The organism is Aquirufa sp. ROCK2-A2 (genome assembly GCF_054558485.1).
Window position 1 is genome coordinate 98,720 of sequence record NZ_JBPXKA010000005.1, and the last position, 57,671, is coordinate 156,390.

Below are 57,671 nucleotides of genomic sequence, written 5' to 3' on the forward strand. Positions count from 1 at the left end.
AGATATTTATTGGTTGAATAGTCGCTCCCCGGAAAATAATTCTGCCAAGATTTCTTTCCGAGTGAAAGACAAAATCCCTTTCTTGTTTGACCCGCAAACAGGAAAAATTTCAAAGGTTTCCTATGAATTGAAAGGTGGTAGAACAGAATTGAATATTAAATTCTCTCCTTGGGATGCGCAATTCATTGTGTTTGATGGCATTTCTACGACCAATAAATTAGTGATTCCTGAACCAAAATTGTTGGACTCGAAGCGTTTGGAAGGACCTTGGACCATTAAGTTCCAGAAGGACCGAAGCGCACCCAATGAAATCAAAATGGATCAATTGATGGCCTTGAACAAGAGCGAAATAGAAGGAGTGAAATATTTTTCAGGTGCTGCAACTTACGTAAACCGAGTGGATTTAATGAGCATCGCCAAAGATGAAAAAATAGAATTGGATTTAGGGGATGTGAAGAATTTGGCGGAAGTGATCATCAATGGGAATTTAGTAGCGACTTTATGGAAAAAACCTTTTAAAGTGGACATTACCGATGCTTTGAAAATGGGCAAAAATACGCTGGAAATTAAAGTGGTCAATTCTTGGGTAAATCGTTTAGTTGGGGATACTCAACCCAATGCCAAGAAAATAACTTTTACGGCTTTGCCATTTTTCCAAGCAGGTTCGCCAACAGAAGAATCCGGTTTATTAGGGCCCGTACTGGTAAATCGTTTGAAATAAAATCCTATATTACGGACAATTTTTATAAACCTATTTTTTAAATGTCTGATTCGAATTCAAAATTCTCACTCACCGAAGACTGGACAGTCGTGGTCTTCGGTTTATTATTGATTACACTTGCCCTTTTTGGGATTAAAGTTCCTAGTCCAACTTTCGGTTGGAAAGATTCCACTGAACTGTTTGAAAAAGTCTTAACTACGGAAAATTTGACCAAAATTGCCACCGTATTTTTTTACGTATATGGTGTAGCGATTTTAGCTACCAAAGTTTTGGGCAAAGATGCACTAGCCACCATCAAAGGCTTTCCGATCGTATATATCTTAACTTGCTTCGCTTTGGTTTTGGCAGGAAATGCCTTTTTGAAAAATTGGAATTTAGAAGCGGTTATTTTTAGTTTATCCATCGGACTCATTTTAAGCAATTTCTTTTCACTTCCCAAATGGTTAACCGACTCCTTATCCACCGAATTATTTGTTAAAATCGGATTGGTCATTTTAGGTTCCAGTGTCATTTTTGGGGATATTTTGAAAGCAGGTTCTTTGGGTCTGGTTCAAGCTTTGATTGTCGTGGTTTCCGTTTGGTATTTTGCTTTTTGGATTTCCAAAAAATTAGGTGTCGATGAAGAAATGGCCATTATGATTTCCAGCGCAGTGTCTATTTGTGGAGTTTCCGCGGCCATCGCAACATCTGGAGCCATCAAAGGCGATTCAAAAAAATTATCTTATGTGATTTCCATTGTGTTAATTACAGCCATACCAATGATCATCTTTTTGCCCTTTATTGCCCAGGCTTTGGGACTTTCGCAAGAAGTGACAGGCGCTTGGTTAGGTGGCACAATCGATACAACGGGTGCGGTAATTGCCTCGGGAAGTTTGGTAGGAGAGAAGGCTTTGGAAATTTCTACCATTGTGAAATTTTCGCAAAATGTTTTGTTGGGGTTAGCTGCTTTTGCTATTTCCATTTATTGGACCTATACCAAAAATCAATCGGCGGAAGTGCAAGAAGCCAAACCAACGGTGGGAGTCATTTGGGAGCGCTTTCCAAAGTTTGTTTTAGGCTTTATCGCTGCGTCTTTAATCTTTTCGTTTTTAATTAGTCCCGAAAAAATTGAATCTGTCAAAGGAAGTTTAAAAGCCTTGCAAGGATTATGGTTTGCTTTGGCATTCACCAGCATCGGTTTAGAAACCAAATTTGCTGATTTATTCAACAAAGAAGGCAAAAAGCCTTTGTATGCTTTTTTAATCGCACAATTGTTCAATGTTTTTGTAACCTTGGCAATAGCCTATTTCTTGTTTAAATAGCACCTTTGCACTCGGCCTAGCCGAGTGTGTATGATGACCGAATCATTTGATTCAACCTATATGATGAAGAACTTTATTATCCTTTTACTAAGTCTATTTTCGTTTCAACTATCCGCCCAAAAAGACTCGCTTTTTGCCAGTGAAGAAATCGCATTAGGACCCATAAAAGGAACTTTGACAAGTCCGCTGAACAGTCCCAAAAAACTAAATTTGGTGATTTTAATTGCAGGTTCTGGTCCAACGGATCGGGATGGGAATAATCCCATGATGAAGAATAATTCCTTGAAAATGTTGGCGGAGGCTTTATCGAGCAAAGGGGTGGCTGTTTTACGCTACGACAAACGATTAATCGCCCAAAGTAAGGTGCCAGATTTAAAAGAAGCCGATTTGCGCTTCGATACATATATCAACGACGCATCGGATTGGCTTGAAAAGATGAAATCCGGCAAGAAATATGCCAACATTATTATCGCTGGGCATTCCGAAGGTTCATTAATTGGAATGGTCGCGGCGAAAAATGCCAAAGCCAATGCCTTTATTTCCATTGCTGGGGCGGGTGACCCAGCCGATCAAATTCTGAAAAAACAATTGAGCGCCCAACCCAAAATGGTGCAAGATTTATGTTTCCCAATCATTGATAGCCTAAAAGCAGGTAAATTAGTAGCGAATGTTTCACCTATGTTAAATTCCCTTTTTCGGGCGAGTGTTCAGCCTTATTTGGTTTCGTGGTTTAAGTACAATCCAAGCGTAGAAATAGCTAAATTATCGATCCCCTCTTTCATTATCCAAGGAACAAACGATATCCAAATCGGCATAGAAGATGCAAAAGTGTTAAATGCCAATGCCAAGAATAGCCAAATGTTGCTTATCGAAAATATGAACCATGTTCTTAAAATTATTTCCGGCGACCGCACAGCCAATATTCAAACATACAGCAACCCGACTTTACCCATTTCCCCACAGATCGTTGATGGAATCATGCAGTTTGTGCAAAAACTATGAGGCAGTAAATGGAAAATAATCAACTACTTGAGCGCATATTTTCGGTAGGGAACTTCTCCAACCTACACCCCTTGTTCGTTCATTTTCCGGTGGGAATTTTGTTATTACTGGTCTTCTTTACTTTTCTTCCTACTTCCAAAAAATCTGATTTGCAATTGGCCATGAAGTATTTAGCCATGGCGGGATCTTTTTTTTCCTTTCTTTCTTGCTTGAGTGGCTATTTGCTAGCACAATCCGACGAATACAAACAGTCCATCCTCGTTCCGCATCAATGGTTGGGAATGACCACCTTTATTATCTTTACTACGGTCATTTTTATCCCCAAATGGCAAAAAATCCTTCTTGCATTTGGTGGAGTCGTATTACTTATTACCCTTTATTTGGGCACTATTTTGACCCATGGAAGTTTCAAAATTTGGAAAGAAAAAACTATTCAAGCGATACAAGAAATTATTCAACAACCGGTTCCCTCAAAAGAAAAGGTGACCATCGCAGCGACTCCCAATGCCTATATTCAGCCTCTTTTGGAAGAGGAAATTCAAACGAAAAAAAGCTTTTCTCCAGTTCCTGAACAGGTCATCAAAGATTTGAAAAATCAAGGAATTGTTGCTCAAGTACTTGATTCCGATACTCAACAATTGTCCATTAACTTTGTCAATGCGAAAAAAATCGATGTGCCAATGTTGGACCAATTGCTTCCGTTTAAAGATCAAATCAAATCGATCCGAATTCATCATTTGGCCTTGAACAATGATGTAGTAAGTCGGCTGGTGGAATTCAGCCATCTGGAAATTCTCCAACTTCCAGATACTCAACTGACGGATGAGCAAGTAAGTCAATTGGCACAATTGCCCAACTTGCAGCAATTGAATTTGTACAACAATCCCATAACTGACAAGTCGCTGTTGTCACTCCAACAAATACATAGTTTAAAGAAATTGTATGTTTGGCAAACCAAAATGAGTCAAACAGCCTTGAGCAATTTGCAAAAAAAACTTCCTCAAGCCTATATTGAAGGAGGGCTGCAGCAGTTAACCAAACCTGATTCAATCAAGAAATGATGAAATATCTATTGTTGCTTTTTCCGGGTTTGATTTTTGCTCAAAAAAGCAAAGAATTGCCGACTAAAATGCCTTTGGGGATTTCTACGGAATGGCAACAATTGCCCAAAGAATTGAATTATAATATACATGTAAAACCCATTTTATCCGATAAATGCTTTGCTTGTCATGGCCCCGACAAAGCCAAGCAAAAAGCAGGTTTGCGCCTTGATTTTCCAGAAAATGCCTATGCAGAATTGCCGGAGAGTCCAGGGAAATTCGCCATTAAGCCCAAAAGTTTAGCCCAAAGTGAGGTCTTTCATCGGATCATTTCCAATGACCCCAAATACAAAATGCCGACACCCAAATCGCATTTGAGCTTGAATGATAAAGAAAAAGCGATTATCCTTAAATGGATTCAAGATGGCGCGGTGTATGAACCGCATTGGGCATTTGTAAAACCTGTGAAAAAAAGCATTTTGGACCAACCCAATGCGACGCCCTCTCAAGCGATAGATTATTATGTGCGTAAAAAACAGCAAGAAATAGGGATTAAGCCAAATTCAAAAGCCAACAAAGCTTTGTTGTTGAGACGCTTGTTTTTGGATGTAAAGGGTTTGCCCCCTAGTCCAGCAGAATTAGATGATTTTATCCAAGACAATAGCGCGAACGCTTTCGAAAAGCGAGTGGATCAATTGCTGAAATCACCACATTTTGGGGAAAAAATGGCCACTGAATGGCTGGATATTGCTCGTTTTGCGGATTCGCATGGGTATACCGTGGACCGTATTCGGGATATGTCGCCTTACCGCGATTGGGTGATCAAGGCATTTAATGAAAATATGCCATACGATAAATTTATTCATTATCAATTGGCAGGTGATTTAATGCCGAATCCAAGCAAGGATATGCTCATAGCGACGGCCTTTAATCGGAACCATCAACAAAATACAGAAGGGGGAATTGTTGAAAAAGAATTTCAAACGGAATATGTCATGGACCGTGCCAATACCTTTGGAGAAGCCTTTATGGCACTTTCTGTCGGATGTGCCCGCTGCCATGATCATAAATACGATCCCTTGTCCCAAAAAAACTATTATGAATTATACAGCTTTTTCAACAATGTGAGAGAGGCCGGACAAATATCCTACAACGATGATATGCCCACACCAACTTTGCTTTTGCCCAGTAAAGAAAAAGAAGAAATGTTGGCTTTTATCCAACAAAAAATTCATTTCAAAACAGAAGCGATAGCCCAAATCAAAACGCAAAATCAGTCGAGTTTCCATCAATGGATCAAAGAGGGCAAAGCATTTGCCTTATCATCGGAAATAATTCCGCAAAAAGGATTGATCGGGCATTATACCTTTCAAAATAATTTATTGAATCGGGTAGATACATCTAAGAAAGCTGAAATGAAGCATGAATCTGGCCAAAAGGGTGATTTGCCTGTTTTTGAATCGGCTCAACATTTGGTTTTTGATGGGGATGCCTATCTCGATTTAAATACCGTCGGGGTCTTTCGGAAATCAAATCCGTTTAGCATTGGAATCTCGATTTTTATTCCAAAAGAATTGAATGAAGGAGTGATTTTTCATAAGTCGACAGCTGAGCGATTGTATAATTTCAAAGGTTTTCACCTCTATTTACGGGACGGCAAATTTGAAATAACCATGGCGCATACCGCCCCTTCCAATGCCATTACCAAACTTTCCGTTCAAGAGGCTCCCAAAAATAAATGGATTCAATTAACCATGACCTATGATGGCTCATCTGCGGCCAAAGGCTTTAAATTATTTTTGGATGGGGAAGAGTTGGCCATGGAAACGGAAATTGACCAATTGTACAAGGAGATCATATTTCATTCCAAATCAGAACCCGCCATTCAGGTAGGGGGTTGGTGGCGCGGACTTGGTTTCAAAGGTGGGAAAGTGGATGAACTATTGGTTTATCAACGTGAATTAAGTCCTTTTGAAGTGAAATTGATTGCGAAAAAAGCAGCTTGGAAAGATGTTGTTTCAAAACCTTTGTCTCAATTATCGGCACAAGAAAGGGACATTTTGCAGGATTATTTCACACGGAATGTGGATAGTGCATACCTGCACGCTTCGGCAGAATTAACGCAACTCCGCACCCAGCTTTCTGATTCGACGGAATATATTCCGGAAATCATGGTCATGCAAGAAATGCCCAAGCCCAAACAAGCCTATTTGTTGGCCAGAGGACAATACGATGCCCCGACCATCCCTGTTTACCCCAATACGCCCAACAGTGTGATGCCTTTTCCAGCACGTTTGCCCAAAAACCGATGGGGTTTAGCACAGTGGCTGACGGATAAAAACCATCCATTAACTTCCCGAGTGCTTGTGAATCGGGTTTGGCAAAACTTTTTTGGAATCGGTTTGGTCAAAACATCAGAAGATTTTGGCAACCAGGGGGAAATGCCTAGTCACCCGGAATTACTCGATTGGCTTTCGGTCGATTTTATGGAAAAAGGTTGGGATCTGAAACGCTTGATCAGGGAAATTGTCTTATCGGAAACCTATCAGCAAGATTCAAAAACCAGCAAAAATGGGATGGAGTTGGATCCTGAAAATCGACTTTTAGCAAGAGGTCCATCCAAACGATTGACTGCGGAAATGATAAGGGATAATGCCTTGGCTGCCAGTGGATTACTGAATACCAAAATTGGAGGAAAAAGTGTGAAACCCTATCAACCAGCCGGTTTATGGGAAATCAATAGTTCCAGCTATCAACAAGATACGACTGACGCTGTTTATCGAAGAAGCTTGTACGTTATTGTCAAAAGAACCGTTCCCAATCCGACATTGAATACATTTGATGCGCCAGCAAGAACTTCTTGTTTGTCTAGAAGACAAAAAACCAATACGCCTTTGCAAGCTTTGGTAACCTTGAATGATCCAACTTTTGTGGAGGCTGCTAAAGTTTTGGCCATTGAAATGTCTAAATCTACTGATATTAAATCAGGAATAAATCTTGCCTTTCGAAGACTAACCGGGCTTGACGCAAGTGTGGAACAATTGAACTTATTGGTAGAATTACAAGCCAAGCAATTGAAGAAGTTTCAGCTTTCTCGTCAAAAGGCCGAAGGGTGGTTGCGTGCTGGACAGACAAAAGTGCCTAAAAACATGGATGAATTAGTCATTGCGGCCAATGCCGTGGTAGCCAGTACCATTATGAATTCCGATGCAACCCTAACGAAAAGATAACATGGCACTAAATAACGATTTGTTGGAATTACATCGGAAGCTAGATCGCAGGGATTTTTTGCAAAAAACAGCGATGGGTTTTGGTGCTTTGGCTTTGAACTCTGTTTTGGCGAATCAAGCCAAAGGAGAAAGCATGGAAGAGCAAATCATGCGAGCCTTGCCCAAAATTGCACCAAAAGCCAAGCGAGTGGTGTATTTGTTCATGGCAGGCGGGCCTTCCCAATTTGAGACCTTTGATTATAAACCCCAATTGAAAACCTTTTTTGGAAAAGATTTACCGGATTCTATTCGGCAGGGGCAACGCTTGACGGGCATGAGCGCGAATCAAGCTATTTTGCCGGTGGTTCCATCTAAATTTGATTTCAAAAGACAAGGAAAATCGGGGACTTGGGTGAGTGAATTATTGCCTTACACGGCGCAAGTGGTGGATGATTTGTGCATCATCAATTCCATGTATACCGAACAAATTAACCACGATCCAGCCATTACCTTTTTCCAAACAGGGCATCAATTGGCCGGTCGTCCATCCATGGGATCTTGGTTGAGTTATGGTTTAGGATCCGAAAATCAGAATTTACCAGCTTTTATTGTCTTAGTTTCCAAAGATGCGAGCAAAGACCAACCTTTATATGCCCGATTGTGGGGGAATGGATTTTTGCCTTCTGAGCATCAAGGAGTTCAATTTAGATCAGGCAAAGATCCCGTTTTGTTTTTGAATAATCCAGAAGGATACGATGGGGCGGATCGCAAAGAGATGTTGGATTATTTGTCCAAATTAAATGCTTTGCAAAATGAAACTTGGGGTGATCCTGAAATTGATGCCCGCATTTCGCAGTATGAAATGGCCTTTAACATGCAGACATCTGTTCCAGAGGTGATGGATTTAAAGGACGAGAGCGAAGAAACGTTTGAATTATACGGACCAAGCAGTAAGGACAAAGGCTCATTTGCTGCCAATTGTTTGTTGGCTAGAAAATTATTGGAAAAAGATGTCCGCTTTGTGCAATTGTACCATCAAGGTTGGGATCATCATGGCGATTTGCCTAAAAATATCATGAAACAATGCCAACAAACGGACCAAGCAACGGCGGCCTTAATCTTGGATTTGAAACGGAGAGGCATGTTGGAAGATACCTTGGTAGTTTGGGGTGGCGAATTTGGCCGGACGGTTTATTCTCAAGGGAAATTATCCGCAACATCTTATGGTAGAGATCATCATCCACGTTGTTTTTCCATGTGGATGGCGGGAGCTGGCGTGAAACCGGGTATTACTTATGGCCAAACAGATGATTTTTCCTATAATATTCAAAAAGATCCGGTGCATGTCCACGATTTTCAAGCCACTTTATTGCACCTCATGGGCATCGATCATGAGCAATTAACCTTTAAATTTCAAGGTAGACGGTACCGATTAACAGACGTGCATGGGCAGGTGGTGAAGGGGGTTCTTTCTTAAGATCCGTCACCTTTGTGGTTGATATTTTAACACAAAGGCACCACGTTTCTTCTTCAGCGGTGCCTTCGAGTGCTTCGAGAGCCTCAGGCATCGGACTTCTCACTTCCCATTTTCTCTCTTCATGTCTTCTCTTTACTATTTTCCCTCTCCCCGTTTTCTCTCTTTTCTAAAGTAGATATTTTATGATTACGCCTATGATAATGGTACTACCATAACTGATCATTGTTCCCAGTAAAATATATTCACTTTTTTTGTTTTCATCATTTTTTGAAAATCGAATAATGCTCTTACCTGTTATAAGAAACCCAATAGCTTCATATTCGTTTAATAGAACAAAAGTTAGTATAATAATGCGTTCAAATACACCAATCCATAATCCATTTTTATCAGGCAGGAATTCCTTACTCGATTTTGTAAAACTTACTGACGCTCGTTCTGTGATTTTCCCGATCATTTTACCTAAAGGTAGAGTTATGATAAGGTAAGCGAATAGGAGCAAGTTAATCTGATAATTAGTAAAGATTGATTTACCTGTAGCGATTATTTCAGAGGAAAGGTTAAAGTGATTTGCCCAAATAGCTATGGTGCAGACTAATTGAAAAACTTGTTTTAGTACGATTGGGGATTGGATTTTAATCGAATGATCTTTTTTGATAAAGGCAAATGCAACTTCGAGAGGGATCGTCGAATTCATGGTGGTATAGGTTTTCAAGATAGTGGACAAATTTATAAAAGATCGTCCAATGTGCCGCTCTTGAATGTTGATTAATTGTGGGTTGCCCAAGTTGTAATTTTTGAGCTATTTCAATCTCCGTATATCCCAACAATTTATAAAAAACCACAATACTTTGCATTGAAGTCATTTTGTCTAACAAAACATCTACCAAACTACTCGTCATTTGTAGACTCTCATGATTGTTATCTTTGGATTGTATTAGAAATCGTTGCTTTGCGTTTTTTATATGATCCAAACCTCTGCCTGATAGGAGGTAAGCGTCTCCATCCGATTCAGCGATTCTCTTTTCAGTCAAATCTTCTGTTCCTATCCCAACAGACACTCGGATGTCATTTTTTTCTTTTTTTAGTGATGGTATTGATTTCACCCAAAGTTTTAATAGTATTCCTATTCGACCTGCATTTTTTATCACTTTAATCCGAATTTGGTATTCATCTCCTCTGTTTCTTTCATATTCAAAAGCATATTTACTTTGAATAGTTTGGATCCCCAATTCAATTTGATGATAAAATTGTTTTCGTTCGATTGCCTCTTTTTGGGTGGAATGAACAATGTCTGCAGTTATGATAGCTACTCTTGAATCCATATTTACAAATTATATTGGTAAATATAGCTATATATTTAAAATATTGGTAAAAAGAACAATAATTAATGTCTATAAATTCATCTGATTTATATAGATCTAATTCGCCCTCCGCCTTCGACTCCGCTCAGGCATCGGACATATCTCTTCTCTTTTCCTGTTTTCTCTTTTCTCGTTTTCTCTCTTCTCTCTCCTCTCTTCTCTTTTCTCTTTTCTCTCTTCCTAAAATATCACTTTTCCATTTCCTTAAAAAATAAATCTACTAATTTTATATACTAATAAATGACGTTATTTTAATTATATGGCATATTTTTACCTTATTTTGGCATTCGTCTAAAATTTTCTCCCCAATTATTTTTGCATTTTAATTATTTACCTTTTATGTTTGCATTATAATCTACAAAAATGGTAGACTAAGTAGTGTAATTGTAAATCAAGGATTAATATGAAAAAGGTAAGCAGTTTTATTTTCGGACTAGGAATTTTATTTTGGACTTTTGGACTTTCGGCGCAACAAGCAAAGACCGTGATCAATTCCACTTTAAGCGGACAGGTATTTGATGCCAAAACCAAGGAGCCCATTCCTGGTGCCTCTCTTTTTATTAAGGGAACAACTCACGGAGTAACCACAGACGCCGAAGGACATTTCTATTTTCAAACGGGTCAAAAATTTCCTTACACTTTAGTGGTATCTTTTATTGGTTACCAAAAAATAGATTACATTGCTCAAGGAACTCCCGTGCAAATATTCTTGACCGAAGATATTCAGGAACTCAACGAAATTGTGGTCACCTCCCGACGCAGAAAAGAAGCGGTACAAGATGTGCCCATTCCGATAACAGTGGTAGGAGGGGTGAAAGTGGCGGAGACGGGCGCATTTAACGTTAACCGTTTAAAGGAATTGATTCCTTCTGTCCAACTTTACTCTTCTAATCCACGAAATACCGCTTTAAGCATCCGTGGTTTAGGGACCACTTTTGGTCTAACCAATGATGGAATAGACCCTGGTGTAGGCTTTTACGTGGATGGAGTCTATTACGCCCGTCCGGCAGCTACCACCATGGACTTTATTGATGTAGAACAAGTGGAGGTCTTGCGCGGACCACAAGGGACCTTATTTGGCAAAAATACCACCGCTGGGAACTTCAACGTAACCACCAAAAAAGCCAGTTTTACTCCTGGTGCTCAATTTGAATTAGGTTACGGAAACTTCGGATTTATTCAAGCCAAAGCTTCCATTACAGGGCCTTTGAGCAAGAAATTCGCGGGTAGAATTTCCTTTTCAGGTACGCAAAGAGACGGACTTTTGTACAATGTTGTTTCTCAGCAAAAGGTGAATGACATGAACAACATCGGTTTCCGTGGACAATTGCTATTTGTCCCATCCGATCAAGTGAAATTGACTTTGATTGCAGACATGACCCAACAAAAACCCAATGGTTATGCCCAAGTGTTGGCGGGAGTGGTTCCTACCTTACGCGCTAATTACCGCCAATTTGAGCAAATCATCAAAAATTTGAATTATACTCCAGCGAGTAGAAATCCATTTGACCGTTTGATAGACACCGATACGCCATGGAGATCCAACCAAGATTTAGGTGGCATTTCCTTGAATGCTGACATTCAAGTTGGCCCAGGAACCTTAACTGCTACATCCGCTTGGAGATATTGGAACTGGGATCCCTCCAATGACCGCGATTTTACGGGATTACAAGCTTTGAAATTATCGCAAGCTACTTCCAAGCACGAACAATGGTCGCAAGAATTGCGTTGGGCAGGAACCTTTTCCTCTCAATTAAGTGCAGTGTTTGGAGCATTTGTCTTTGGACAAAACCTAAAATCCGATCCTGTTCAATTGGAAGAATCAGGCAAAGACACCTGGAGGTTCTCGCAAAGCACCACCAGTGCTTTATGGAAAACGCCAGGATTATTGGACGGATACGGTATCAAAACGGATCAAAATTTGAATACTTTAAGTGCGGCGGTTTTTGGACAATTGGACATTGCTTTGACGAACAAATTAAGTTTAATGCCGGGTTTGCGCTACAATTACGATAAAAAATCGATCACTTTCAAAAGAGAAACCTATGGCGGTTTAGCCACCACAGATCCGGTATTGATCGCTTTGAAAAATTTGGTGTATAGCAATCAAGCTTTTGATGCCAATGTAGACGACACCAATTTTTCTGGACAAGTTTCCTTGGCTTACAAAGTCAACAAATCCTTCAATTCCTTTGTGACCTATTCCACAGGTTACAAACCCGTGGGAATCAATTTGGGTGGATTGCCTTCTTCTGGCGGAAAGCCCATGACGGAATTAGCTACGATTAAACCGGAGTCGGTGAAGCATGTGGAATTGGGCATAAAAACCAAACCCAGTGTAAACACCACTTTGAATTTGACTTTATACAATACCGACATCAAAGATTACCAAACCTTGGTACAAACACCGGATTTAGCGGTAAATAGAGGTTATTTAGCCAATGCGGAGCAAGTACAAGTAAGAGGTTTGGAGCTAGATGGAACCTGGAGTTTAACCAAACACTTCTCGTTTTACGGAAACGTATCCTATACGGATGGAGTCTATGTGAAATTCACCAACGCACCAACGCCCTTGGAAGAAACAGGCGGAGCCAGTTTCAAAGACATCTCTGGCGGCGCACTGCCAGGCATTTCCAAATGGGTAGGATCCTTTGGTGGAGAATTCACCAGCGTATCGAAATTATTGGGTCAAACAGGAGAGTTTTATGTAGCGGTAGATGCGTACACGAGAACAGGATTTTCATCGAGTCCCTCGCCATCCAAGTATTTGAACGTAGATGGGTACTCGCTATTAAACGCCCGCATCGGATTTAGAGCTAGCAAAGGATTCAGTGTTGCTTTTTGGTCAAGAAATTTATTGAACCAAGACTATTTTGAGCAATTACTCCCCGGCGCTGGCAACGCTGGCCAATACGCTGCTGTCTTGGGAGATCCAAGAACGTTTGGGATAACCTTGAGGAATGCGTTTTAGTTAGAAGAGAGAAAAGAGAAAACGGGAAGAGAGAAAAACTTTGTGTCTTCCGTGTTAAAAACAATTGAGTATTTTTAACACGGAGGACACGGAGAGGATTTAACTAAGAATTTAATTTTCTCTTATTTGGATTTTGACGATTTGAAAAGAATGAAATAATTTCAATTGTATTATTCTTTACCCGGTAGTACAAGGAGTTATGTTTTGCAATAACAACTCTCCGAATGTCTTTTCTGGAATCAGTAGCCTGAAAAAGATTTGGATTGTGAGAAAGTAAGTTGAGCGTTTCTTCGATCTCAAAAGCAAGATTTCTTAATTCTCTATCTGTCCAATTTGATTGTAGATATTCGATTGTAATTTCTAACTCCCTTAAAGCATAATCAGTCCAAAGAATTTTATAACCACTTTTCATAAAGTTGTCTTGCTTTGGAATGAGAATTTAACTTTCCTGCATCTGCGTCTTGCAATCCAATTTCGATGGATTGTTTTTCTTCGTCAGAAATTAAATTCCACCAATCTTTATTTTCTTGTTTTTTCAAATCTATGATTTTGTTAATTACTGACAAATCCTCAATAGTTGATAGCCATTGAATCAATTCCAATTTTTTGCTTTGTAAGTTTAATTCAGCTTTCATGTATGGTAATTTTCTTTTTCAAATTTCGTGATAATTTCAAATGAAGATATCTCAAAAGGAGATTAACTAATTTTGGATCAAACGTGGATAGTTAATAATTGCCTAGGTGGTAAAAATAGGAAATTTCAATTAACAAATAATATTTTTAGCTATAAAATCAATTTGTTGATATATTCCTGAAAGGCTTTTAACATTTCATATTTGAGCAAATATTTCTCATTGTCTGAACTATGATTTATTTGATTTATGTGATGGTATGAATTTTTTCTCTCTTCTTTGTGTTAAAAACAATTGAGTATTTTTAACACGGAGGACACGGAGAAGATTAGCATTTAAACCTCAATGGAAATGTGTACTTTCCCTCCAAAGCCTTTTTCAACAATATCATAGAGCGTTTTTAGGGTTAAATTGCTTCCATTGTTTTCAATTCTTGAAATATATTCCCGTTTCTTATCCACAAGTTCTCCCAACTCAGATTGAGTTAATTTTTTTTCCTCACGGGCTTTTTTTAGTAATAAGCCAATTTTGAAGCCTTCTACCTCTCTTTCTAATTCATCACGCCTTTCTGTCCCCTTAACTCCGTAAACCTGATCCTTTATTTTTGTCCAGCTTTTAGTTTTCATTTTTCTTGATTTTTTCCGTGTAATACATTTCCATTAATCGCATTGCTTTTTCCATTTCCTTTTTCGGTGTTTTTTGCGTTTTCTTTTGAAATCCGTTAAGTAGAATTACAAGCCTTCCTTCGTCAAAAAAGCAAAAAACTCTCCAAATGTTTGAGGCTATCTGAATTCTTGCTTCGTATAATCCTTTTGTGCCCTCTATAAACTTTAAATAATTGCTCGGTACTCTTTCTAGGGTTTCTATGGCTTCGATTATCTTAAAGATTTTATCTTGCACCTTACCTGATTGGGATAACAAAAAATCCTCAAAATAATTTTTATAAGCTACGACTTCTCGTACTTTCATTTTTCAAAGGTAATTTATAAGTTACATTTGGCCAAATATTTATCCTTACTTTTAACGTTTTAGATGTCTATTTTGGTCAATTTTTCAAATGTAATAAAATACCCTAACCGTTTTAAATCAGTGAATTATTTTATCAACTTGTTGATTTTTTGGAAGAGAGGAGAGAGGTGCTTCGACAAGCTCAGCAACCGGAGAAGAGAAAAACTTTGTGTCCTCTGTGTTAAAACAATTGAATATTTTTAACACAAAGACACGGAGATGATTCCACCCATTCATTTGGCAAATTAAGTTGTCGCAACCTATCTAAATCCACTTTCTTTCGTTGCTTGATCAATGGCAAAATAAGCCTTGGGAATGTCTTGGGTAATATCGTCTTTCATGGTTTTTGGTCAAATTTCACTTTAATATTTTTTGTCAAGGTGCTTATTAATACCCCCAATCGTTATGCACAATTGGTAATTTATTCAACTCATCACGATGTAACCTCCATTTAGGCATAAATTTATCCATTAAGGATACAAATCTGTCGTTATGATTTCTTTCATGTAAATGAACCAACTCATGCACCAAAATATACTCTAAACAAATTGGTGGTTTTTTTGCCAACTCTAGGTTGAGTAAGATGCTTTTAGAATCGGTATTACATGAACCCCATTTGGTTTTCATATGTTTTACACCCCATTCATTGGTAGAAACCTCAATGATTTTTTCCCATTTATCTAATAAAGGTTTAATCTGCAACTTTAATTGTTTGCGATACCATTCTCGCATAACAATTGCTTTTTCTTCCGTTGTTGCACCTTCTTTTATTTTTAATATAATTTTTTTTGTTCCTTCAGTTTTCACCGAACTATATCCGTTCTTTTCTTGAACCTCTAACAAGTATCTGACACCTTGAAAAAACAAACTTTCACCAGATACATAATCTCTTTTAGTCTCTCTGGCTTGTTCTTGAAAGCCCTTTACATGCTTTTTTATCCATCCAAGTTTACTAATTGCAAAAAGTCTAAACACCTCTTCATCCGTTTTTAACGGAACAGCCAATCTTATCCTACCATGAGGTGGATAGACAGCGAGGTGCATGTTCTTGATGTCTTTTCTAATAACATCAATTTCAATGTTTGAGATATGTAAAAGATTAGAATTAATATTCATTTTGAGCTTTTATAATTTCCATAATATTCATTGTCTTCTCTGGGTCTCCAATAATATTATTCACCTCAATTCTTAATTTTTTTTCTTTGATACCACCATCTCTCCAGCCATCCAATTTATTATATTTAACAGCCTCATCTAGTAAAATGGATAAATTTTCATCATTATCTAAATTATCATAAAGGGCTTGTTTAGCTCTAGTGTTGATGTTACTCGGATAAGATTGACTAGACGTTGAATTGGATACTTGTTCAGCCAATTCTTTAATTTTGTCCAAATACTCTTTGTAGACTATGGTTTCTTGCTTGCGTTGTTTAATTAACTCATCCAACAACTTCGACATTCTTTCGTAATATTTTGGATTCGTTTGTGATTCCTCATTAACTACTTTTCGAACATTATTCTCTATGGTTTCCGCAACTGCTGTTTGTCGTCCACGCTTTTTATCTTCTGGTGTACCTTCTAATTCATCTCTTAGTTTGATAATCAAATCTACTAGTGATTTGTTCTCAAAGTCAGATATTTTTTTACTTGAATTAGCATTTAGATACATATCCATCAACTGTCGCATCCCTGGCTCGAAACGCTTCAAATCTAAATAATCACCACTTGCTTGTTTAATGGTTTCTCTTAAATCGGAATAATACTGAACTTCTTGCTTAATTTTCTCCGCTTCTTGTTCCGTATATTCAAGTTTATGCATTTCGTTCGCAACGTTGGCATATGCTCTAATCAACTTTACAACAGCTTTGTATAATGCTACTCTTTTTTCTTCTGTAGCCTTTATATCATCTGGATTTTCAGTATTACCACAGAAGAATTTAATAAAACTAGGTTCGTCTTTAGGATGTACAGGTTCGCACATGGCTCTTACTGTTTCTAAAGCTGTTTCTAATCTATCTTTACTTTCAGAAATTCTATTCTTCAACAAGCCAATAACATCATCCTCATCAAACATATCAAATGCTTCTGATGTATAATCATTGATAGATTTTTGAAGGCTATGGAATAAATCTTTGTAATCAATTATATAGCCATAATCTTTATCTTCTGTATCTACTCTGTTAACACGACAAATAGCTTGAAATAAGCCATGGTCTTGCATTCCTTTGTCAATATACAAGTAAGAAGCAGAAGGTGCATCAAATCCAGTTAGAAGTTTATCTACTACAATTAACAGCTTCATTCTAGCTGGCTCTTTTATAAATTGAGCTTTAGCTTCATCTTCAAATTCTTCTGTTGTCTTTCCATTTAACATCTTAGTATAAACTTCATATTTCATCAACTTCTCAGTCAATCCTTCACCTGTTTCTTCACCTTTGATATCTGAGTGATGTGGCTCGTAGGATGTTATAATAGCACAATTCTTAAAGTTATTATTCTGAAAAATTTCGTAATACTTGCAAGCTTGATAAACAGAACTTGATACCAGCATTGCATTTCCTTCTCCAGTACTTAACCTTGGTTTTGTCTCAAAATCAAATATAATATCAGCTACAATTTTTTCTAATCGAGATTTTGAACCGAGAACTTTTTGCATAGTTCCCCAACGTTTTTTTAGTTCGACTTTAGCAACGTCTGTTAAACCCTTTGTCTTAGCATCAAACCATTCGTCAATCTTAGTTTGGTCAGTTACGAATTGTTCAACATCTCGAGCTTCATATAGCAAATCTAGTACAACTCCGTCTTCAACAGCCTCATCAAATTTGTAGGGATTACCAATATAAGGTCCGAAAATTTCGATTGATTTTTGTTTGTCTTTTTTAAGCAAAGGTGTTCCCGTAAAACCAATAAAAAGAGCATCTGGTAGAATCATTTTCATGGCATCATGAAGCTTTCCAGATTGTGTGCGGTGACACTCATCTACAAATACATGGATGTTTCCTTTGGCTTTGAAATCACTTCCAAGGTTTTCTTTTAATTCTTTTATGAATGCTTCAAAATCACCTTCGTCAGTTTGTCTTCCAAATTTATGCACCAAACTACCAATTAACATTTCTGTTTTAGCGTTTAGTACATTGATTAAATCTCTACCACTTTTGGTTCTGTAGATTTTTTCGTCTATCCCAGTGAATAATTTTTCTATTTGGTCGTCTAATTCTTCTCGGTCAGTAATGATAAGCACACGGCTATCAGCAACGTTTTCACGAATCCATTTGGCTAACCAAACCATGGTTAAACTTTTCCCAGAACCCTGTGTATGCCAAATAACACCACCTTGTTTGTTTCTGATGTTTTCATGTGCTGCTTTTATACCAAAATACTGATTAGGACGGCATAATTTCTTCACACCTTTATCAAATACTACAAAGTCATGAATCAGCTCTAAGAACCTGTTTTTCTCGCATAATTGAAAAACGTGTTTGTCTAATATGTAATCAAATGACTTATCACATTCTTCTTTCCATTTCAAAAAGTATTTCTCCGATGTTTCAATCGTTCCATATTGCAAGCCTTGTGTATCGTTTCCAGCTAGAACTAATTGAATGGTGGTAAAGAAATTTTGTATGAACTCTGGTTTTTGGTTGTCCAAATTCTGACGAATTCCTTCTTCAACACTTACTTTACTTCTTTTTAATTCCAGAATTCCTAGAGCAATACCGTTAACATATATTACAATATCTGGTCTTTTATTGTATTTACCCAATACGGTTACCTCTTCAGCAACTGCAAAATCGTTATTCTCAAAGTTGTTCCAATCAATCAACCAAACCGTTTCTTTTGGACTTCCTAACTCATCACGTACGGTAACACCATATCGCAATAAACTGTATACTTCTTTGTTAGATGCATACAAACCACTAGATAAATTACTAGCTGATTTTACTAATTCATCAACCGCTTTTTGACTTAATGTTTCAGAGTAACCTCTTGAATGTAAATGCTTTTTTAAAATTGTTTCTTCAACAGGAATAGTGCGAATTTCTTCTTGCCAGTCACCAAGATAGTTGTATCCTAATACTTTCTGAAATAAGTCTAAAACTCTATTTTGAGAAGTACGTTCTGATTTACCTATATAGTTACTCATATTGAAATAGTGTTGTGACACATTATTTTAATTAGTTAAGTTTCATTTTTTGGCCTTTTTTTTGGCCTTTTTTTGGCCCTTTAAAAAATCTTTTTTAGTGTAAAACAGGCTTGATTATTAATGTTATGAAAAAGTTATTGTCATAATTAGGATCTTTTTAATATACTATTTGGCCTTTTTTTTAGCCTTTATATTTAGATTTCCCCATCCTCTTTTAATTGTTTTATACCTATTTCAATAGCTTTCCCTAAAAGCTCCATTCCTTTTACAAAATTTTCACCCACGGTATAATATGTTCCAGGCCCTACACCTTGTTGATTTAACTCTTTGTTTTTTACAAGTTTATCAACTGTGCTACGAACTTGTTTTCTAGTTAACCTTCCTTGAAATAAGTCAACGAAATCTTTCATTTTTGCTTTTTCAAATTTCTTTAAATGTCCAAGAATTAACATCAATGCTTGGGTTTGATCCCAATTAGTTTTACTATATTTTCCTTTTTCATCTGAAAACTCATAGTAAAGGCTAGATAAAACATAATAAGTTCCACTAGTTTTTCCTCTTTGTTCAATTAACCCACGCTCAAGAAGCTTAGAAACCACTACTTTATCAATAATGAAATTTTTATTCTCTTTTCTAAATTGATTTAAGTGTATCACTTCTGATACAGATAATTTTTCTCCTTCCGTAGAGTCTGTTTGAATTGATTCAATAAACAGAGCAAATGCTTTATCTTCAATTACAGCAGATAAAATTAATTCTACCGCAAAATCGTCAGATTTTGAATAATCTGGTTCCGTTTTCCCCTCTTTTAAAGTCTGATAAAAAATTTTATCTATTCCTTGCCCAGACCGTTCTACAATACCTGTTTTTTGAAGTATATCCGTCAATAATCTATTCCTAGGGGTACTTGGTGTCGTAAGTAAATTATCTACAGAAACTCCTAGCGGTAGTCTACCTGGACTAATAATATCTAATTTTGAAGGGAATTGTTTAATTACACACTCACTTGATAATCGATAGTCTCTATGTGCCACTGCATTATTAATAGCCTCTCGAATTACTTCTTGATTAAAAAATGGTATATCAAATATGTATGGGCCTTCTTGGATTGGAATATTACCATTCCTAAGGTTAATTGTATCCCATAGTTTATCAGCTTCTAAAAAGAATGGACCATTAAATGTATCTCGTCTATCAAAAACAATTTGATATTCTTCGTGACGATACTCAAGTTGTATGCAAGACTGAGGTATTCGTTCTTTAATGACTTTTTCCTTTCCAAGTAAAATTACTGCTGCATTTGTAACTTTACCATCTCGAACTAAATTAAGGTCAGTTAATATTTGATTTTTAGGTAATGTTAAAAATTGAGTATTGTTTTGTTTTCTAGCATATGCAACTTTCATCTTTTGAATTGCATTATCATCCAAATCATCAATTAAAACTCCTTCACAAATTTTTTCTGAAAAATCTGGCTCTTGTTCTTGAATTATTTTTAGATAGATTTCATCTGACATTGGCTTTAATTCCTCTCCAACTCTCATGAGAGGTACATCTTCAAATTTATATACCTTACCAATAGGTCTTGATGGTATTTGAAGCACTAAAACTCTTTTAGAGTCATCATCGTCATATAGCTCAAATGCTGAAACCCTAATACCTGTATCTCTATAAATGTTTGACTCAAGTTCGCCAATTCGATCACGATTTTGTTCAGTACCAACTACTATATGAGGCTTACTTTCCTTAATACCAAAAACTAGATACCCTCCACACTCGTTTGCAAATGCTGTAACATAACCCAATATACATCTTCTTCTGTCTCTATGGTCTGGTTTTAAGCCTCCGTTGTATGAAATATTTCCACCTTTAGCCTCTTTAAATTCAACCTTATTTTCAGATTCTTTTAAATGTATTAATTTTTCTATAGTCATATTAGTCTAGGATAAAAGTGTTATAATCTATAAAAATGAATTTTAACATTAAATTCATACCAACCTCGTTTTACCTGTTAATAATTCTTGCATCATACCTTGTTTAAGACTTTGGTATTTTGTTTTTTTAGACTCTAATTGCTCGATTTCAAAATCCATGTCAGAAAGTATTTCGGAAATGGCTTTTTGTTCTTCATATTTATTTGGAAACCAACATTCAATCTTTGACATTTCGCCCTTATTCAACTTTGCTCTTGTACCTCCATTAATATAATCAAGTATGTTTTTATGGACTAATGAAAAGTAAAGAAATCCTTGGCTATAACCTTTCTTTGATTTTAATATATGAGCATGGTTATTAACCCAACATTTTCCTGTCATTCTGTATGCAATTGGTCTCGTTTTGTATTCATCGAAATAACCACCATCTTCTGCAATTAAAATGATATCATCATCTATTACAAAATCATTTACAAAATCAACAACTCCATTTGCTCCACAATAAGGAATATCTCCTTGCATCTTGTTTCTTTGCTCACCATTCAAAGGAACTCGTAAATTATCCAAACAATCAGCAACTTGTTCAATCGTTAAATATAACCACTCACCACTAAACCCTTCCAACCTCTTACCTCCTTTATGTGGTGGCATCAACAACTGTTGCATAGCACCTTGTTTGATGGCTTTCTTTTTGGCAATGAGTTTATCTAAATTGGTTATCAACTCATCTACATCACTTAAAGCGGTGGCTATGGCTTTTTGTTCTTCGAGCGTTGGAAGAGGTAGTAAAACATTTATTAATTGTGTCTTTGAAACACCAAATACTTTCATACCAACAGCAAGTTGAAGCATCTGATTTTTTACCTTTTTGGAATTCAAAAGTATACCTCTAAAGTTGTCAGCAAGTTTTAAATTCTTATCTCTCAATAAATACGTATGCAATCCAGATATGTATTTTTGATTACCAATTCCAAATACTTCAACAGATTTGTTAACTCCTTCTAAGTCCTCAGATGCATCAACCATAATTACATCGCCATCTTTTACAAACTCGTATTTTGCTTGGTTTTTAGAAACATAATATTTAATTCCATCTTTAAGATTATACTGAGAATTTGGTATAGCATGAATTAAACCGTAATGAATACATCCGATTTCATCATATTCTGACATCTGAGCTTTTGAATAACTAGATGTATTATAAAATGTAAAAACATCGTCTAATGAGACTAATTCCCAATCTTCTGGAATCCTTCCCACTTCAGTTTGTTTGTAACCATATTTTTCCATTAGCTCCATACTAAACCCATTTTTTCAAGGTGAGTACTAACTTTGTTTTCGAGTGTTTTGGTCTCTTTATCCAGCTCTACAAGAGTGTTTTCATAGCGTTCGGCTAATTGCTTCACCCTACCTGTTAAACGCTGTGAAATAGCATCTATTTCAGTCTGTATGGAGGTTTTTATACTTGTTAACCATTTGTCATCCACTACAAGCGTTCTAACATCTCCTTCCGTTAACTCTTTGAAGGTTTTAAGTGTTAAATTATCTAATACTATTACTTTTTCTTTTTGGTCTTTTTTCAATTCAGCCTCTCGGTTGAAAAGCTTCAACAAATCATTAGCTATTAAAAGCGTTTCTTTTTCAGCTGAATTGGATTTAATGTCTTTTATAAAAGCAGTTAGGGTTGTTTTGGTAATGCTTCCTTTATCGTTGGTTGCATCTGACAAAATACCTTCATCACCAGCGTGTTCTTCTTCAAAAGATACTATTTCGGATTGTAAGCTTTCTAATTCAGTTTCAATGCTAACTAATTCTTGGTACTCACTTGCTAAAAATCTATTGACAACCAATTCTTTTGGAATTAGGTCACACGTCCATCCTTTGTCAACTTCAGTACCTTTTTTGTTCTTTTCTAAAATGCGTTTTACATTAGCAACCCAACCATCCTCAACAATCAAATACACATCATCTTTTAGAGTTTCGTTCCAGTAATCTAACAAGTGTTGGTAGATGTCGTATTGACCAATCAATGGTTTGTTTCCGTAACGCTCTAATATGTCCTCAGAAATGGTTTTAATAAAATCTTTGGGTTTGGTGTCAGATGAAATAGCATTCATTTTAAAATGATTCACACTTTTGAAATCTTCAAACAAACTATATAATTGCGTATCGTATTGCATAAAATCGGAATGTTCAAAAATGGTGCTTTTTATAGCTGACTTTTCAACGTTCAATTTGGCATAACCTTCACGAATTGGAGTAAACAAATCCTTTCTTAAATTAGGATATACCGTCCAAAATTCTTGCAATGCATCAATGTCTTTTTGAGGGATGCCACCATTTAAGTGAGCATTCAAATCTTGAATATCTTCTACCTCTTGGGTATCAATATATCTTGGTATGTTAAGATTGTATTCGTTCTTTTCAATCTCATTGTAAGGAACTAATCGACAAAATTTATCAATTTCCCATTGGTGATTGAACGCATCCACTATTTTGTGAATGTCCTGTTCTCTCAAACGGTTTTTGTTACCATCTTTTATGTATCCTTTGCTGGCATCCATCATGAAAACCCCTTCACGGTCATCTGCATTTTCTTTATCAATGACAATTATACATGCTGGTATTCCAGTTCCATAGAATAAGTTGGCTGGCAAACCGATAATTCCTTTTATCCATTTGCGTTGTAATAAGTTTTTACGAATTTCTGCTTCAGCATTCCCTCTAAACAAAACTCCATGAGGTAGAATCACAGCACCTTTACCTGTGCTTTTCAAGGATGCAACAATGTGCAATAAAAAAGCATAATCACCATTCTTTTCTGGTGGTACTCCATAACCTCTGAATCGTTTAAATTCATCATCCATTGGATTGATACCAGTAACCCAGTTTTTTACTGAAAATGGAGGGTTTGCCACAACAAAGTCAAATCGTTTTAACGTTCCATCATTCTCTTTGAAGCGAGGCATTGAGATGGTGTTTCCTCCAGATATAGAAGCTTCTGGATATCCATGCAACCACATATTCATGATGGCTAATCCTTTGGTGGCAATGTCTTTTTCTTGTCCATATAAGGTTAGACCATTCGGAGCTTCATCCGCCACCTTTAATAAAAGTGAACCCGAACCACATGTTGGGTCATACGCTGTGTAAGAAGGTTTGTCTGCTTTATCAACACTTATTACTTTTGATAAAATTCGAGACACCTCGGCTGGCGTATAGAATTGACCTTTGCTTTTTCCAGATTCTGTTGCAAAGTGACGCATTAAAAATTCGTAGGCATCACCTAATACATCATCATCCTCAGCACGGTTATTTTTGAAGTTTAGTCCAGGGTTTTCAAAGATAGCTATCAATTTAGAAAGGGTTTCCACTTTGTCTTTTCCACTACCTAGTTTATCATCATCATTGAAATCGACCAATTCCATTGAACCTTCTAATCCGTTTGCAGAAAACAATGGTCTAAGAATTTCTTTATTGATTCGGTCACCAATGTCTGGTTTACCTTTCAAGGCTACCATGTCATCAAATGATGCACCTTTTGGTATTTCAATCAATCCCATTGGATTACCAGCATACTTATCTGAAATGTACTTTACAAAAAGCATTGTAAGTACGTAATCTTTATATTGTGAGGCATCCATTCCGCCTCTTAGTTCATCACAACTAGCCCATAGGGAGCTGTATAATTCTGATTTTTTAATTGCCATTTATTGTCTTAATCTTTTAATTTTTAATCCGTTTTTGTGTCGGTAAAGATAGTTTTAATAAACCAAATGTGCACATTTGTGCGGTTGGTTATATTGGCATGTTGCCGCACTGTAAATAGCCGAAACAAACCTTCACATATGCAATCATGATAATTTAGTGAAGGTTTATTTCTCTTTTACATTTTAAATTTATTTGTTTTTTTCATAAATCATTAAAAGGACTGATAAATGAAAGTGTTAAAAAATATCGTTGGTTCCCGGTCCACCAGGGTTTCATTGTTCGGCTTTCAGCCGCAAGGAAAGGCTAAGGTTATATGTCGTAATTTTGGTCACTTACTGGCACATCAATTCTATCTCTTGCTACGCAGAATCCATCTTTTATTATGTAACAATCAACAAAGTGTGCTCCTTCAAAATTTGAATTCTCTTTTCTTCTATTGTGGTCTTTATTTGGTGCGATGATTTGACCTCTTAAACAATTTCTTTGTTTAGCAATCTCACCTTCGTTTTTAACTTTCCACAATACTTCAAAAGGTGGAATGACATCAGTTTTGTCTATGAAGAAAATTAATTCTTTCTTTATTCTTAAAAACTTAACTTGTCTCAATAATTCTGTCCTGAAGCCTTTTTGTGAAACAGTACAATCAATTCTTAAATTATTAATTATATTCAAAGGATATTTATCCTCAATATATTCTTCTTCTGTTGAATAGTTATAACTTAATTCATTAATAGATTGAGGGTAAGGAAATACTTTTCCAAATACTCTTCTCCAAATTTCATAAACAGTTTTATTCTCATTTTTTTCAATAGCTTCTTCAACATTTTTCAATGCTTTTTTTGCTTTTGATTTGAAATTAGAATTTTTATTGTAAACGTGCTGATTACTTCCTAGTGCAAACCAATACTTTCTATTGTCATCTAAACTTTTTAAATATTCAAAAAAATCTCTAATAAGTAAATCGTGTTTTTCATAGTTATAATCTTCATACTTACTATCTGACTTGAAAAAATAATAAACTAAAGTGTCAATTAGTAAGCCTCCAATTTTAACACCACACTTATTTTTCCAACCTCTTATATATCTACAAAGTAAAATTAAATTGCCATTACATTTTTTATCATAGCTAGAAATTTCTTGCGCTTCAGGAGATGGATTTGTTTTCTTCCATCTTCCACCATTATTAGAATCGGGAAATGTAAAACTACCATCTGATTCTAAAAAACACGGACATACTTCAATATAATCTCCATTACTTTTGAATTCTGCTACAACAACTTGTCCATCACCTCTTAAATCTGAACTAGAATATGTTTTTCTTAATGAATTTCTAACATCATTTAATAATTGACTTTGTTTATTACCTTGTCTATTGTTGTATCGATTGTATAAGGAGTCGGGTAAAATGAAAATCAAATCAAGATCGCTTATTCCATTTATTGCCGTATTTCGACCATAACTACCAACATACACACCATTTTCTGTCTTTGATTCAATGTCGTGAAAATCTTCATTTAAACGCTGTGTTATTAATCCAAATCTATTTTCAATACTTTCCTGATTATTTACAACCAAATTGTTGGAAAAATCTTGAAATGTCTGCTTTATATCCATAAATCGTGATAGGTATTATTAATAGAAGAATTATAAAAATTGTCGTTTTTAAGGAATTTGGTACTTTGTCTCTGAAGAATTTGAATTTTAGTTCTTTATCAATCCAATCAATTTGTAGTTCATAGAAAAATTTATAATGGGCAAACCATTGTGACATAAATATTTGCTTGCTAATATTATTACTATAAAATTCATTTAAAATAATTTGATACTGATTTTCGTAATTGGCATATTCGTAATTATTGTCGTTTTCTACTGAATAAAATAAATCTCTCATTCTATTAAATAAACGTGTTAATCTCACGCCTTCATTTTCAAATTTTTCAGTATCATTTTTAAAATGTTCAATATATATTATTGCTATACCTACAAAAATTAATAGGATAGATAATTCTTTATTAAGAGGAATATTTTCATAAGCTATTTGAATAATACCAATAGCTAATGAAATAAAACCTACCCAAGTTGGTAGTTTATTTATAATATCGAAGGAAGCGAAATTTTTCTTTGCTCCAAATCCTATATCATATCCTTTTTGGGCAATTGTATTAAGGAAATTTTTTTTATCCACAGTGTTGGTTAATTATTGCCTATAAGGTTTTGCAGCTTGGCGAAGGTGGCGATTTTCACCACAAATGTTGATGCGGAGAACCAGACTTTGATTAATCACAAATGTGTCTGTGGAGCACGAAACCGCGCCTATCGCCAATGTACTGTTAAAGGTTCGTACTTTTCTGTCCACGAATATCTGTCGGTCAATGTTTAGTGTCATTTGAAAATGTCAAAGTTGGTGTTAAGAAACTTGTACCCTGTGGTTTTGGATAATCAGTTTTATTTTTAGTATCCTTTCCGTTGAACCAAATTGAACGCTTACCCTTATTTTTTCCTGTCTTGTTTTGGACTGCATTTTCAACAAACTCTTGTGATGTCAAAATCCATGTCATATCCATGCGGTTAGAGTAAAAAAACAAAATAATATTATCCCGTTGCTAATGCGTAATTGCTACAAAAAGTGCTGAGTCCCCTAACAAAACATCTTTTGAACATGCTTGATTTGTATATCTAAAAATGAGCTATCTTCTTTCTAACAATAGCATCAATACCAAAGTCGTCAATAAGCGGAATATAGTTTTCCAGTCTTTTCTCAGGCATTTTGCTAATTACAAAATACACCATTCGCTTACCGAAACCTGTGTTGGGTCTGAAAGTATTGCTCATTATTTAAAACTTAAAGTCGCAATAAAGTTGTCTTGGTCATTTTGTCTGTAAAATACTCGTCCACCCTCCATATAAGTGCGAACCATAGTTCTTATCCAACGTCCTTTGTCATTTGTCGGAGCGAATGCTAAAACACTTGCCAAGTGTTTGTTGTCCATAATGATTGGTGGCACTTCAAAGCAGAGAGTTATATCGGTGCATTGTAATTCAGTTTCAATGTTTTCAAAACTCAAAGTTTCTCTGTCAACCAATAGTTCTGTCGTGATGTGATTGCTTAGGGTTTTTTCCCTTTCTTTTTCTGTCCATTTTTTAAAATTTGTCATTGTTATTTTGTTTGTTTAGTGGATGTTTGCACTGTTGTCATAGCATTACCGCTAACGTTTCGCAGCTTGCAGAAGTGGCGGATTAAGGACGCCTAAACTTTCGGTTAAACACTAACATTGCAAGCACAAAACCAACTTCAAATTAAGCCCCAAAACCGCCATATTGCCAAACTGTTGTGGGCTGGCTAATTTTTTCCGTTACTCCATTTGTCTTTTTCTTTCTGTTCTTCTTTCTTTTGACTGGCACGATTCAATAGGTAAATACCTAATACAATGCATCCTATTCCAAAACCAAATTTACCACCAGCTTTGTCAGCAAAATTTGGGTCAGATGACATTCCAATCCCAGCTATTATGTTTAATATTCCGAAAATTAATGCAATAATTCCTCCTACTTTCATATTTAAGTTTTTTAAATTGTTAGTTGATTTACTTGTTTAATCTTCTTTCTTTACGTCAACAAACTCAACGTCATTTTTCTTTGAACAGAGTGTTATGATAAGTCCAATAATTGGAGATAAAAATATGCTCAATGCAAAACTCCATCCAAAACCGATTTTTCTGTTTTTTCCTAATTGACCGACTAATGCCGCCAATCCTAATGCTACTAATAATACAAATACTTGTGCCATTTTTTTAAATTTTAAAGTTAATATTCAATTTTTCTTGTGCTTCTTCTTTTAATTCAATCAAACGCTTTGCGTTGTTTTGATTTTTTGTAATTTCTTGAAAGAGATTTTCAGCGATTAAATTCTTCTCTTTATCAATTGGGAAAAGGTCCGGATGACACTTTACTTTTAATTCATCATACAATTGTTTTGAGTTAAATGAGCTATTTATGATATTATTAAAATCAATTTCTTGTTCCAAAGACTCTTTCTTGAATTTTTGCTTTATCGTATCTTTCGGTTTAATTTTTTGTTTTATAATTAGCAATACTATAATTACAAATTCAAAAATTGCAATCCAAAGCCACCAATTAATATGTTCAGCACTTTCTGAAGCAATTGACTTTGTTATAGTTTCACTCGCCACTTTTAAAGTGTCTTTAATAATAGTATCATTCATTTTCGTTAAATTTAGGTAATGGTATATAATCTTTTAACTGCCATCTGCAACCATATTGACCTGCATCGCCGTGTATTTCAAGAGTGTCCCAACCTAGAACGATTAATCTGCGAACAAGAGTACTGTCATCAAGAATAACTTTCCCAATACGTATTAATTCTTCCTTTGTAAGAACTCTACCAGTAAAAGCTTGTATTCTAAATCCTGAATTTAACCAATTAGAAAATTGATGCTTATATGAACTTTCGCCTCTTGATATATTAGCCTTCAAAAGTGTGGGTGCAACACCCGATACAAAAGATTTTCGTGCGGATTCATTAAAACTGCGAACAAGTTTAGCTCTCTCGCTTCTATCTTCAAACCATTCAATAACATTATTCCATAAATTATCTAGCATATTTTAATTTTTTAATTATTTGCGTCATTTTTGTTATAGCTTGCCCACAACTATCATATAGGCGAAACAAACCTTCTTCTCCCCCCTTAAACCAAAAGCTAAGCTTTATTTCGTTTTATTCATTCTCAAATAGCCCCCAAACCATGAAGCATAAAGACCCCCTCGGCCTTTAACCTATTTAAAAATTCATATACCATTTCCTAAATTCATCACCCACCAAAAACAAGGCAGTCCAGACCGGACTTTGTGCGCTATTAATGGTTAGATGTTATAATTTGCTCAAAGATAGAAAAAATATCAACTAACTTATAAAGCTAAAATAGTTTTTATGATAAATTGTCAGAAAAAAATTATATTTATTTAACGGTCAATTTGTAAATCAATCGTTTTAGCAAATCTCCAATTAAATGGTTTTAAGTGGACATGGTTACCTGAAAGATTTCATTCTTTTTCATAATTTGTCACTGATTTTGTATTGCAATACCTTCTTCATTAGTGGAAATGCTCAACTTTTAGCAATTTTAGCATTCATTCAAAAATCAAATGGAAAGACCTGAGTTGGTGAGTATCTTGGAGAAATTACAAGAGCAAGGAAGTTATTTGCATGAATTGAGGGATTTTGTGGAGAAGGACTCTTTTTCTATGAAAATGGCCTATGAACAGTCAGCGGAAGGTTCGGACTTCTTTTACTTGTACGATTCATTGCTGGTGACCATCTCGCGCTTGGATGAAATGTCTCTGGATTGCCAATTGGCGCTTTCCAAATTACAAAACTCGCCAGAATGGCTCAGTGAATACAATCTATTGTATTCTGGTATCCTTTTGGCAGATTTCCATGTATTGTTCAGTGTTGACAACCTGGATGATGCTTATTTTGACTATGCTTTTCCCACTTGGAAAATCCATAAATCAGACTTAATATCCTTGATTCATTTTTTGAAAGTGTATGCCATCATGAGCGATTTTGAGTTAATAGCTACAGATGAAGGGAGGCTTCGTTTACTTTCGCTTTAATTCCGTTTTCGCTAATTTGTCGTTCAATAATAATTTACTATGTCTACATTTCTTCGCTTTCACCGTTTGATCAAAATTTTGGTTTTTTGCTTGTTCTTCGTTCCAATTCTGGCATGGGGGCAATCGGAGCAAGAAGTGAAATTGGAAAAGCTAGCCTATCAAATTTCACAGAAGGATAATCCTCAGCAATCGATTGATAGCCTAAAGCTGCTTATTGCCAAAAAGCCTAGCATGAATATCCTCAATCTGCTGGGTATTTGTTATTATTTTTTGGAAGACACTTCCAATGAAATGGAGGTTTTTAAAAAATCGATTTCCGTTTATCCCAAAAACAATTTTGCTCATATTTATATGGCGGATTTGTATAAAAAGATGAACCAAGAGGATAGTCAATTAAAAGCACTAAAAGCCATGTTGGTAGATTTTCCGAGAGACCCTAGAGCTAATTTCAACTTGGGCTGGTTTTATTTAGTCAAGGATAATCAAAAAGCCTACGACATTTTTACCAAAATGAAGAAAAGCAATATTCCAATCCTTGATGAATCTCAATTTAACGAGGGAATGGGTATTACTTTGCAAAATTTGAGCAGACCCCAAGAGTCTAATCTTTATTTTGATAAGGCCTTGGAGCAAGACAAGAGTCCTATTTTTTATCTGAGAAAATCGGTCAATCATCAACGCATGAATGAGCCTTTGAAAGAAATCCAACAATTACAACTAGCCATAGCTTTGTTTGACTCAATACAAATCGAAAGAAAAATTAAAAAAACGGCTTTTATGGCCTTGGGGAAGGCCTACAAAGGGATTGGTGAATTTGAAAAGGCAAGGCAGCCTCTGCTGAAATACATTGAGATGGAAGTAGAAATGAAAGAGGAGGAAAAAAATCCTTATCCTTATTTTCACTTAATGATTTGTGAAATCGAATTGGATCACTTTGATAAGGCTTGCGAGTATTTCAAGGCCGCCCGTAAATATGGTATTGAAGAGACCGATTTATTTTATGAAACCTTTGGATTAGATGAAGACACTACTGTTTTCTCATCCGATAAATTTGATGAATTTTATAGTGCTTGTGTGAAGGAGTGAAGGGGAAATGGGAAGATAGAAGAGAGAAAATGAGAAGATAAAAAAATCGAAGAATATAATAAAAATCACTATACCAGCCGGTGCCAGAGGCTGTTGCTGAGGCTCTCGAAGCACTCGAAGGCAGCGGGGAAGGGAGGTAAAAGGTAAGAGGTAAGAGGTAATAGGGATTTTCTCTTTTCTCTTTTCTCTTTTCTCTCTTCCCATTTTCTTTCTTCTAATCACAAAAATCATCGTTCAGACAATAGGCAGTAAGCAGATTTTGATTGAAATAGGTTGAAAGTTTTAATCTGTTTCTCTCCAAAATTCCAGGATTTCACTCAGTTTATTTTTTAGTAATTTTTTATTGGGTAATAATCTTTCATACTGACTAACTAAGGCTGGAGATAAATTTCTGCTCAAAGCATATTCAATCACTTCTTCATCTTTGCTTTTGCATAGTAAAATTCCAATACTTGGATTTTCATTTTCATTTTTAACATCCCTATCCAAAGCTTCTAAATAAAAATTAAGCTGTCCCAAGTGTTCAGGAAGGAAGTCCGTTGTTTTTAATTCAATAACGACCAAACATTGTAATAATCGATGATAAAATAACAGATCAATAAAAAAATCTTTATTTCCTACCTGTAATCGAAATTCTTCTCCTACAAAAAGAAAATCCTTCCCAAGTTCTAGTAGAAATCTTTTCATTTCTTTAACTATTCCTTTTTGTAATTCTGCTTCACTGTGCCGTTCAGGTAAATCTAAAAATTCCAATACATAACGGTCTTTAAAAATATTCTCAAAGCCATTGGGCAAATCTCTCACCAGTGGCGAGAGTTTTAAATCAAAAGAAATCGATCGCTCAAAATAGCAGGCGCTTATTTGTCGCTCCAATTCCCTTTTTGTATAATTTGTCTTTTTGCATAGGTTTAAATAAAATGTTCTTTCTTCAGGTGTTTTACAACGGGAAAATATGATACAATTGTTTGTCCAACTTATCTCTTTGCTTAATTTCTCCAAGGAAGGATACTTCATATATGCCTCATAAAACTGTTTCATTCTCCAAAGATTTTTGTCGCTAAAACCTTTTAAATCTTTTTCTAGTAATTGTATATAATCGGCGAGTAATTTCACGGTAGACTTGCCCCATCCTTCCTTTTCTGTTCACACGGTAATATACTTGCCAATTTCCCAATACAAATTGATTAGTTCGGTATTTGCTGTTTTATAGACCTTTATCCTGGCCTTTTGGATAATCTCAATTATTTCATCAAAATAAGGTTTCATTTTATTAATGGTTAATTATTTCAAATATATTCAAAACCATCTTTAGCTTATAAGTAGTCAATGATATTATCAATTGGTTGATTATATGGAGGAGAGAAGAGAGATGCTTCGAGCGCTCATTTTCTGAACTATGATTTAGTTGATTTATGTGATGGTATGATTTTTTTCTCTTTTCCCGTTTTCACTCTTCTCTCTCATTTTCTGAACTATGATTTATTTGATTTATGTGATGGTATGATTTTTTTCTTTTCTCTCTCCCCGTTTTCTCTTTTCCCGTTTTCTCTCTCCCCGTTTTCTCTTTTCCCGTTTCCTCTTTTCCTGATTTCTCTCTTCCCATTTTCTCTTTTCCCGTTTTCTCTCTTCTCTCTTCATTATTTTTATTAAATTGCCACCCTAAACCTATCAAAATGATCACCGAAAAAGAGAAGCAAGCCTATCAGCAAGATGGTTTTTTGATTGCCAGAAACGTGTTTTCAGCAGAAGAAATCGATTTATTGTACCAAATTGCTACCGATGATTCCGTTGTTTCCAACGCTTTTGACCTCAATGATCTTTCAGGCAAAAAAACAAAATTAACCCTCTGGTTTACCGCTGGAGATGATTCTTTTGGTTTAATGTCGCGCTCCGAACGCATCGTGAAAGGGGTTCAAGCCCTTTTAGGTGATGGAGAAGTTTGTCATTTTCATTCCAAAGTAATGCAAAAGGAACCTCGCGTGGGGGGCTCTTGGGAATGGCATCAAGATTATGGATATTGGTATAAAAATGGTTTTCTATATCCCGAAGCCATGATTTCCGTGATGGTCGCATTAACCGACGCCACCATAGAAAATGGTTGTTTGCAGGTCTTGAAAGGGACCCATAAAATGCAGCGTTTAGAGCATTTATTCGCAGGAGAACAACAAGGCGCCGATATGGATTTTGTCAATGAAGCGGTCAAGGTTTCCGAACTGGTTTATTGTGAATTAAAAGCAGGCGATGTCTTGTTTTTTCACAGCAATATCCTCCACCGTTCCGAAGCCAATTTGTCGGATAATGCACGCTGGTCAGTCATTTCAGCCTATAATTTGGCTTATAATGTACCCTTCCGAGAAAAAAATCTTTCGTGTATCACGCCCATCCAAATGGTTTCCGATGAGGCCATTTTGGCTTCCGGCAAACAAAAAGTGGTGTCCAGCGATTTTTTAATCAAAGAAAAAGAAATAACCTTACAAGATTTAAAAAAATAAACATGGCAAAAGTATGTATTTTGGGCGGTGGCTTTATTGGCCGTTTTTACGCCGATTCATTGTGTGGTCGCAGAGGTCGTGATAAAGTTACCGTTGTTTACGCACGAAAAGAGGAAACCGCTATTCGTTTTGCAAAGGATTACTCCGTTCCGCACCAAACGTCCAACATGGAGGAGGCGATTGCACACCCTGAAACAGAATTTGTGGTTATTGCCTTGCCTAATTATCTACATGAAGATGCGGTTAATTTATGTGTCAAACACAAAAAAGCGGTTCTATGCACCAAACCTTTGGGAAGAACGGCCGAGGAGGCCTTGCGCATGACCAATGCCTGCGAAGAAGCAGGTGTATTTGCAGGATATTTGGAAGACTTATGCTATACGCCCAAGTTTTTAAAATCGCTAAAAAGCGTAGAATCTGGCGCCATTGGCCGTATTTTATGGGCAAAGTCGAGAGAGACACACCCGGGTCCGCATTCCGACTGGTTTTGGGATATCCAAAAAGCAGGTGGTGGAGCGGTTTTGGATTTAGGTTGCCATTGCATTGAAATAGCTCGAAATTTTATTGGCAAGGACGTGAAACCGGTGGAGGTGATGTGCTGGGCAGATACACAAGTAAAACCCATCGATGCGGAAGACCATGCCATCGGTTTGGTCAAATATGAAAATGGGGCGATTGGACAATTTGAAGTGTCTTGGACTTTCCGTGGCGGCATGGATTTACGTGATGAAGTGATGGGAACCGAAGGAACCATTTGGATCAATTCCTTTTTACGAACAGGTTTTGAAATGTTTACCAGTGGTGCCGGAGAAAATTATGTGGCCGAAAAGGCAGAAAGTGCTTCCGGCTGGCAGTTCCCAGTTGGAGATGAGGCCCACGAATTGGGCTATACCAATATGTTTGTGGATATGTTTGACGCTTTCGAAAAGGGCGAAAATCCGAGAGAAACTTTCTACGATGGATATGTAGTCAATGCCATCATTGACGCTGCCTATAAATCCGCCAAAACCAAATTATGGGAACCTGTTCAATTGCCCGAATGGCGCGGTCAAACGGGATTAAGCAAGCCTTCCGTTTATACCGAATTTGATGCAGACCATTGGTTCATCAAGGACGAAATTCTGCCCAATGGAGATAAAAAGGTGATTTTGAAACATAAGACTAGCGGGGAGATTATTAGTTATTAGTTATTAGAGTTTAGTTATTAATGCGAATTAAGGGTTGAAATTTCCAATGATTAATCTCTTCCTTTACCGCTTTTGACTTCGATACTTTGGCAATGCGATATCGGAAGTTGAGATAATAAGGAAGGAGGTAATTGGCACCTTTGAGTTAAAGAAGGGATTTGTTTTTTACACAAAAGACACAAAGATTATTCAACCCGACTATTAAGGATGTTTCATTTTAAGAGCGCACAGCCATCGTTAGTAATCACGAAAACATTTTTCAGAAATTAAATAATCTCGAGATGTACGGTTAATCCGACGAAAGATTTGAACGAAGCGGAAGGCGGAGCTTTGACAATGCGCATAGGGTATGTGCGTCAGGGTCAAAGAAAATAGCCGAAAGCGTAGTGAAAATCGGTCAGCTTGCTGATTCGTCTTGGATTAACTGGCAGAAAATAAGTTTTTTTGTTTCTTTTTTTCTAAAAAAAAGAAATGCCATGGAAAATGAATTAACCAATAAATGGCAATGCTATATCGAATGTTGAAGCAATAATGAATATTTCAACCCTTAATTCGCATTATTACCTTTTATCTATTACCTATTACCTTTTACCTATTACCTATTACCTAACACCTCATCCAACCAAATATTCCTTAATCCAATATTATTTCATTAATTTTGCTTTTTGAATTAAATAACCATTATAATGAAGCGTTTATTAGGAAGTATCGTCTTATCCATGTTGACCATTTTTGCCTCCAAGGCCCAATCTGTACAGTCGTCTACGATTTCTGCAGGGGGTTCCACTGTACAAGTCAATGGAAAATATTACAGCCATGTGGTAGGCCAACAAAGTGTGGCGGGCACTGTTACTAGAAATGGTGTAACCATTCGTCAAGGTTTTAAGCAACCCAACCTGTTATTGAAAAGTATCAAAAAGTCGGGTAAAGAAATCAATCCAGCGGAACCGAATCCACTTACCTATACCGTTTACCCAAATCCGTTCAAAGATCAATTGACCATCATAATGTCAGCCAAAACTACCTTGAGCTCGTATTTGGTGATTTACGATATGATTGGAAACGTAAAATTTGAACAAACATTTCCTGAAAATATAGATGAAATCAAATTGGATAAATTTGAAAATTTTAGAGGTGGGAAATACATTATGCACATTGTTCACAAAGGAAATCCTTTTGTCACTACCTTAATTAAAGATGTTGAATAGCCTCTAGACTTTTATGAATCGTTCTCGAATTGCCTTATTGTTACTAGTTATTTTTATTTTTTCAGGAGTTTTCTATTGGTATAAAAATACCTCTACTTCTGCCAGCAAGGAAGAAAATATAGCTAGTCAGATTGTTGAAACCCCCATTTTTGTGGCGGATTCGGCCTACCATTTTATTGATCAACAAGTGGCTTTCGGACCCCGAATTCCCAATTCGGCTGCTCATGAAAAATGCAAGAAATTCCTGATTGAAAAGTTGAAATCTTATGGTTGGACAATCCAAACGCAGCCTTTTTCCGCCAATGATTTCTCTGGTAAAAAGCTTTTTGGAACTAATATCATAGCCCAATTTCAACCTGAAAAAACCAAGCGAATCTTATTAGCCGCCCATTGGGATGCTAGAGCACAAGCGGATAAAGATTCTGTTCGTGTCAATGAAGCGATTGATGCGGCCAACGATGGCGCCAGTGGACCTGGAATTTTATTGGAATTGGCGCGTTTACTTTCGTCTGCTAAGAATAAGCCCAATGTAGGAGTAGATATTGTTTTATTTGACCTAGAAGATAGTGGTAGTTCTGAAGATCCAACGGGGATGTCTTGGGCTTTGGGTTCTCAGTATTGGGCTGCTCATGTATTGCCTGAAAACTACAAACCTTTTTACGGAATTTTATTGGATATGGTTGGTGCCAAAGGTGCAACTTTCCCCACTGAAGGAGGTTCTATGCAATATGCGCCCGGCATTGTCCGCAATGTTTGGTCCATCGCTTCTGAACTAGGATATAACAATTATTTCATTGATCAAGATGGCCCAGGCATTACCGACGATCATACAGCTGTTAATGAAATTGCCAAAATACAAATGATTGATATCGTGGAATTACATCCATCCAGCCCAAATACTTTTGGGGCATATCACCATACGCATCAAGACAATATGTCTATCATCGACAAATCTACGCTGAAAGCCGTGGGTCAAACACTTTTACAAGTTTTATACAGAGAATAATTTCATGGAAGAAGCAGAATTAAAACAAGTTCATCTAAATGATGTCCACGTAGGCTTAGGGGCGAAAATGGTGCCTTTTGCAGGTTATAATATGCCTGTTTTGTACAATAATTTGATCAAAGAACATCTTTGTGTCCGTTCGGGTGTAGGGGTTTTTGATGTTAGCCACATGGGTGAATTCTTTTTGACAGGAGAAAAAGCCTTGGATTTAATTCAATATGTTTGTTCCAACGATGCTTCCAAATTAGTGGACGGAAAGGTTCAATACAGCTGTTTGCCCAATGCAGAAGGCGGTATCGTGGATGATTTATTGGTTTATAAAATCAAGGACCACGAATATTTGTTGGTCGTGAATGCTTCTAACATCGAAAAAGATTGGAACTGGATTTCTTCCCACAATACGTTTGGTGTGGATATGGTGAATCGCAGCGATGAATATAGTCTTTTTGCAGTTCAAGGACCGAAAGCCATTTTGGCTCTCCAAAAATTGACGGAAGTGGATTTGTCGAGCATGGCTTATTACACGTTTAAAATCGGGAAATTGGCTGGATTTGAAGATGTGATCATTTCCAACACAGGTTATACAGGTGCGGGGGGATTTGAAATTTATGTCAAAAATGAACACGCTTTAGCTGTTTGGAATGCTATTTTTGAAGCAGGAGCGGAGTGGGAGATTTTGCCAATTGGCTTAGGCGCCCGCGATACCTTGCGGACTGAAATGGGATATTGTTTATACGGACATGATATTGATGATACGACTTCCCCCATCGAAGCAGGATTGGGTTGGATTACTTCTTTCAACAAAGATTTTATCGCCAAAGATATCCATGCGAAAATCAAAGCGGAAGGTCCATCAAAGAAATTGGTGGGTTTTGAAATGATTGATCGTGGAATTCCTCGTCAGCATTATCCAATTGTGGATGCAAATGGACAAAGCATTGGAGAAGTTACCTCAGGTACACAATCGCCAAGTTTATCCAAAGGTATAGGAATGGGCTATGTTACGGTGGAAAATGCGTCGGTTGGAACAGAAATTTATGTTCAAATTAGAGAAAAGTCCTTGAAGGCGCAGGTCGTTAAATTTCCCTTTATATAAGTAGATTTAAGCATGAGAAAGATTGATGTTTGTTTATCGCCAGATCTAATTCATTTGTATGATTTGAACAACATGGCCGTGGTGGTTGTCGATATTTTTCGGGCTACTTCTTGCATGGTTACAGCATTTGCCCATGGAGCACAAGAAATTGTTCCTGTGGAACAAGTGGAGGTGTGTGAATCGTATCGCGCAAAGGGATATTTAACCTCGGCTGAACGAAATGGAATTACACCAGCCGGTTTTGATTTTGATAATTCCCCCTTCAGTTATCAACAAGATAAAGTAAAAGGTGCCAAAATTTGCGTGACCACTACTAACGGTACAGTAGCTATTCAACGTTCCAAATCTGCTTCGGTAGTTTATGTAGGCGCATTTTTAAATATTTCCAAAGTTGTAGACGCTTTGAAAGAATGGTATGGCGATGCCTTAGTGGTTTGTGCGGGGTGGAAAGGAAAACCCAATTTAGAAGATACGCTTTTTGCAGGAGCGGTGATTGATCGATTACATGGTGATTACCAAGTGGCAGATGATGCCGCTTTAATGGCTTGGAAAGCGTATCATTTGGCAAGTACCGATTTACTTACTTCGGTCAAAAATTCTTCCCACGTGAACCGTTTGTTGGGCTTGGGTATCGAAAAAGACATTTCATTTTGTCTAGAAATGGACAAATATGCCGTCTTACCCAAATTAGTGGGAGACGCCTTAATTCTTGTATAATTTTAATGTATCATTTTGATTTAATTATAAATTGTATAATTTTAAGAAAAATTATTCTTTTTTGATAACCATAAAAAACAATCTATTATGAAAATTTTATCACAAATCCCGAGTATCCTCCTAGCATTTTTGTTTCTATTTGGCGGATTAAATTTCTTTTTTGGTTTTGTTCCTAATCCTCCCATGACCGGTAATCCAGCAAAATTCATGGAGTTATTTGGCGGAACAGGTTATATGAATGTTATTAAGGTTTTAGAAGTTATTGGCGGTGCTTTAATTTTAATGCCAAACAAAAGAGCCTTGGCTTTGGTAATTTTGACACCCATTGTTGTCAATATTTTATTGTTTGAAATTTTTATTTCCAATGAGCCAAGTGTAGGAATTGTGTTAGCTATTTTATCTGCTATCGCCATATTTCAAGAAAAAGATAAATTCAAGGGTATTATTTAATCCATTTTCATGCATATAGTTATTTGCCCTGATAAATTCAAAGGTTCATTATCTGCCAAACAAGTTTGTGAAGCAATTGAATCAGGAATTCATCAGGGTAATTTTTTGGCTGATATCATCCAATTACCTTTAGCAGATGGCGGAGAAGGCACTTTGGAAGTTCTTCAATCGGTTCTAGGGGGTGAAATGATCAAATTGTCCGTGCTTGATCCTCTTTTTAGGCCCATTTTAGCCGATTATTTGTGGCTAGAATCCGATAAAAAGGCATTTATTGAAATGTCTAGAGCGTCTGGATTAGCCTTGTTGACAACAGACGAGCGCAATGCCTTAAAAACCACAAGTTTTGGTACGGGACAACTCATTCTGCATGCCATAGAAAGGGGTGCCCAACAAATTGTTTTGACCATAGGCGGTTCGGCTACCAATGATGCCGGTATGGGAATGGCAGCCGCTTTGGGTTTTCGTTTTTTGGATCAATACGGGGACGAGCTTAGCCCAATAGGTGAAAATTTAGCGCATATCCATCAAATTATTCCTTCTAATCAATTACATGATTTACGGCAAGTAGATTTTCAAGTAGCAACCGATGTTGAAAATCCTCTCTTTGGGCCGGAAGGTGCAGCCTTTGTTTTTGCGGAACAAAAAGGAGCGGACACGGAGTCTATTCAATATTTAGACAAATGTCTAATAAATATAGCTCAATTTTTTGACCAAGCGGAACCTATTTCTCAAATTCCAGGTGCGGGAGCGGCTGGTGGGCTTGGAGCGGGAGCGATGTATTTCCTACAAGCTGAGAAAATTTCAGGTTCTACCATGGTATTAAATGCGGTGAATTTTGATCAGCATTTGGCTTGGGCGGAACTTGTTATTACCGGAGAAGGAAAAATAGATGAACAAACCTGGTACGGGAAGTTAGTCGCAGAAGTTCTAAAAAGAACCCAAAAGGCCGGGAAGAAGTCTTTGCTTGTTTGTGGCATACAAGATCATATGAATCTAATTCCAACAGAATTCAAAGATATTCCAGTGTTATCTGTGGCCAATAAAGCTAAAAATGCATCCGATTCAATGTTGAATGCGGGTACCTATTTGAAGGAATATTTTAGTGAGAAATCGCCTTTGGAATATCTTTCGCAGTGAAATAAACGTGAACAGGACTCGTAGGATCCACCTGTTCAGAAATGGCAAAATAGCCTGTTCCTTTTTTGGAAAAGGCAATCGCTTCTCCTTGGGGTTCTTGCACACTCGGCACCACAAAAGGTTTTCGGCTTAAGGCATCAGGAATGGATTCGTACTTGTTTTTTTTCCAATAATACACATCCAAGTAATTCCGAATGATGATTTCATCGTTGTTTCTAGAAATATCCGCCGCCGTGATGTAATACAATTTCTGTAAAATGGGTAGATCTGAATTAGGTCTTGAAAAATCTAATTTCATGATAAAATCTGCTTCCACTATCTCATTCTTTTTAAATGCGCGATTCGGAATTCGATAAAGTCGTTTTTTGTCCTCTCTTTTCGAAATCAGATAAATATCGCCATTCAATTGATCCACAAACATGGCTTCCAAATCCCTGGAACCACCGGGTAGTTCAAATTGTATCGTTTGAATATTTTTAATAATGCCGGTATAAAATTCGATTGAATTACTTTTTGGCTCTCTAAATCGATGAATTTGGTAAATAGGTACGTTGGCATTATTGTCGCCAATATCACCTACATAGATGTAATTTTTTCCTTTGGGATTCTTCCAATATGCCAATGCTTCCCAATCGCGATTTTGAATTCCTTTGAGAAAAAATTCTGATCGTCCCCCTCCATATTGATCGATCAGAAAGATTCTATTTAAATCATTGGAATCATTGATGACCCATAAACTATCAGGATGTTCTTCGGATGCGACCAAACCTGAAGCCTCATTGATTTCTAAATTTTCCAGAATACCTTTGTCCTCGGTCTCTTTAAAACTCACCGATTTCAAAAAGCCATTGATCAAACTCTCCGATTGTCCAGAACGAATAAAAAGGCAAAGCAAAACCAAATACAGGTAATAAATTTTTCTCATTCTAAAAGACTTCCAACCACAATAAAACCCCTGACGCCGCTGTCATAATCAATAAGGCTAAAAAGCCCAAAATATTAGTGGTACGGTCGTTGACAAATTCCCCCATGATGGCTTTATTGTTTGAAATATGCAAGATAATCGCAATTAAAACCGGCGCGGTGACTCCATATAAAATGGCGGTATAAATTAATGCTTGGATAGGGGAAATTCCTACATAATTAAGCGTTAATCCCAATACCAAGGAAACAGCAATGACCGTATAAAATCCCTTTGCTTCGTGAAATTTTTTGTCCAAACCTTGTTCTAAACCAAAGGTTTCCGCAAAAATATAGGACAAAGATCCACTTAATACGGGAATCGCAATGAGACCTGTTCCAATGACACCCGTGGCAAAAAGTAAATAAGCAAAATTTCCTGCCAATGGTTTTAAAGCTAAAGCCGCTTGTTCCACCGTATCAATTTGCCTAATTCCTGCATTATACAAAACAGTACCCGTGGTTAAAATGATGAAATACATGACAAATCCGGAGAAGGTCATTCCAAAATCTACATCCATGTTTACCTCCGAAATAATCTTTTTATTGACAATCAAATGTTTCTTTTTATGGTTTTCTTCCACCTCCACCGAGGCTTGCCAAAAGAATAAATACGGAGAAATGGTCGTTCCCAAAATACCTACTAAGATCGCCATAAATTCCTTGGTGAATTCAATTTTTGGGATAACAGTCGCTTTCGCAATGGCTATAAAATCTTGTTTATAAAGGAACGGAACAATAAAGTAGACCAACATGGCTATGCACAAATACTTCAAAATGGATGCGATTTTAGCATAAGGCAAATAAATAATGAGTCCCAAGAGCAACACGGTAAAAAAGACACTAAAATACGTCGCATCAATCGCGGGGAATAATAAATTACCTACCGCACCCATTCCAGCTATATCCGCCCCGATGTTTAAAATAATGGCAGGGAAACTAAAAAGTAACATGATGTACAAAATTGGACGTGGGTAATGCTTTTTCAATGTACCCGTTAATCCTTGATTGGTCACCAAACCAATTTTTGCACACATTTTTTGAATGGCCGACATGAGTGGAAATGCCAAAATGGCTGTCCAAAGAGTAGAAAGCCCGAAAGCGGCTCCTGCCTGAGAATACGTTGCAATGCCTGAAGGGTCATCATCGCTGGCTCCAGTTACTAATCCTGGACCTAAAACTTTCCAAAATTTGGCCAGTTTAGGAAAATGTTTTTTGGAGCTGCTCATAAATTTGTGCGAAAATACTTGTTTTGGTAAAGTACGGAATGTTGGCCGACTTATAAGCTATTACAAATAATATAATAATGCCACAGCTGCCACTCCAATAACTAACCAAATAATTCCATTCAATCGCCTCTTTTTTAGAAAAAGCAATAGAATAAGTCCCGAAAGTGAAATAATTGTCATAAAAATGGCTGAAAAATCAATCACCCAAGCCCAAGCTTTTCCAGTGTCTCTGCCTTTATGTAAATCATTCAAAAAAGCAATCGTTCCTAATTCTCGAGTGCTTAATTGGAACTTACCATCTTCTCTTTGAATAAAAACATCGGCGGTATAACCAGGTCCTTGAAAGGAAATAGAAACCTCTCGCTCATCTATTCGGAAATCATTAACCAATCCTTTGACATGATAATCCTTTCTAAATAATTCAACAATTTCTAATTTTTTAATTTTCGCCGTATCGGAAACATTTACCCAATTGACTCTCAATTTCCCTTCCTGCTCCTTTAAAACTTCTTTTTCAGGAAACCAATCCAGGTGATTCAAGGTTAAGCCTGTCACCGAAAAAAATAGCACGATGATAAAACTAAACATGGACAAATATATGTGTAACCACCTAGACCAGTTGGATAGCCAATTTTTCCAATTTCCTTTTTTCATAATCTTATTACTTCGATGTGAAATTTAATTTGGCAGTAGAAATTTCTTCGTTGCCTGTAAATGAAGCGGTTTTTGCTTTGTCATCAAATTTCATCGACTGCTTCATCAATTGATAACTTCCATGTTCCCTCGCTGCTTCAATCACTACGGTGTAATTACCTTGGTTGACGTATTGTCCCGCGTCATTTTTTCCATCCCACACCAATGAATATTTGCCTGCACCACGTGTCGCTCCTGTGATTGAACTAATGTTAAAATCTGCATTTCTTGAACCAGATGACCAATATCTCAAATCCACCAACCATCTTGGTTTTCTATACCAAAGTGCAATGCGGCGAATAGGATTATTATTTTCATCTTCGATCCAAATGGCAACATAAGGTCTTCTGGCGTATCCTCCCAAATCAGCTATTTCTAAGTCGATGGAACATTCCATTTTAGGATTCCACACCTTATCTTTTAACTGAACAAAGGAGATGGACGATTGCTCTTCTTTGGCTAATGCTGGCCATGTGTCACTTTGAAATTGATTACCTGATTGGTCTACAATCAAATAATCGGCCTGATTGAATTTATTGGCCAATGAAATGGATTCATTCAAAGATAAAATATTGAAAGCAGTAGCTAAGGCACCTGCAGTAACTGCATTTTCATGGATCACCGTTGCACTCGCAATTTGGTCAGCCGGCTTTCCTGTTTCTGGATTGATGATGTGCGACAAATGTTCGCCATTCATTTCAACCCCTCTTCGGTAATTTCCACTGGAGGCAATCGTTTTATTGTTTAATTCAACCATCGAAATTGGCGCCGCATTTTCATAAGAGGCCTGTGGGTCAGCTACCTTCACTTTTTCATTCATATCCCCTTTCACAACGATATCCCCTCCGATATTGACCACAATTCCTTCTACGCCTTCCGATGCAAGGGCTAAATCCGCCACTTTTTCAGCTACATATAATTTGGTAAACGTATGTAATTTTAAATCTGCCTCCGAAGTTTTCGTCAAATTGTTCCCCTCAATTTCCCAATGATTTTCTTGAACCTTCTCAATGATAGCATTCAATTCCGACTCAGTAGGTTGTATGCCTGTTTTACTTGCTTTTTCCCAAAGTTGGGTTAATTCTTCGCTTGCCGGATTAATCGCTCCATTGGTTTCTTTTTTCCAAAAATCAAATGTGTTGGCGATTTCAATCAGTTCCTTCGAAACTTCCAATTTTTGCTGATAAGTATTTTTCCATTGGGCAAACTCATTCGTTTCACCATAACTTCCTAAAATTTGTTGAAGTCTACGTAATTCTGCTAACACTTTGTGTTCCGCATGCTGTGCATTTTCGTAGGAGTTGGCAACAATTTTTAAGTCGAGGGAAGTGCCTAAAACGGCTTCAAATTCGGAAAGTAAAATGCCTTTTGAATGTTCGGTGGCTTGATTCGGAAGAGCGGATAAAATCCCGGATAATCCTATTGAAAGAATATGCATAGTGTTTTGATTTATTAAAAGCCCAAAACTAAGGTGCTTTTGGCATACCGATAGAAATTTAAGACCAAATTTAGATTTTTGTCTACCAGCCTTCTATTTTAAGATTAATTAACTTTTCGCAAAACAACAGCGCATCCCCCGCCTCTTTGTAAACGGAAGTTCATTTTGGACTTGGAGGTCACTAACCGTTTTTCAATGCTATACGCTTCTGGATTTTTTTCAAAATCTGCGGCCTCCGCATCCATGTAAAGCGTGGCTTCGTAAATCTTATCTGGGTCTAAAAAATCTAAATCAAATGACATATTTCTGGCTGTGGCGTTGGTAATGGAACCAATAAACCAAGCATCTTTTCCTTTTTCTTTCCGAGCGATCGTCACAAATTCACCAGGTTCTGCCAATAAAACTTTGGTATCGTCCCAATCTACAGGAACTTCTTTAATGAACTGAAAGGCATCCAAATATTTCTCGTAATTTTCAGGCAGATCCGCTGCCATTTGTAATGGACTATAAATCGTTACGTACAAGGCCAATTGTTTGGCCAAAGTGGAACGTACTTTGGTCGTTCTAAGACTATCAAATTGGTTCAATGACATATGAAACAAGCCTGGGGTATAATCCATTGGGCCGCCCATCAAACGAGTAAATGGCAAAATGGTTGTATGTTCCGCATTGATTCCCAAGGTCGGTGCATTGTTAAATTCCGACCCTCTAGCTGCTTCTGCCGCCATCCAATTGGGAAAAGTTCGGTGTAAACCAGTTGGGTGAACCGATTCATGCGAATCCACCATTATTTTATAATTCGCCGCTTTTTCTGCTGTTCGATGATAGTGATTCACCATCCATTGTCCATCATGATGTTCACCACGGGGGATGATTTTTCCTACGTAACCTGTTTTAACCACGTCCATGTTTTTGGATAACATGTATTGAAATGCGCTATCCATTCTACGGTCATAATTGGTGACAGATCCAGCAGTTTCATGGTGCATGATCAGCTTTAAGCCTTTCGATTTGGCATAGTTTGTTAAGCTGTCGATTTGATAATCGGGGTAAGGACTCACAAAATCAAATACTTCCTCTTTCCAATTTCCAAACCAATCTTCCCAACCTTTGTTCCAACCTTCCACTAAAACTCCTTGAAATCCATGTTTCGCAGCAAAGTCGATGTATTTTTTCACATTTTCGGTGTTTGCTCCATGCTTTCCACTTGCCAAAGGCCAATTGGCTTTTCCAATGTGCATTTCCCACCACATTCCCATAAATTTTTGGGGTTTGATCCAGGTCGAATCTTGAATTTTGCTGGGTTCATTGAGGTTTAAAATCGTTTTGGAGGCCAAGATTTGTTCAGCCTTGTTGGAAATAATGAGGGTTCTCCAAGGTGTTTGGAAGGGCGTTTGTAAATAGGCTTTATTTCCGACTGCATCAGGAACCAAGGTGGAAGTAAATTCCGTCCCTGTTACTTTCAAATGCATGGCTGGATAATTGATCAAAGCAGCTTCATGGATATTGATGTAAACTCCTTCCGCCGACTTCATCATTAGCGGAGTTTGGACATAATTTTTCCCAATCAATGAGTTAACAGCAATGTCTTTTTCTTTGGCAGCAGCTGCGATGGCATCAATTTCTGAAATTTTGGTTCGCTGATAGGTGTATTCGTTGGTATCATAATCGCCAGGAATCCAAAAGGCATTGTAGTCGCCAGACATATTAAAGCTTGACCACTCGTTGTCCAAAATAAAATGTTTCAGATTTTCTTGTTCCGGGAAATAATATCGAAAGGCAACTCCGTCATTAAAAATACGGAAGATAACATCGAACAATATATTTGATTCTTTTAAATGGAGTGTGATTTCTTTGTAATGATTTTGAATTTCTTTCACTTCACCCCAAACAGGTTTCCAAGTGCTTTGATGTTCTAGTGAATCTATTTTGACAATTTGGAATTTCTTGCATTCGATCAAAGGCTTTTTCAAACTAAAGCCAATGCCAGAAAGAGCAACAACCTCCTTGTTTTGCAAAGAAATTTGGTATTTAATACTTCTATCGGGTGCTTGAATGATTTGCATGGCGATGTGTCCGTTGGGACTTGCCATTTTATAAAAATTTTGAGCAAATAGTGGGGCGCTCAATAACAGGAATGCAAGTAGTTTATACATGCCCAAAATTAATAAAATTTATCCTAATTGTGTAGCTAAAATTAGCCCATGTAAGTAGTTTGAACCGTATACTCCTTTGGGTCACAAAATCCAGAGACCATGATATTTTGAGCAATGGTCCAAGCATGTCCTTCAATTTTCCCTTCATTATTTTTTTTAAAGCCCACAAAAACCGTGTAAGGAACTTGGTATTTTTTTAAAAGGACGGAAGCAAGCCAGGCTTGATGCCGACACATAAATTCCCAAGGAATGTATTTCGTTAGAACTTTGATGACAAATCGAACACCTAAAATAATGGCAATAAAATCTGGCTTTTCAGGCTTTAAATGGGTATTTGAATCACCAAAACGAGCATGTTTGGGTGAAAATCTAAACAAAAAATAGGAGTAGACGGATAGGGAAAGTCCGAAAAACAATAATTTTCTTCTGAGCGGAGTGATCTGAAATAAAAGGAAAAATTTGGATAACATGTTATTCAATAAATCCTTTTTCTTGTAAAATATTAATGGAATTTTCCACGGATTTTCGACAAGCATCTGCATCAATGTCAAATTCTTCCAACAAATTTTCCACGATTTGATCTACGCTCATTTCGTTTTGAATGCCCAAAACTATTTTGGTAAAAGTATCATTGGTACTAAAATATTCATTGGATTCAACATTGAACAAAACACCTTCGTCCCCTAATTGAGTGAATAACACTTTCTCTTCATTGATTATGTACATAAAAGATAATTTAATGCCAATAACCGAAATGTTTCATCATTTCTTCATTGACTTGTTTGATTAATTCTATTTGTTCTTCTGTTAAAAGTGATTTGCCATAATTCATTTCTCCTTTGTTAAAGAAAAATTTAGTTTGTTTACTTTTCTCCCGAAAACCTTTTTCTTCTTCTTGTTTGCGCAAATTTTCAAATTTGGTCATTTCCAAAGCTTGATGAATTTGCTCATCTGAATAATCTAATTCCATGAATGCAATCGCTTTTTTGAATGTTTCAAAGGAATTCATTTTCATGTCTTCATAACGAAGAAACAAAACAGGGAATTGAGGACGTTCTAACCAACTTTTGACATGTTCATTCCATGTGCCTAAATGTTGGTAAAATTGATTCGCCGCAAGGTTTTTTTTCTTTTTTGTATTGATAAAAGATGCTTGAGAATCATTGATAAATTTAACGGTTTCTTCGATATTTTTTCCACTGTGATTAGCCAATGATGGCACAACATCAAAGGGATGACGAACAAAATACAAAGCTTTGAAAGTAGCTTCTTCAGGGACTAATGGGGTTTTTTCCGTATTTGGCAAAAAATCAAAGGCATCATGAATTTTGACAAATTGCTTTTTTGAGGATTTTTGGGAAACGTATTTCCACGCAAGACCTTGGTATTTTTCTATTTCATGCTGATGAAGTTCATCTGCTTCTACATCCAAGGTATATTCCAAATTTTCTTTACCCGAAAATATGCCATCGGTTTTCAACTCATTGATATTGAATATGGCTTCATCTGTTTTTAAGGCAGTCAAAAAGGTTCTAAACCAGGTATTACCTGATTTAGGATAGGAGGCCAGCCAAATGATATTATTCAATGTCCCCATTTAATTTGAAAATAATTTCTTGCTCTATGGCAGTGGAGAACTCTTGAAAAGTCGCTTCACTTTTAGGCCTTTTGGCTAAATAAGATGGAACATGTTGACTGATTTTGGATACCAATTTGAATTGCGGAATTTGTTTTTTCATTCCAATGATCCACTGTTTCCGATACACATTATTGCCTAAATGAAGAAATACATCTTTTGTTTTGAGGGCTTCGATTTTCAATTCTTCTGACTGATTATTTAAAAAGACCAAAGCCGCGACTTCCATTTTTTGATGGGAAAATTTATCTCCCAAGGTGATTCCAAATTTGCTCATTCCTGGTCTCAATTCATATCCATCTTTGGTGTCGTATTGTTCGCTGGCTTTGATGGAATTTTCCCACAAACGCATAATGGGATAGGAAGGAGTGGCAAAGCATTTGCCATCTTTTACCTCCAAGAGTACCGTATCATCGGAAAAAACGGGGTATCCTTTTTTTTCTAAAAATACCGCGGTAGTTGATTTCCCGGTTCTGGAAGGAGCGGGGAACAGAATAATTTGATGGTCGTTGATTTTTACTCCAGAGGCATGAAAGGGTATCAAATTTCTTTGAAACAACACTGCTGCCAAAGCATTGGAATAAAAGAAAAGCAAAACCTCTGATTCATTGGAAGAAACAGGCTCTATGATGATTTCTTCTCCATTTCGGATGTAGTAATTTGCTACATCTGGAATTTGGTAAAGAAATTCGTTGTCATTAAAAGTAGAAAAAGGTTTTTCTTCTAAGGGGGGATTTTCTAGACTTAGCGGGACTTGCCCCCAAGCCAGTCGGATTGGCCGACTTAATTCTTCGGTGTTCTGAATGGGTTCAATCCCCGGAAGGGTAATTTCGGATTGAATCCACTGTCCGAAAAATAGGTAATTATTCAATTTAGAAAATTTTTGTATGGACTAAAAGTTAAGAGGACAGGTTTCCATCTAATTCGTTTAAAAGTCCAAAAGGATTTAAGGCTTCAATCGTAATCTGCTCAATTAGAGGTTCTAACCAAGCTTTTTTTATTTCATTTTCCATGAATTCTATGAATTAATTTGATCGATGTCCATCAATGGCGCTAAAGGATTTAGGCTATCAATGTCGAGGGGTTCAATGGCTGGCTCTTGCCAAGTTTTTTTGCTTTTCATATTTTTAACTCCCTTGTACCATTGATGAACTTTCAGAAGGTTGAGCCGCTTTACCATTTGTAATTGTTATGATTGTTAACTCTGGCTCCTGCCAAGTTTTTTTGTTGGATTGTGTTTGATTTTCCATGTTGTTATAATTAAGAACAATTTATTTAGAGGCAATTTAAATAATTATTTTAATTGGGTTGCTAAATCTTAGGATTTTTCTCTTTTACAGAGATAATCTTTGTGCCGTTGTGTTAAAAAAAAAGAATGATTTCAACACCAAGTTCACCAAGGGTTGCTTTCGAATTATTTACGATTCCAATATTCCATTTGATGCTTCGGGTAGGTTAACTGTTGCTCCTCTTGAGATAATACCTTATTTGAAAAATAGGTAATTATTTAAAATGGTAATGGCTGATATTTAGAACGATGAAATTTATAATTTCAAGCCCTTGCCATTTTATGATGTCATAATCCATCTATCACTGTCTTCGACAGTCGTTAAATTCGACCCTCCTAAAATGTTTATACTTTTTAACTCAGGCTCCTGCCAAGTTTTTTTGTTGTTTTCTGATTGATTTTCCATGTTGATATAATTATGAACAATTAATTTTAAAACAATTTAAATAATTATTTTAATTGGTTTGTTACATCTTAGGATTTTTCTCTTTTTCAGAGATAATCTTTGTGCCGTTGTGTTAAAAAAAAAGAATGATTTCAACACCAAGTTCACCAAGGGTTGCTTTCGAATTATTTACGATTCCAATATTCCATTTGATGCTTCGGGTAGGTTAACTGTTGCTCCACTAGTAATATTTAAAGAATTAATTTTCGGCTCTAGCCAAGATTTTTTTAATAAATCTGATAGGAATTCATTATTGTCCAATTCTATGATAAGCTCTTGACCGGTTTACTTATGAAGGAATAAAATTAAATTCATTTTCGACATAATATTCAGCCTGGCCACCCAATAATTTTAAATCGTTGATTTCAGGTTCTTGCCATGTTTTTTTGTCAGTTGAATCTATCATGATTTTTAGTATTGATTATGAATTAATGTAATAAAATCCAACTTCGGCTGTCGCAGCGCGATCTCCGTTATTAATTTCAATGTTTATGATTTCAGGCTCCTGCCATGTTTTTTTTTTTGTTTTCGGATTGAATTTGCACGATGATTTAATTTAGAATTATTTATTTAACTGTAATGTAGCTAATTATTCATTTATTCCTACCATGGTTTGGGGCGTTCTGAATAGAAAGAACATTTTTCTTTTTAAAAGATAATCTTTGTGCCGTTGTGTTAAAAAACAAACGTTGGTTTTCACATTAAATGATCATCTAACTTTAAGAATGCGCAAAAGTTCCAGCTTCAGAGTTGTCCTGTACCAGGCCACCCAAAATAGCTATACTTGTTAACTCTGGCTCTTGCCAGGTTTTTTTGGGGTTTTCTAACTGATTTTGCATGAAGATTTAATCAAGAACGATGGATTTATCACAACTTAACTAATTATTGGTGTATTCTTGACATGCCTTTGGGGTATTGAAGTCGAAATGTCCTTTTTTTAAAGACTGATCTTGCTTGAGATAAAAACAAGAAGATTTTTTTAGCAAGTATAAGCCAGCTAGAAAATCAGTCGAGCTAAATAATGGTGTTTTATGAACCTATGGGTATTCCATTTAAAAAGGTTTCACCTGTTCCTGGTGGTAACCCTCCAGAAATTTCCACAGATTTTAGAATTGGCTCTTGCCAAGGTTTCTTTTCGTTATTTTCTTGATTTTGCATTCAATATTTAATTTAGAACCTTTAAATGTACATATAAAAAAAATTAGAATTGGTATTGAGAAACCAAAATACAATTTTTCAACTTACTCTTAAGCCTTTCTACTTATGCTAGTTTTCTCTTTTTGTGAAGCGCTACACCTTTACATAGTTAGCGTAAATTCTCCTCTGGTTCTATCCTAGTTTTTTCTATCCTTTTAGAATTAATGTTTCTTTTTATGCTGAAACCTAAAAAAGAATTAATTTAGCTAATCAATCTGTGTCCTAAATTAATTATGAATCATTTTTTTGCTGTATTATCCCCTCAATCTCCTGTTCCAGAGCAAGTAAAATGTGTTCAAAATTACTTCCATGATATTTCCCAATCCGAAATATTTTCCATCACAGAAAATGGTTTTTATGCCAGTTGTTTAGGGCATAAGTCTTGGAAAAATTCCCAATTGGAATCCTATCAACGCAATCAGTTGACCTTTATTGGATCGGTCCGTTTGGACAACGAAGAAGAACTTTTGCTAGCATTTCCCGGTGCTAATTTTAAGTCTCAAGAGGAATTAATTTTGGCTTTGTTTGAAAAACATCAAGAAAAATCCTTTGAAAAATTAATGGGCGATTTCAGTTTTCTGATTTGGGATTCGGAAAATCAAGCGGTTTTTTGTGTAAAAGATCAAATTGGCGTTCGGCCAATGTTCTATTATCAATATAAGGATTCGGTTGTTTTCTCATCTTCTATTGCCGCTATTCGTGCTTTTGTAGGTAAAGGAAAACTATCCATCAATGAATTATATGTAGCCAAAGAATTAAAGAATTATCCTGTTGAGGTAGAAGAAACGTTTTTCCAAGAAATTCACCGACTGAAGCCTGCTCATTTTGCTCATATCAAATCGACAGAATTACAGGTAATTGAAAAGCGTTATTGGGAATTTCAAGTCATGGACACGAGTGCTTTTGTCAATAAAAAAGCGGTATATGATGAGTTGAGACGATTGTTTCAACAAGCAGTGAAAACAAGATTACGGCGAGTGAAAATTGCCGCAACTCAATTAAGTGGAGGCTTGGATTCATCGGCCATTACCGTTTTGGCATCTCGGATTTTACCGAAAGAAAATCTACATACTTTTTCATTTGTCTTAAACGAAACAACACGTGAATTTTCTGAGAGAGGGATTGATGAACAAGCTACGCAAAACAGCATCATTGAATATGCTCATTTGCTTCGAGAAAATCATCATTTATCGGATAGATTTTATTACCAAGATACCCTAGAATGCTACGACAAATCTGATCAAATAATGGGAGGTTTTGCCGATTCAGATAGTATTTGGCAGGATTCGATGTACAAACAAGCTTCTGAGTATGGAGTAGAATTGATTTTCAGTGGTTTTCCAGGAGATGAAGGAATTTCCAATTCTGGGGGTCGGTATTTTTTTGAATATTTACATCAATTAGACCTCGCATGGATGTGGAAGCAATGGCTTCAAAATCCATATGTTTTTGCTAAACAGGTCTATCAGTATTTTACTGCTCGCTTTTCAAAGTCAACTTTGAAAGGTTATGATGAAATACAGAAATCTCGGGATCTATTGCATCCTGACTCACTTTTCCATTCCCAACTTACGGATAGCTCTTTTGGCTTTATTTCATCATTTAGAGAGGAATTGATTAGCAAGGTTTTTAGGGCGCATTCTTGTTTACGAACAGAATCGGAGGGTTTATATGCGAGTCAGTATGGCATCGTAACCGCATATCCCATGGCGGATTTGCGTTTTGTTCAGTTTGCCTTGAGTTTGCCAATGGAATATTTCAAACCTGTTACATTTTCTAGACCCGTTTTTAGAACCATATGTGAAGGGATTTTGCCAGATGATGTCCGACTACAACAAAAACGAAACGGAGCCATGACTTTGGCCTTTGCCGAATATTGGAAAAAAACCCAATTGGAAGATTTTAAAGATTGGGAAATTAAAAATTCTTTGGGCCTTCTACATGCGGAAAAAGCATTTGACGACTCAGATTTTAATCAGGCAAATCGACATGTGGTTATGAATAAATTGGACTATTTAATCGAAAAAAACCACCAGGGTCATGAAAAATAAATGTATTTGGTTTTTGGGTTTATCGGGTGCAGGTAAAACAACCTTGTCGCTTGAGCTGGCTAAAGAACTTCGTTCATTGGGTCAACAAGTGGTGGTTTTAGACGGTGATGTGTTGCGGACAGGTTTAAATAGTAATTTGGGATTTTCGGATGCTGATCGATCAGAAAATGCAAGGAGAACTGCCGAAGTGGCAAAATTATTTTTGCAACAAGGTTTTTGGGTGATTGTAGCCTTGATCACTCCTTTGGCACAAATGCGGCAATCGAATCGGAAAATATTAGGAACATCCTATTGGGAAGTGTATGTGGATACTCCTTTATCCATTTGTCAGTCGCGGGATCCAAAAGGTTTATATGCAAAGGTGGCTAATGAGGGGTTAAAAAATTTTACAGGAATTGATGCGCCTTTTGACCTACCAAAGGAGGCTGATTTTGTCTTGCCAACGGAAAATGTGACGGTGGAAGAAAGTATTCGATCATTGTTGGCTAAGCTGGAGCTTTTATGAAATATTTCAAAGAATATTTTCGGGCATTTGGAATGATTTGGGAAGCAAACCCCATGGGTTTTCTGGTCCAATTGATTTTTCAAGGTCTTTTAGCTTGCGTTCCTGTGGCCACTCTTTATGTCACGCAACGCTTATTAGATCAAATTTTAACCGTTCAAAAATTGGATTTCGAAACAGGTCAATATCTCCTTTTTATTGCCCTTATTTATGTCTTTCAAATTATTATCTCACAAATTCAATCTTTCATCAGTTTTACCAACCAACACCACGTTAGCGCTTTTTTTAGCGATAAAATTTTGACCAAAAGCACAAATATCCCTTTCGAGTTTAATGAAAATACCGAATACCAAAATAGTCTGCATTTAGCTCAACAACAATCTCTATATAAAATACCACAAGTTTTTCAAGTATTTCAATTGGTTTTGGTCAGCAGCTTTTCTTTGATAGCCTTAATATCTTATTTTTTCAAGTTGCTGAGCGATTTTGCATGGTGGATTGTTTTATTAGCGATTCCGCTGTCTGTCATTAAATGGATTTCGGGAAATGCACTTGCCCAATTGGATAAAAAATTGGTCAAACAAGATCGGGAAGTGAATTATTTGCATCAAATATTGGTGGGCGTAAATTTCGCAAAGGAAATTAAGACGCTACACGTGGGGAACACTTTAATTGAAAAGTTCGGAGTACTGAAAGCTTATATATTTCGAAAAAAACGCTCATTGACATTGAAATTAAGCTTTTTTTCTACAGTTGCGGAATTGTTAGAAGTGGCAGTTATATTATATGTGATGTACCAATTGATTGATTTGGCTGTAGCCAAAATCATTGGAATCAGTGTTTTAGTGATTTACTTACAAGGTTTACAAAGGATCCAATCCACCTTAAAATCCTTTTTACAAAATTGGGTTCAGTTATTGCAACAACGTGTTTTTCTTAGCGACTTGTTTCATTACCTTGATTTAGAAGAAGAATCTAGAGAAATTAAATATTTCGACAATCATTTAACTAATTCCCTGCAAATGAATCAATTAAGTTTCAAATATCCGGAATCTGACAAGTGGGTTTTATCGGATATTGATATTCATGTAAAACAGGGTGAAATTATTGCCATTGTAGGAGCCAATGGTTCGGGCAAAAGTACTCTTGTAAAGCTCATTGCAGGTTTATATCAACCCAGCATTGGCCAAGTACGATGGAAAAATACAGAGATTCATCAAATAGATTCGGGCGTATTTTCGAATGAATCCACCTTTGTGTTTCAGGATTTTGAGAAATACTTTTTGAGTATCTCGGAATTTTTGAGCTTGGGATGGGCGGGGGCTGAAACCTCTCCCAAACAAATCGAAACGGCATTGAAATTGGCTGATGCAGACGGATTTGTGAATGAATTTCCGCACAAATACCAATCGAGGTTGGGACGCATTTTTGGTGCGGGAGTGCAGCTGAGTGGAGGCCAATGGCAGAAATTGGTGATTGCGAGAGCATTTTTTCGCGACACACCTTTATGGATTTTTGATGAACCAACCAGTTCCATTGACGCTTTGGCAGAATCTAAAATTTTTGAAAATATCAAGTCTAGATCTAGAGAAAAGGTCACCATAATCATTACTCATCGATTATATAATTTAAAATTTGCGGATAAAATTTGGGTGATGGACCATGGAAGAATGGTTGAGCAAGGAACATTTGATGAATTAAAAGCTAATTCTATACTATTTAATCAATTATACGAACAACAAAAGGTTTAAATGAAGTCACTTCATCTTTCTGCTGAATTACGCTTAATGATCCAAATGGTTCAGCAAGAAATGCTTGGGCGGGAGCTTGATTTTCCCAAGGAGGAAATAGATTGGGATAAATTCAAAAAAGCATGTGCCTATCATGGCATGCGCCATATGGCTTTTTCGGCTAATCAAAAGCAAGCCATTTTACCTGAAGATCTTAAGATTAAGTACAAAAAATTTTCCCAGAAGGGAGCCAAGAGTAATTTTGACAATGTTATTGAAATCAAACGATTATATACCTTGTTCGAAAAAGAAGGCCTTTCACCCGTATTATTGAAAGGAGCATTGTATACACAGCTTTTGTATCAAAATAGATTATTGCGAGAAAGTTCTGACATTGATTTTTTATTCAAAAAAGAAGAATCCTTGCAGGGAATGCAACTACTCTTGGGTGAAAACTATACCTGTCGAGATTTTGGAGTTTTGTGTCATTCCAAAGATTTGAATAATGACTTGTTGTCATTGATTTATGATACTCAATTCCAAGAGTTACATTTTGATAAAAAACCTTTTAATGTTGATTTTCATTGGGAATTATGCCATCAATTTTTGAATTATCAAGTTGATTTAGGTTTATATTTTGAAAAACAAACTAGCATTGATTTTTATGGAAAAAAGTTAAAGGTTACCAATTCCGCAGCCATATTTTGGAGTTTGGTGCTACATCATGGGGGGAAAGAATTATGGTTGAAATTCAAAGATTTAGTTGACTTGATGGCTTTTATGGAAACATATAAAAATCAGGTTGATTGGGAATTGATCATTCTACAAGCCAAGGAATTTAAAATTTGGACGGTAGTAAAAAATGGATTTTGGATTTTGCAGGAAGTTTTTGACTATGAATTACCTAGCCAGTTAAAACAAGAACTTATCGCATATCAGCCCAAGAAAATTCAGTGGATATTCCATTTTTGGAAAAAATCTGATTATTGGAATAAGCTAATTCCTCGCTTGAACTACGAAAAAATCTTGCATGTTTCACAAGATGAAGGATATACGTTTTGGAGCTATCTTCAAAAGCTGTATCAAGCGTATATTCTACCTAATCCATTTGAACGAAAACGACTTTTTAACTTTCCTCCCGGTTGGGGGGTGTTAAATTTTATCGATAAAGTGTTGAGCTATGTGGTTTACCAATTGCGTGGCAAAACGAATTAGCCTAAGCTTTCTGTTCCTCAATCAATTTTTCAATTGCTAAGAATTCGTCTCTGAATCGAGCCGCTAATGGGAAATCCAACTCTTTGGCTGCTTTCTCCATCTCTTTTTTGACGGTCTCTTTTTGTTTAAGCAAATCCTTCTTCGACAAGTAGGCTAAAAGCGGATCTGCAGCTGTTATTTGCGCCTCCGGTTTCAACAAATAATTTTTTGTTGGCTTCGCCATTCTGTCGGCAATAGAGGTTTGCTCCATGATTTCATCATGACTCCGCAAAATGGTTTTTGGCGTGATTCCATGTTCCTCGTTATAAGCCATTTGTTTAGCTCTTCTACGGTTCGTTTCCGAAATGGCCAAGTCCATGGAGCCTGTCATTTTATCTGCATACATCAAAACCTTACCATTCTCATTACGAGCCGCTCGTCCAATGGTTTGAATCAATGATCGAATGTCTCGTAGGAAACCCTCTTTGTCGGCGTCCATGATGGCTACCAAGGAAACCTCCGGTAAATCCAATCCTTCGCGCAATAAATTAACCCCCACCAGAACATCAATGACACCTAAGCGTAATTCACGTAATATTTCTACCCGTTCCAATGTTTTGATCTCCGA

53 protein-coding genes and 1 pseudogene (2 of these 54 running past the window's edge) are annotated in these 57,671 nt (G+C 36.5%); 21 read left to right on the plus strand and 33 right to left on the minus strand.

Translation table 11 applies throughout. The annotated features are described in order from the left end of the window. The 6 genes in view from V7S76_RS08475 to V7S76_RS08500 are tightly spaced (at most 60 nt apart) and all read left to right on the plus strand, a layout consistent with a single transcriptional unit that may run on beyond the window. Positions 1 to 721: the 3' portion of a glycosyl hydrolase gene (locus tag V7S76_RS08475; protein ID WP_459509650.1), read on the plus strand. Its footprint begins 2,585 nt before the window's first position; only the last 721 of its 3,306 coding nucleotides appear in the window; the start codon falls outside the window, past its left edge; the stop codon is at positions 719 to 721. A 41-nt stretch (positions 722 to 762) separates the two neighbouring features. Then, positions 763 to 2,022, plus strand: a complete 1,260-nt coding sequence (locus tag V7S76_RS08480; RefSeq protein WP_459509651.1) for a YeiH family protein — start codon at positions 763 to 765, stop codon at positions 2,020 to 2,022. A 60-nt stretch (positions 2,023 to 2,082) separates the two neighbouring features. Next, positions 2,083 to 3,024: an alpha/beta hydrolase gene (locus V7S76_RS08485; RefSeq protein WP_459509652.1), complete on the plus strand. Its 942-nt coding sequence runs from the start codon at positions 2,083 to 2,085 to the stop codon at positions 3,022 to 3,024. A gap of 8 nt (positions 3,025 to 3,032) precedes the next feature. Then, a complete protein-coding gene (locus V7S76_RS08490; RefSeq protein ID WP_459509653.1) occupies positions 3,033 to 4,085 on the plus strand; it encodes a DUF2231 domain-containing protein in 1,053 nt (350 codons plus the stop codon). After that, entirely contained in the window at positions 4,082 to 7,294 is a 3,213-nt protein-coding gene (locus tag V7S76_RS08495) for a DUF1553 domain-containing protein (RefSeq protein WP_459509654.1), read from the plus strand. The genes V7S76_RS08490 and V7S76_RS08495 overlap by 4 nt, the downstream gene beginning before the upstream one ends. 1 nt (position 7,295) lies before the next feature. After that, positions 7,296 to 8,750 carry a DUF1501 domain-containing protein gene (locus V7S76_RS08500; protein ID WP_459509655.1) on the plus strand — a complete coding sequence of 485 codons (1,455 nt, stop codon included), beginning with the start codon at positions 7,296 to 7,298 and terminating at the stop codon, positions 8,748 to 8,750. Positions 8,751 to 8,916: 166 nt separating this feature from the next. Here the strand turns inward: V7S76_RS08500 and V7S76_RS08505 are convergent, their stop codons facing one another. Then, complete coding sequence (locus V7S76_RS08505) at positions 8,917 to 9,444, minus strand: hypothetical protein (protein ID WP_459509656.1); 528 nt, start codon at positions 9,442 to 9,444, stop codon at positions 8,917 to 8,919. Next, complete coding sequence (locus V7S76_RS08510) at positions 9,383 to 10,072, minus strand: hypothetical protein (RefSeq protein WP_459509657.1); 690 nt, start codon at positions 10,070 to 10,072, stop codon at positions 9,383 to 9,385. The genes V7S76_RS08505 and V7S76_RS08510 overlap by 62 nt, the downstream gene beginning before the upstream one ends. Positions 10,073 to 10,514: 442 nt before the next feature. Between V7S76_RS08510 and V7S76_RS08515 the strand changes: the two genes are divergently transcribed. Then, positions 10,515 to 13,082: a TonB-dependent receptor gene (locus tag V7S76_RS08515; protein WP_459509659.1), complete on the plus strand. Its 2,568-nt coding sequence runs from the start codon at positions 10,515 to 10,517 to the stop codon at positions 13,080 to 13,082. A gap of 103 nt (positions 13,083 to 13,185) precedes the next feature. Here V7S76_RS08515 and V7S76_RS08520 read toward each other — a convergent pair whose 3' ends face one another. The 16 genes from V7S76_RS08520 to V7S76_RS08595 form a co-directional block, all read right to left on the minus strand. Next, entirely contained in the window at positions 13,186 to 13,494 is a 309-nt protein-coding gene (locus V7S76_RS08520; RefSeq protein WP_459509660.1) for a type II toxin-antitoxin system RelE/ParE family toxin, read from the minus strand. Next, positions 13,478 to 13,717 carry a hypothetical protein gene (locus V7S76_RS08525; RefSeq protein WP_459509662.1) on the minus strand — a complete coding sequence of 80 codons (240 nt, stop codon included), beginning with the start codon at positions 13,715 to 13,717 and terminating at the stop codon, positions 13,478 to 13,480. Before V7S76_RS08525 ends, V7S76_RS08520 begins: the two co-directional genes overlap by 17 nt. Before the next feature lie 332 nt (positions 13,718 to 14,049). Continuing rightward, positions 14,050 to 14,340 carry a helix-turn-helix domain-containing protein gene (locus V7S76_RS08530; RefSeq protein ID WP_459509663.1) on the minus strand — a complete coding sequence of 97 codons (291 nt, stop codon included), beginning with the start codon at positions 14,338 to 14,340 and terminating at the stop codon, positions 14,050 to 14,052. Further along, positions 14,330 to 14,683 (minus strand): type II toxin-antitoxin system RelE/ParE family toxin, encoded by a 354-nt coding sequence (locus tag V7S76_RS08535; protein ID WP_459509664.1) that lies wholly within the window; start codon positions 14,681 to 14,683, stop codon positions 14,330 to 14,332. Before V7S76_RS08535 ends, V7S76_RS08530 begins: the two co-directional genes overlap by 11 nt. 426 nt (positions 14,684 to 15,109) lie before the next feature. Further along, positions 15,110 to 15,838 carry a M48 family metallopeptidase gene (locus V7S76_RS08540; protein ID WP_459509666.1) on the minus strand — a complete coding sequence of 243 codons (729 nt, stop codon included), beginning with the start codon at positions 15,836 to 15,838 and terminating at the stop codon, positions 15,110 to 15,112. Further along, on the minus strand, positions 15,828 to 18,866 hold the full coding sequence (locus V7S76_RS08545; protein WP_459509667.1) for a type I restriction endonuclease subunit R: 3,039 nt from the start codon (positions 18,864 to 18,866) through the stop codon (positions 15,828 to 15,830). The genes V7S76_RS08540 and V7S76_RS08545 overlap by 11 nt, the downstream gene beginning before the upstream one ends. Positions 18,867 to 19,060: 194 nt before the next feature. Next, on the minus strand, positions 19,061 to 20,800 hold the full coding sequence (locus tag V7S76_RS08550) for an ATP-binding protein (protein WP_459509668.1): 1,740 nt from the start codon (positions 20,798 to 20,800) through the stop codon (positions 19,061 to 19,063). Between the two features lie 54 nt (positions 20,801 to 20,854). After that, a complete protein-coding gene (locus V7S76_RS08555; RefSeq protein ID WP_459509669.1) occupies positions 20,855 to 22,099 on the minus strand; it encodes a restriction endonuclease subunit S in 1,245 nt (414 codons plus the stop codon). After that, complete coding sequence (locus V7S76_RS08560; RefSeq protein ID WP_459509670.1) at positions 22,090 to 24,510, minus strand: type I restriction-modification system subunit M; 2,421 nt, start codon at positions 24,508 to 24,510, stop codon at positions 22,090 to 22,092. The genes V7S76_RS08555 and V7S76_RS08560 overlap by 10 nt, the downstream gene beginning before the upstream one ends. Positions 24,511 to 24,820: 310 nt before the next feature. Next, on the minus strand, positions 24,821 to 26,125 hold the full coding sequence (locus V7S76_RS08565) for an SMODS domain-containing nucleotidyltransferase (protein ID WP_459509671.1): 1,305 nt from the start codon (positions 26,123 to 26,125) through the stop codon (positions 24,821 to 24,823). Next, positions 26,073 to 26,696: an SLATT domain-containing protein gene (locus V7S76_RS08570; protein WP_459509673.1), complete on the minus strand. Its 624-nt coding sequence runs from the start codon at positions 26,694 to 26,696 to the stop codon at positions 26,073 to 26,075. Before V7S76_RS08570 ends, V7S76_RS08565 begins: the two co-directional genes overlap by 53 nt. Before the next feature lie 646 nt (positions 26,697 to 27,342). Further along, on the minus strand, positions 27,343 to 27,666 hold the full coding sequence (locus V7S76_RS08575; protein WP_459509674.1) for a hypothetical protein: 324 nt from the start codon (positions 27,664 to 27,666) through the stop codon (positions 27,343 to 27,345). Between the two features lie 185 nt (positions 27,667 to 27,851). Further along, on the minus strand, positions 27,852 to 28,067 hold the full coding sequence (locus V7S76_RS08580; protein ID WP_459509675.1) for a hypothetical protein: 216 nt from the start codon (positions 28,065 to 28,067) through the stop codon (positions 27,852 to 27,854). A 36-nt stretch (positions 28,068 to 28,103) separates the two neighbouring features. Then, positions 28,104 to 28,298, minus strand: coding sequence for a hypothetical protein (locus V7S76_RS08585; protein WP_459509677.1), 195 nt, complete (start codon positions 28,296 to 28,298; stop codon positions 28,104 to 28,106). Between the two features lie 4 nt (positions 28,299 to 28,302). Beyond that, positions 28,303 to 28,734: a hypothetical protein gene (locus V7S76_RS08590; RefSeq protein ID WP_459509678.1), complete on the minus strand. Its 432-nt coding sequence runs from the start codon at positions 28,732 to 28,734 to the stop codon at positions 28,303 to 28,305. Beyond that, the gene (locus tag V7S76_RS08595; protein ID WP_459509679.1) at positions 28,727 to 29,131 is read right to left on the minus strand and encodes a hypothetical protein; all 405 of its coding nucleotides are present in this window, start codon (positions 29,129 to 29,131) and stop codon (positions 28,727 to 28,729) included. The genes V7S76_RS08590 and V7S76_RS08595 overlap by 8 nt, the downstream gene beginning before the upstream one ends. A gap of 543 nt (positions 29,132 to 29,674) precedes the next feature. Here V7S76_RS08595 and V7S76_RS08600 point away from each other — a divergent pair. Together V7S76_RS08600 and V7S76_RS08605 are read left to right on the plus strand one after the other, a co-directional pair. Then, the gene (locus tag V7S76_RS08600; protein WP_459509680.1) at positions 29,675 to 30,145 is read left to right on the plus strand and encodes a hypothetical protein; all 471 of its coding nucleotides are present in this window, start codon (positions 29,675 to 29,677) and stop codon (positions 30,143 to 30,145) included. A 39-nt stretch (positions 30,146 to 30,184) separates the two neighbouring features. Further along, positions 30,185 to 31,231, plus strand: a complete 1,047-nt coding sequence (locus V7S76_RS08605) for a tetratricopeptide repeat protein (protein ID WP_459509681.1) — start codon at positions 30,185 to 30,187, stop codon at positions 31,229 to 31,231. A 282-nt stretch (positions 31,232 to 31,513) separates the two neighbouring features. Here V7S76_RS08605 and V7S76_RS08610 read toward each other — a convergent pair whose 3' ends face one another. From V7S76_RS08610 to V7S76_RS08620, 3 genes and pseudogenes are all read right to left on the minus strand, one after another. Then, complete coding sequence (locus V7S76_RS08610) at positions 31,514 to 32,035, minus strand: PDDEXK nuclease domain-containing protein (protein ID WP_459509724.1); 522 nt, start codon at positions 32,033 to 32,035, stop codon at positions 31,514 to 31,516. Positions 32,036 to 32,080: 45 nt separating this feature from the next. Continuing rightward, positions 32,081 to 32,497: pseudogene (locus tag V7S76_RS08615) on the minus strand (DUF1016 N-terminal domain-containing protein); the annotation flags it as partial. A 181-nt stretch (positions 32,498 to 32,678) separates the two neighbouring features. Next, on the minus strand, positions 32,679 to 32,912 hold the full coding sequence (locus V7S76_RS08620; RefSeq protein WP_459509682.1) for a hypothetical protein: 234 nt from the start codon (positions 32,910 to 32,912) through the stop codon (positions 32,679 to 32,681). Between V7S76_RS08620 and V7S76_RS08625 the strand changes: the two genes are divergently transcribed. The 8 genes from V7S76_RS08625 (at position 32,905) to V7S76_RS08660 (ending at position 40,524) form a co-directional block, all read left to right on the plus strand. After that, positions 32,905 to 33,723 carry a phytanoyl-CoA dioxygenase family protein gene (locus V7S76_RS08625; protein ID WP_459509683.1) on the plus strand — a complete coding sequence of 273 codons (819 nt, stop codon included), beginning with the start codon at positions 32,905 to 32,907 and terminating at the stop codon, positions 33,721 to 33,723. The two genes, V7S76_RS08620 and V7S76_RS08625, sit on opposite strands and share 8 nt — an antisense overlap. A gap of 2 nt (positions 33,724 to 33,725) precedes the next feature. Then, a complete protein-coding gene (locus tag V7S76_RS08630) occupies positions 33,726 to 34,910 on the plus strand; it encodes a Gfo/Idh/MocA family protein (RefSeq protein ID WP_459509684.1) in 1,185 nt (394 codons plus the stop codon). A 686-nt stretch (positions 34,911 to 35,596) separates the two neighbouring features. Continuing rightward, positions 35,597 to 36,118 carry a T9SS type A sorting domain-containing protein gene (locus tag V7S76_RS08635; RefSeq protein WP_459509685.1) on the plus strand — a complete coding sequence of 174 codons (522 nt, stop codon included), beginning with the start codon at positions 35,597 to 35,599 and terminating at the stop codon, positions 36,116 to 36,118. Positions 36,119 to 36,131: 13 nt separating this feature from the next. Further along, positions 36,132 to 37,124 (plus strand): M28 family peptidase, encoded by a 993-nt coding sequence (locus V7S76_RS08640; RefSeq protein ID WP_459509686.1) that lies wholly within the window; start codon positions 36,132 to 36,134, stop codon positions 37,122 to 37,124. A gap of 4 nt (positions 37,125 to 37,128) precedes the next feature. Beyond that, on the plus strand, positions 37,129 to 38,220 hold the full coding sequence (gene gcvT, locus V7S76_RS08645) for a glycine cleavage system aminomethyltransferase GcvT (RefSeq protein WP_459509687.1): 1,092 nt from the start codon (positions 37,129 to 37,131) through the stop codon (positions 38,218 to 38,220). 12 nt (positions 38,221 to 38,232) lie between these two features. Then, positions 38,233 to 38,937, plus strand: coding sequence for a 2-phosphosulfolactate phosphatase (locus V7S76_RS08650; protein WP_459509688.1), 705 nt, complete (start codon positions 38,233 to 38,235; stop codon positions 38,935 to 38,937). An 87-nt stretch (positions 38,938 to 39,024) separates the two neighbouring features. Beyond that, positions 39,025 to 39,387, plus strand: a complete 363-nt coding sequence (locus V7S76_RS08655; protein ID WP_459509689.1) for a hypothetical protein — start codon at positions 39,025 to 39,027, stop codon at positions 39,385 to 39,387. 9 nt (positions 39,388 to 39,396) lie between these two features. After that, positions 39,397 to 40,524 carry a glycerate kinase gene (locus V7S76_RS08660; protein ID WP_459509690.1) on the plus strand — a complete coding sequence of 376 codons (1,128 nt, stop codon included), beginning with the start codon at positions 39,397 to 39,399 and terminating at the stop codon, positions 40,522 to 40,524. Here V7S76_RS08660 and V7S76_RS08665 read toward each other — a convergent pair. The 11 genes from V7S76_RS08665 to V7S76_RS08715 all read right to left on the minus strand — a co-directional run bounded on the left by V7S76_RS08665 (position 40,487) and on the right by V7S76_RS08715 (position 51,527). Further along, positions 40,487 to 41,449, minus strand: a complete 963-nt coding sequence (locus V7S76_RS08665; RefSeq protein ID WP_459509691.1) for a hypothetical protein — start codon at positions 41,447 to 41,449, stop codon at positions 40,487 to 40,489. The two genes, V7S76_RS08660 and V7S76_RS08665, sit on opposite strands and share 38 nt — an antisense overlap. Position 41,450: 1 nt before the next feature. Next, positions 41,451 to 42,713 (minus strand): NRAMP family divalent metal transporter, encoded by a 1,263-nt coding sequence (locus V7S76_RS08670; protein WP_459509692.1) that lies wholly within the window; start codon positions 42,711 to 42,713, stop codon positions 41,451 to 41,453. Between the two features lie 60 nt (positions 42,714 to 42,773). Next, entirely contained in the window at positions 42,774 to 43,367 is a 594-nt protein-coding gene (locus tag V7S76_RS08675) for a PepSY-associated TM helix domain-containing protein (protein ID WP_459509693.1), read from the minus strand. 7 nt (positions 43,368 to 43,374) lie between these two features. Continuing rightward, on the minus strand, positions 43,375 to 44,844 hold the full coding sequence (locus V7S76_RS08680; RefSeq protein WP_459509694.1) for a DUF2271 domain-containing protein: 1,470 nt from the start codon (positions 44,842 to 44,844) through the stop codon (positions 43,375 to 43,377). Between the two features lie 104 nt (positions 44,845 to 44,948). After that, on the minus strand, positions 44,949 to 47,000 hold the full coding sequence (locus tag V7S76_RS08685; RefSeq protein ID WP_459509695.1) for a glycoside hydrolase family 97 protein: 2,052 nt from the start codon (positions 46,998 to 47,000) through the stop codon (positions 44,949 to 44,951). A 41-nt stretch (positions 47,001 to 47,041) separates the two neighbouring features. Beyond that, positions 47,042 to 47,470 carry a lasso peptide biosynthesis B2 protein gene (locus V7S76_RS08690; RefSeq protein ID WP_459509696.1) on the minus strand — a complete coding sequence of 143 codons (429 nt, stop codon included), beginning with the start codon at positions 47,468 to 47,470 and terminating at the stop codon, positions 47,042 to 47,044. A 1-nt stretch (position 47,471) separates the two neighbouring features. After that, the gene (locus V7S76_RS08695; RefSeq protein ID WP_459509697.1) at positions 47,472 to 47,726 is read right to left on the minus strand and encodes a PqqD family protein; all 255 of its coding nucleotides are present in this window, start codon (positions 47,724 to 47,726) and stop codon (positions 47,472 to 47,474) included. A gap of 10 nt (positions 47,727 to 47,736) precedes the next feature. Further along, positions 47,737 to 48,597, minus strand: a complete 861-nt coding sequence (locus tag V7S76_RS08700) for a sulfotransferase domain-containing protein (RefSeq protein WP_459509698.1) — start codon at positions 48,595 to 48,597, stop codon at positions 47,737 to 47,739. Continuing rightward, the gene (locus V7S76_RS08705) at positions 48,581 to 49,507 is read right to left on the minus strand and encodes a phosphoenolpyruvate carboxykinase (ATP) (RefSeq protein WP_459509699.1); all 927 of its coding nucleotides are present in this window, start codon (positions 49,505 to 49,507) and stop codon (positions 48,581 to 48,583) included. Before V7S76_RS08705 ends, V7S76_RS08700 begins: the two co-directional genes overlap by 17 nt. A gap of 256 nt (positions 49,508 to 49,763) precedes the next feature. Next, on the minus strand, positions 49,764 to 49,886 hold the full coding sequence (locus tag V7S76_RS08710; RefSeq protein ID WP_459509700.1) for a hypothetical protein: 123 nt from the start codon (positions 49,884 to 49,886) through the stop codon (positions 49,764 to 49,766). Positions 49,887 to 51,398: 1,512 nt separating this feature from the next. Beyond that, positions 51,399 to 51,527: a hypothetical protein gene (locus V7S76_RS08715; RefSeq protein WP_459509701.1), complete on the minus strand. Its 129-nt coding sequence runs from the start codon at positions 51,525 to 51,527 to the stop codon at positions 51,399 to 51,401. Positions 51,528 to 51,799: 272 nt separating this feature from the next. Between V7S76_RS08715 and V7S76_RS08720 the strand changes: the two genes are divergently transcribed. The 4 genes from V7S76_RS08720 to V7S76_RS08735 are packed head-to-tail and all read left to right on the plus strand — an operon-like array spanning position 51,800 to position 57,064. Further along, positions 51,800 to 53,617: an asparagine synthase-related protein gene (locus V7S76_RS08720; protein WP_459509702.1), complete on the plus strand. Its 1,818-nt coding sequence runs from the start codon at positions 51,800 to 51,802 to the stop codon at positions 53,615 to 53,617. Then, positions 53,607 to 54,122: an adenylyl-sulfate kinase gene (gene cysC, locus V7S76_RS08725; RefSeq protein ID WP_459509703.1), complete on the plus strand. Its 516-nt coding sequence runs from the start codon at positions 53,607 to 53,609 to the stop codon at positions 54,120 to 54,122. Before V7S76_RS08720 ends, cysC begins: the two co-directional genes overlap by 11 nt. Continuing rightward, on the plus strand, positions 54,119 to 55,870 hold the full coding sequence (locus V7S76_RS08730) for an ABC transporter ATP-binding protein (protein ID WP_459509704.1): 1,752 nt from the start codon (positions 54,119 to 54,121) through the stop codon (positions 55,868 to 55,870). The genes cysC and V7S76_RS08730 overlap by 4 nt, the downstream gene beginning before the upstream one ends. Further along, positions 55,871 to 57,064 carry a nucleotidyltransferase family protein gene (locus V7S76_RS08735; protein WP_459509705.1) on the plus strand — a complete coding sequence of 398 codons (1,194 nt, stop codon included), beginning with the start codon at positions 55,871 to 55,873 and terminating at the stop codon, positions 57,062 to 57,064. Position 57,065: 1 nt separating this feature from the next. On the opposite strand, the gene uvrB is transcribed toward V7S76_RS08735, so the two are convergent. Next, positions 57,066 to 57,671 carry the end of an excinuclease ABC subunit UvrB gene (uvrB, locus tag V7S76_RS08740; RefSeq protein WP_459509706.1) on the minus strand. Its footprint extends 1,425 nt past the window's final position, so the window shows 606 of its 2,031 coding nt (coding positions 1,426-2,031); the start codon falls outside the window, past its right edge; the stop codon is at positions 57,066 to 57,068.

What these genes read in the sequence shown, in the direction of transcription:
- V7S76_RS08480 (WP_459509651.1), top strand. Translation starts at nt 763, where the DNA reads ATGTCTGATTCGAATTCAAAATTCTCACTCACCGAAGACTGGACAGTC.
- V7S76_RS08485 (WP_459509652.1), top strand. Translation starts at nt 2,083, where the DNA reads ATGATGAAGAACTTTATTATCCTTTTACTAAGTCTATTTTCGTTTCAA.
- V7S76_RS08490 (WP_459509653.1), top strand. Translation starts at nt 3,033, where the DNA reads ATGGAAAATAATCAACTACTTGAGCGCATATTTTCGGTAGGGAACTTC.
- V7S76_RS08495 (WP_459509654.1), top strand. Translation starts at nt 4,082, where the DNA reads ATGATGAAATATCTATTGTTGCTTTTTCCGGGTTTGATTTTTGCTCAA.
- V7S76_RS08500 (WP_459509655.1), top strand. Translation starts at nt 7,296, where the DNA reads ATGGCACTAAATAACGATTTGTTGGAATTACATCGGAAGCTAGATCGC.
- V7S76_RS08505 (WP_459509656.1), bottom strand. Translation starts at nt 9,444, where the DNA reads ATGAATTCGACGATCCCTCTCGAAGTTGCATTTGCCTTTATCAAAAAA.
- V7S76_RS08510 (WP_459509657.1), bottom strand. Translation starts at nt 10,072, where the DNA reads ATGGATTCAAGAGTAGCTATCATAACTGCAGACATTGTTCATTCCACC.
- V7S76_RS08515 (WP_459509659.1), top strand. Translation starts at nt 10,515, where the DNA reads ATGAAAAAGGTAAGCAGTTTTATTTTCGGACTAGGAATTTTATTTTGG.
- V7S76_RS08520 (WP_459509660.1), bottom strand. Translation starts at nt 13,494, where the DNA reads ATGAAAAGTGGTTATAAAATTCTTTGGACTGATTATGCTTTAAGGGAG.
- V7S76_RS08525 (WP_459509662.1), bottom strand. Translation starts at nt 13,717, where the DNA reads ATGAAAGCTGAATTAAACTTACAAAGCAAAAAATTGGAATTGATTCAA.
- V7S76_RS08530 (WP_459509663.1), bottom strand. Translation starts at nt 14,340, where the DNA reads ATGAAAACTAAAAGCTGGACAAAAATAAAGGATCAGGTTTACGGAGTT.
- V7S76_RS08535 (WP_459509664.1), bottom strand. Translation starts at nt 14,683, where the DNA reads ATGAAAGTACGAGAAGTCGTAGCTTATAAAAATTATTTTGAGGATTTT.
- V7S76_RS08540 (WP_459509666.1), bottom strand. Translation starts at nt 15,838, where the DNA reads ATGAATATTAATTCTAATCTTTTACATATCTCAAACATTGAAATTGAT.
- V7S76_RS08545 (WP_459509667.1), bottom strand. Translation starts at nt 18,866, where the DNA reads ATGAGTAACTATATAGGTAAATCAGAACGTACTTCTCAAAATAGAGTT.
- V7S76_RS08550 (WP_459509668.1), bottom strand. Translation starts at nt 20,800, where the DNA reads ATGACTATAGAAAAATTAATACATTTAAAAGAATCTGAAAATAAGGTT.
- V7S76_RS08555 (WP_459509669.1), bottom strand. Translation starts at nt 22,099, where the DNA reads ATGGAGCTAATGGAAAAATATGGTTACAAACAAACTGAAGTGGGAAGG.
- V7S76_RS08560 (WP_459509670.1), bottom strand. Translation starts at nt 24,510, where the DNA reads ATGGCAATTAAAAAATCAGAATTATACAGCTCCCTATGGGCTAGTTGT.
- V7S76_RS08565 (WP_459509671.1), bottom strand. Translation starts at nt 26,125, where the DNA reads ATGGATATAAAGCAGACATTTCAAGATTTTTCCAACAATTTGGTTGTA.
- V7S76_RS08575 (WP_459509674.1), bottom strand. Translation starts at nt 27,666, where the DNA reads ATGACAAATTTTAAAAAATGGACAGAAAAAGAAAGGGAAAAAACCCTA.
- V7S76_RS08580 (WP_459509675.1), bottom strand. Translation starts at nt 28,067, where the DNA reads ATGAAAGTAGGAGGAATTATTGCATTAATTTTCGGAATATTAAACATA.
- V7S76_RS08585 (WP_459509677.1), bottom strand. Translation starts at nt 28,298, where the DNA reads ATGGCACAAGTATTTGTATTATTAGTAGCATTAGGATTGGCGGCATTA.
- V7S76_RS08590 (WP_459509678.1), bottom strand. Translation starts at nt 28,734, where the DNA reads ATGAATGATACTATTATTAAAGACACTTTAAAAGTGGCGAGTGAAACT.
- V7S76_RS08595 (WP_459509679.1), bottom strand. Translation starts at nt 29,131, where the DNA reads ATGCTAGATAATTTATGGAATAATGTTATTGAATGGTTTGAAGATAGA.
- V7S76_RS08600 (WP_459509680.1), top strand. Translation starts at nt 29,675, where the DNA reads ATGGAAAGACCTGAGTTGGTGAGTATCTTGGAGAAATTACAAGAGCAA.
- V7S76_RS08605 (WP_459509681.1), top strand. Translation starts at nt 30,185, where the DNA reads ATGTCTACATTTCTTCGCTTTCACCGTTTGATCAAAATTTTGGTTTTT.
- V7S76_RS08625 (WP_459509683.1), top strand. Translation starts at nt 32,905, where the DNA reads ATGATCACCGAAAAAGAGAAGCAAGCCTATCAGCAAGATGGTTTTTTG.
- V7S76_RS08630 (WP_459509684.1), top strand. Translation starts at nt 33,726, where the DNA reads ATGGCAAAAGTATGTATTTTGGGCGGTGGCTTTATTGGCCGTTTTTAC.
- V7S76_RS08635 (WP_459509685.1), top strand. Translation starts at nt 35,597, where the DNA reads ATGAAGCGTTTATTAGGAAGTATCGTCTTATCCATGTTGACCATTTTT.
- V7S76_RS08640 (WP_459509686.1), top strand. Translation starts at nt 36,132, where the DNA reads ATGAATCGTTCTCGAATTGCCTTATTGTTACTAGTTATTTTTATTTTT.
- gcvT (WP_459509687.1), top strand. Translation starts at nt 37,129, where the DNA reads ATGGAAGAAGCAGAATTAAAACAAGTTCATCTAAATGATGTCCACGTA.
- V7S76_RS08650 (WP_459509688.1), top strand. Translation starts at nt 38,233, where the DNA reads ATGAGAAAGATTGATGTTTGTTTATCGCCAGATCTAATTCATTTGTAT.
- V7S76_RS08655 (WP_459509689.1), top strand. Translation starts at nt 39,025, where the DNA reads ATGAAAATTTTATCACAAATCCCGAGTATCCTCCTAGCATTTTTGTTT.
- V7S76_RS08660 (WP_459509690.1), top strand. Translation starts at nt 39,397, where the DNA reads ATGCATATAGTTATTTGCCCTGATAAATTCAAAGGTTCATTATCTGCC.
- V7S76_RS08665 (WP_459509691.1), bottom strand. Translation starts at nt 41,449, where the DNA reads ATGAGAAAAATTTATTACCTGTATTTGGTTTTGCTTTGCCTTTTTATT.
- V7S76_RS08670 (WP_459509692.1), bottom strand. Translation starts at nt 42,713, where the DNA reads ATGAGCAGCTCCAAAAAACATTTTCCTAAACTGGCCAAATTTTGGAAA.
- V7S76_RS08675 (WP_459509693.1), bottom strand. Translation starts at nt 43,367, where the DNA reads ATGAAAAAAGGAAATTGGAAAAATTGGCTATCCAACTGGTCTAGGTGG.
- V7S76_RS08680 (WP_459509694.1), bottom strand. Translation starts at nt 44,844, where the DNA reads ATGCATATTCTTTCAATAGGATTATCCGGGATTTTATCCGCTCTTCCG.
- V7S76_RS08685 (WP_459509695.1), bottom strand. Translation starts at nt 47,000, where the DNA reads ATGTATAAACTACTTGCATTCCTGTTATTGAGCGCCCCACTATTTGCT.
- V7S76_RS08690 (WP_459509696.1), bottom strand. Translation starts at nt 47,470, where the DNA reads ATGTTATCCAAATTTTTCCTTTTATTTCAGATCACTCCGCTCAGAAGA.
- V7S76_RS08695 (WP_459509697.1), bottom strand. Translation starts at nt 47,726, where the DNA reads ATGTACATAATCAATGAAGAGAAAGTGTTATTCACTCAATTAGGGGAC.
- V7S76_RS08700 (WP_459509698.1), bottom strand. Translation starts at nt 48,597, where the DNA reads ATGGGGACATTGAATAATATCATTTGGCTGGCCTCCTATCCTAAATCA.
- V7S76_RS08710 (WP_459509700.1), bottom strand. Translation starts at nt 49,886, where the DNA reads ATGGAAAATCAAACACAATCCAACAAAAAAACTTGGCAGGAGCCAGAG.
- V7S76_RS08715 (WP_459509701.1), bottom strand. Translation starts at nt 51,527, where the DNA reads ATGCAAAATCAAGAAAATAACGAAAAGAAACCTTGGCAAGAGCCAATT.
- V7S76_RS08720 (WP_459509702.1), top strand. Translation starts at nt 51,800, where the DNA reads ATGAATCATTTTTTTGCTGTATTATCCCCTCAATCTCCTGTTCCAGAG.
- cysC (WP_459509703.1), top strand. Translation starts at nt 53,607, where the DNA reads ATGAAAAATAAATGTATTTGGTTTTTGGGTTTATCGGGTGCAGGTAAA.
- V7S76_RS08730 (WP_459509704.1), top strand. Translation starts at nt 54,119, where the DNA reads ATGAAATATTTCAAAGAATATTTTCGGGCATTTGGAATGATTTGGGAA.
- V7S76_RS08735 (WP_459509705.1), top strand. Translation starts at nt 55,871, where the DNA reads ATGAAGTCACTTCATCTTTCTGCTGAATTACGCTTAATGATCCAAATG.